We start from the raw sequence: 41232 nt of genomic DNA, 5'->3' as shown, positions 1-41232 counted from the left end.
ATCCTCAAGGCAGGCCGGTAGAAAACTCGCCTGGTGACGGTCGGCAGCCTCGACAAAACGTCCCATCTGGCACCTCCGAAGCAGTGCCAGATCATACCATAATCAAGGGTTTTCACACAGCCTCGGGACATAAGCGGACAGGCAAGAAACCACCCCATTTCGGCCACTCATCCTGAAGGCATTTCCACCTCAGTACGGTGTCGTAGGGGCCTGGACGCTGGCACAAGCCGCTGGTACAAACACCCCGTTGCGGGGCAGTCCGAAGCCCCCGGATTCCGGGCATTTCCGGGGTTTCTTGGCAGAGTCCCTTTCTCTCCGCCATTAACCCCTTGTTTTCGTTGCGAAAATTGATCTCCAATAGCATTGAGTCTTAAGTCGCTGAATTCACGTAGCAATTCACGGCGGGAAATGGCGAAACGCTTCGGGAGACTGCCTTGAGGCAAGCCCAAACAGCCCTCAATTATCCCCATTCTCCAACGGCCATTTCCTCGAATAAGTTAGTCCGGAAATCATTCGGGCGGTTTCTTGGCTCAGTGGCTAGCGGTGAGTCCACCAAACCGAAGCACGCTCATTTTCATTCTCCGCCAATAATCTAGCCGAAATTCAGCCGACGTTTCAATGAGTTAGCGGGAGAAGATTTTCGAGAGTTCGAATCCCGTTCGGACCGCCACTAATTCATTGAAACATACGGGAAACTTGGTCTCTAATCACGCTGAGTCCTAAGCCCCTGAAAAGCCGACCCAATCCGTTCCAACCGGAGACGAAAGTCTTCTGGAGAGCGCGGGCCATGGGCGCGAAAAAAGCCTGTGTCTGGACGTATTCTCCAAATGCCTTTTGCGCGAAATAGTTGGTTCTAGGATCGTACAGACGGTTTTCGTATGACTTAGCGACAAGCAGGGAGTCGTCCCTCCCTGATTGACCCCGGGACCATGCCGATGCTTCGGACGCCGTTTGGGGCGTTGCCGACATTTCGGTCAGCCGCGAAAGCGGTATGTAATCTGCGGCCAGCAGCTTCCCGCTGGGCCCAAAGTGGGCATCCCTCCGTCACTCACCGGCGACTGAAATGGGGCCGGTAGCGGAATGGCGGCTTCTGGCGTTCGAAGAACGATAGCGGACGTTCAGCTTGGCGACGCCGAGGGTTCTGAAGCTGGCCCGAATTTATGGACCGGCTGCTGATCGCAAGTGAGTTGGCGCGTGGATAGCGGAATTCGCTGATATGTATCTGGACTGTTTGATCGGCCCGTGGTCGTGGCCTTGATGGGTGCCGCCGTCTTGGTCAACAGCCGACGCCGGGCACACTCATCGGCCGGAAACAGTGGCTTTCACGCGACTGATCTCCTCGATTTCGCGGGGCAGGCCTAATAGAGGTGGTAGCCGGCAAGGACCAGCATATTCGGCCAGCACTTCGACGCGTTCGCCGCTGCCTATACCATAAAGGGATCGGACCGCATCCCAGGGCACGCAAGCGAGGCCACGGCCAGCCAGCGCCGCGTCCAGGGTCGGGCGGAAGGCCAGCCGGCCGGCAGATCAAAGTCGGACACCAGTTTCCGGATCAAACAGATGTACCTTGGCACTTTCAATGGCGATTTTGATCGCATGTCCAGGCGAGACGATAATACGATCTCTAAAAATGCCAGAAAAAACCTGACCCGCAACCTGTCCGAGAATCTGCGTTTCCGCACCGGTTGGTTCGACTGTAGAGACTAGGAGGGAAAGCCCTTCAGCACTTATCGCGACGTGTTCGGGCCGCACGCCCAGAATGACCCGACGTCCGTCGGAATTGGCGGGTATGGTGTCCAGGCGGATCTGTGTACCGTCAGTCGTCACGAATGCGCCACCAACCAGCCGCCCTTCGAGAAAATTCATGGCGGGCGATCCAATAAAGCCAGCTACGAACCTATTGGCCGGCCGATCATAGAGTTCGAGCGGCGTGCCCACCTGCTCGATGATGCCGCTATGCATAACCACAATGCGGTCGGCCATGGTCATGGCCTCGACCTGATCGTGGGTCACGTAGACCGTAGTCGTCTTGAGCCGCTGATGGTTGAGTTTGATCTCGCTGCGCATCTGCACGCGGAGCTTGGCGTCCAGGTTCGAGAGCGGCTCGTCGAACAGGAAGACTGCTGGATTGCGAACGATCGCCCGCCCCATGGCAACGCGCTGTCGCTGGCCGCCTGAAAGCTGGCGTGGCTGACGCTTGAGCAGGGGGGGCAGCCCCAATATCTCGGCGGCATTGGCGACGCGCCTGTCACGCTCCTCCCTGGGCACCCGCTGCAACTTGAGGGAGAAGGCCATGTTCTGCTCCACGGTCATGTGCGGATAGAGCGCATAGTTCTGAAACACCATGGCGATGTCGCGGTCACGGGGCTCCACTTCATTGACGCGTCGGCCGGCAATGGCAATCTCGCCCGAAGAGATGTCCTCAAGACCGGCAATCATGCGCAGCAGAGTAGACTTCCCACAGCCTGACGGCCCCACGAGCACGACGAACTCGCCCGGCTCGATATCCACCGAGACACCATGAAGAATTTCGACATTTCCGTAAGATTTACGAACTTGCTCGATGCTGACAGCACCCATTCCAAAACCCCATTCTTTGCATTTTCCGGCCTTTTCTGCGCCTCTCCAGACGCTGCCCTGAAACTTTTCTTAAAGCCCTCTTGACCGCTGCACAAGTGAAATGTCATGGATATGAAACGAAGTTCATGCATGAGAAGTTTAGGGGTTCGGATTGAGCGGTTTTGAGGCAGGCATGCGGACAGATGTTCCGACGGGTATCGTTCCGATTTTGGTGACCCCGTTCGACGCCGGTAATGACGTCGATGCGGATGAGCTTCGCAGCGAGCTTCGTTTCCTGAGGTCAAAGGGAATCGTCTGGGTTGGTGTGGGTTTCGGCAGCGAGGCGCATCGGCTGACGCCGCGGGAGATCGTCCAAATCATAACGATCTCCAATGAAGAGGGGCTGAAGGTCGTCGGCAATTTCGAAGCCTCCTCGCCCAACGTTCGAAAAGAACTCGAGACCCTGCGGGACGCAGGCGCCAGCGCTGTCATGATGCGTCCGCGTTTCATGCGCGGCACGCCTGCGGAAATCACCGACACGCTGGTTGCGGCCGTGAACAGCTCGCCCGTGCCGGTGGTCTATCAGGATGCACCGCCGATGACGGGCATTGATGTGCCGGCCGACCAACTGGTTGAGTTGGTGCGCCGTTCCAGCCAGGCAGTCTGTCTCAAGATCGAGCCTGAAAACTCTGTCGAGAAGATTGCGGCAGTGGCCGAAAAGCTTGATGGAAATGCGGTGATCCTGGGGGGGAATGGCGGTCGACACTACGTGTCCGAGGCCATTGCGGGAGCGGCCGGCACTATGCCTGGCCCCGCTTTTCCCGAATTCTTCGAGGCATTGCGGTTGTTGGTGGCGAATAATGAACGTGTCGCGGCCCGGCGGCTACACGCGCGTCTGCTGCCGCTGATCTGCGCGACCGTTACCACGGAAGAATTTCTGTTCCAGCAGAAGCACATCCTGGTGCAGCGGGGCGTGCTGAAATCGCGCCGACTGAGAACGCCGCACGCCTCAATCTATGCTGGCTACCAGGAATTGCTGGACACTCTGTGGGATGACCTTGGCGTCGACGACATGCTGGCTGAATGTGCTCAGATCACAGGCAGAAAGTAATCTGGAAGCAACATGACAAAACGTGCAAATGAGACAGGGTTGGACGAGGTAGCAGGGACGGGGGCAATTCCCGTAAAATCTGCCGATCGACTGATGGCGTTGTTTGAATATATTGCGCAAAGCGGCCCTAGTTCGTTCATTTCAATAGCCAAGGATCTCGGCCTGCCCAACTCATCGGCGCACCAGCTGGTGCAGACTGCTGTGGCGCGCCGGTTCGTTGATTATGCGGAAAGCTCCAAGCTCTACCGGCTCGGACCAAGGCTGTGGGAAGTCGCACAGGCCTATAAGCCCGAGTTGGGGCTGGTCGAACTCGCTCAGCCCATCATGGATGCCCTGACAGGCTCGACGCGTGAGACTGTACAACTGGCGCAACTGGACGGACTGCAGAACATCTACCTCGCTATCTCGGAATCGCCGCAGCCTATGAAGCTTGTGTCGCGGGTCGGTTCGGGACTGCCGGCGCATGCAACGGGCGTGGGGAAGGTCCTGCTGGCCTTCCTCCCACCCGACGAACTGGAACGGCGGCTGGAGACGGCAACTTTCGAACGGTTCACGGCCAGCACAATCACGGATCCCGTCGTGCTCAAGTCCGAAATCGAGATGATCCGCGCGCGTGGATACGCGCAGGACATTGAGGAATACGTCATTGGCTGTCGCTGCATCGCCATGCCCATCCGAGGTGCTGGTGGGAACGTCGAGGCGGCCCTGTCGATTTCGATCCCCACGCCCCGCTACAATCCGGACCTGGCTACCAAGATCCACACCGAACTGCGGGACGCAATACGGCTACTGGAGGCCCAGCTGGGTAATACCGGATAGGGCGACGAGATCAAGACATGAATACGCGTTCATGTACTGAAGGCTTCAAAAACAATTACTTAGGAGGAGAAAACATGTTCTTTAAGTCGATGCGAAAGGCAACGGCGCTTCTACTGGCTTCGACGCTGATGACCTCGGCAGGTATCCAGGCAGCTGAACTCCGGGTGGCATGGTGGGGCGGAGACGCCCGCCAGGTGCAGACCAACGCGGCCCTGACCCTGATCTCGGAGGGCAAGCTGGCCGACGTCACCTATATCGGCGAATCCCAGGGCCGCGCGCAGTATCTGGAGCGACTGGCAACCCAACTGGCTGGCGGCAATGCGCCCGACCTCGTTCAGACCGCCGCGCCCGATATCCAGCAATTCCATCAGTTGTTCCTCGATCTCACCCCCTACATCGAATCTGGTGCGCTCGACGTTTCCGGCATCGACAAGGCCATGCTCGATACGCAGGGCATGGTCGATGGCAAGATCGTCGGCATCCCCTTCTCTGTCCAGGCTTACACCGTCCTTGCCAACAAGACCGCCTTTGACACTTACAAGGTCTCGCTACCCACCTCGTGGACCTGGGAAGAGTACGGAAAGGTCGCCCAAGCCATTTCGGACGCAAGCGGCGGCGCGATGAAGGGCTCGGCCGACGAGTCGTCCATCGACTTCGTCTACGAGAGCTGGTTCCAGACGCGGGCCGGCAAGACTATGTGGAACGCCGATGGTACGCGCAACGACGCCGTCGAGGATCTACAGGCCTGGTTCGAATATTGGGCCGCGCTGCGTGAAACGGGCGCTGTGGTTAGCGCCGACGTGCAGGCATCGCGTGTCTGGGGCGACAATACCACGAGCATCGTGGTCACCGGCAAGGGCGCGCTTGAGAGTTTCGTATCCTCCGGTACCGGCAGCTATCAAGGCCTGATGACCGAGCTTGTCGTGCCCCTGCCGCTGCCGAACGACGGTCACGCGAGCAACTCGATCACTGCCGGTACGCTGTTTTCCATCCCTGCTTCCACCCAGCATGCCGATCAGGCCGTGGCGACGCTCAACCTGATGCTCAATGACCCCGAAGCCGCTGCCGTGCTCGGCATGACCCGCGGCTCGCCGGGCACTGCGGCAGCACGTGATGCAGTCGCCGCTACGCTTGATGATGCCGATCCGCTCAAAACGGTCGTTCAGTTCGACAGCGCGGTAGCGGCCGGAGAAACCGGCGCCATTCGCCCTGCGCCGGCCGGCTCCAGCGATGCCAGCAGCCTGTTTACCCGCATCGGACAGCAGGTCGCGTTCGGCCAGTTGAGCCCCGCCGACGGCGCCACGGCATTCTTCGATCAGTTGCCCGGCGTACTCAATCGCTAAGTGATGCAGCCCCCGCTTGGAAACGTTTGGCAGAGCCACAGTCAGAAAAGTCCACTTGTATGACAATGAAGATTAAAATCGGCAGTGCCAACCGCCAGACGGGGGCTGCATTTCTCCTGCTGTCGCCCTGGCTATTGGGCGTGGCAACCCTCACCCTGGGGCCGATGATTGCGAGCGCGTATCTGTCGCTCACCAGCTATCGTCTGCTCGATCCGGGCAAATGGGTCGGCTTCGACAATTATGTGCGGTTGCTCACCGCCGACCCCCGCTATTCGAAAAGCGTTGCGGTTACCGCCTTCTACACTTTCGTGTCCGTGCCGTTGAAGCTGGCTTTCGCACTGGCCGTGGCCATGCTTCTGGCCAAGAATACGCGCGGGGTGGGTTGGCTGCGAGCGGCCTATTATCTGCCTTCGATGCTGGGGGGCAGCGTTGCTATCGCCATCATGTGGCGGCTGATCTTCGGGGCCGATGGGGCGGTCAACCAGGTACTGGGGGTATTTGGGATTCAGGGCGTGAGTTGGCTCACCTCTCCTAATACGTCGATCTGGACGCTAATCGCCCTGGCCGTGTGGCAGTTCGGTTCGCCCATGGTGATTTTCCTTGCTGCGCTCAAGCAGGTGCCAACGTCTCTGTATGAAGCCGCCACGATCGATGGCGCGAGCAAATGGCGATGCTTCTGGAGCATCACCGTTCCCATGATCACGCCGGTCATCTTCTTCAATCTCATCCTGCAGATCATCGGCGCTTTCCAGAATTTCACACCGTCATATGTGGTTTCAGGCGGCACAGGCGGCCCCATCGACTCCACACTGCTCTATTCGCTCTATCTCTACCTCGAGGGCTTCGTCGGCTTCCGCATGGGGTACGCCTCGGCCATGGCCTGGCTTCTGGTCGGCATCCTTGGTGTCGTCACCGGCATGCTGTTTGCCACCTCGCGTTTCTGGGTTTTCTACGGGGACGAGAAATGACTGCATCAATTACTGTTTCCGGCCGGAAACGATCGTCCTGGCCGACCATTGCGCGCCAGATCGCACTTTGGGGCGGGCTCGTCGTCATGCTTTACCCCATTGCATGGATGCTGCTCGCCAGTTTCCGACCGCAGAGCGAGATCCTCTCCAATCCTGCAGGAATGCCCTCGCAGCTTATCCTCGACAACTATGTACGAGGATGGACTGGGACCGGCCGGGCCTTCAGTGACTACTTCATCAACTCGCTGATCGTCTCGCTGGGCGCGGTGCTCGGCAACGTGCTGGCCTGTTCGATGGCCGCATACGTGTTCGCCAGACTGGAATTCCCGTTCAGGCGGACACTGTTCGCGCTGATGCTGATGACCATCATGCTGCCTCACCAGGTGGTGCTGGTGCCCCAATACATGATCTTCCGGCAGTTGGGATGGGTCGACACCTTCTGGCCGCTGATCGTGCCGAAGTTTCTTGCGGTGGATGGCTTCTTCATCTTCCTCATGGTGCAGTTCATCCGCGGCATCCCACGTGAACTGGATGAGGCTGCCCGCATCGATGGCTGCGGCCATGTCGGCGTCTTCTTCCGAATTATCCTGCCGCTGCTATCGCCGGCGCTGGTCACGACCGCCCTGTTCACCTTCATCTGGACCTATGACGACTTCTTCGGTCAGTTGATCTACCTCAACTCGCCCAAGAATCTCACCGTCCAGCTGGGTCTGCGCGTGTTCATGGATGCTTCCAGCGACTCTTCCTACGGTCCATTGCTGGCCATGTCGGTACTCGCGATCATTCCGGTAATAGTCTTTTTCGTGATCTTCCAGCGCCGCTTGGTGGAGGGCATCGCGACATCCGGCATCAAAAGCTAAACAACACGACGAGCAGATCGCCTCTGCTCGCAATAAAAATAGACTTTATTATGCGGGGATCGCCTTGAACAATTATAATTTCGAAGGACGTGCGGCGGTTATTACAGGTGGAGCTCAGGGAATTGGCTTTGCCGTTGCCAAGAAACTCCATGAGTCCGGTGCCCGGATCAGCATCTGGGATTTCAACCAGGCCATGCTTGACCGGGCCGGTGAGGAACTCGGGCCGGAGGTGCTTGGCGTTTGTGTCGATATTACCGATGTAGACGCCGTGGCCGCCGCAGCGCAGCGGACCGAGGCGCATTTCGGCAGCCTTGACGTATTGGTTCATTCGGCGGGCGTGGCCGGCAAGAACGCCCCTCTCGACGAGTATGACGTGAATGAATGGCGCAGGGTCATTGAGGTGAATCTCAACGGCACCTTCTATGTCAACCGCGCGGTCGTGCCTGGCATGAAGCGACGCAACTACGGTCGGATCGTCAATATTGCCTCCATCGCCGGCAAGGAAGGCAACCCCAACGCCTCCGCTTATTCCGCCGCCAAGGCCGGCCTGATCGGCATGACCAAGTCGCTTGGCAAGGAGGTGGCGTCCTACAATGTCGCCGTCAATTGCGTAACGCCCGCAACAGCCGACACCTTGATCCTCAAGGAGCTCAAGCCGGAGTTTATCGAGTATATGCTGTCCAAAATTCCCCGCGGGCGCCTGCTCGATGTTGCCGAGGCCGCCAACATGATTGCCTGGCTGGTGAGCGAGGAAAACAGCTTCACGACCGGCGCGGTGTTCGACCTGTCAGGCGGCCGCGCTACCTATTGACCGCCCTGGACAAAGCGGCGTCGGGCAGGCGCCCCTTGTTTAAAACTTACTATCGATGCCATCGGCTTTCTCGGTCGAATGCTTGACCAGCCCACCCCAAACCTCTGTTATTGGAGCTCGAGATGCCGCTCGGCGTCATACTTGCGTTCATTGCCTTCGTCGTCTTTTCGGTTGCCGATGCGCTGATCAAAACGACGGGGTCGGGGCTTTCGGTTTTCGAGATCGCCTTTTTCACCACGACATTCTCGATCATACCCCTCGCCTTGTTCAATCGTCAGGAACGCTGGCGCGGCATTTACAAACTGAGGCACCCCTGGCTGGTGCATCTGCGCTGTGGCACGACGATTGCTGGTACCGCCTGCGTCATGTACGCCTTCACCCATATCGCCTTCGCCGACGTCTATGCCATTGGCTTCATGACGCCTTTGTTCGTGACGCTGCTGTCTGTGTTGCTGTTGCACGAGAAAGTGGCGCTGCATCGCTGGGCTCTGCTGCTGATCAGTTTCCTGGGCGTCGTACTGGTCGTCCGTCCCGGTTTCAATGAGCTTGCGGCTGGCCATTGCCTGATGTTGCTGGGCGCCATTCTGGGGGCAATCACCAACACTATCCTGCGCCATGTCGCGGCATCGGAAAGACGCATCAGCCTCGTCGGACTGCCCGTGCTGTATTCGGCCGTTGTCAATGGCTTACTAATGATCCCGACCTTCGTGGTTCCTAGCCTGGAACAAATGGCGCTGATGCTGGCCAACGGGCTGTGTGCCGGTACGGCCTGGCTGTTGCTGATCCAGGCCAGCAAGCTATCGCCGGCCAGCCTCATCGCACCAGTGCAATATACTCAGCTCGTCTGGGCGATGCTGTTCGGTGCGCTACTGTTCGGTGAGTATCCCGACGGGGTAGCCATCATTGGCATGATGGTTGTCGTCACCGCCGGCCTGTTCAACGTGGTCACGGAAAAATGGCAAATCCGCCGGAGACCGCGTGTCGTGACGACGCTTGCTACCGCAATGCGCGAACCACTGCTCGTGGAGGAGCCGACGAGCCAGCCACAGGTTTCCGTCTCCAAGTTCGGCGGCCAGGCAGGCTAGTTGCTCTGCCGTATCGTATTGGCGGACTCTCCGGTCCGTGGGCAGTCCTCGCTGTCTGAGGAATAGAACGAGAATAACAAACCTACTGTGGGTACAAAAACCGACGTATGTCATAAGCTAAGCCTCTTTCGGCCGCCCCTGCGCATGTGTCCGCGTAGGCGCAAGCGTGCTGCCTCGTGCGGGTGCCCGCTTTTGGGATGCGGCTAGGGTCTGCTCAACGTCTGACATGGGGCGCGTTGCCGCCTGGCAGCAAACGACCGGTGAGTTCAACCGGTCACTACAACACCTTCTGTAGCCTATCGGCCGGGGTCTCGAAATCCAGGGTTTTTCGGGGTCGCTGATTAAGACGACGCAAGTGCAGGGCAGGGTGCAGACATCCGCGAGTTAATAGTAACTCACTTGAGTTGTGTTAATCGACGTCCCATAGTGTGCCCTGCGGCTGTCGGAGAGAGTCTGCCCGGAGGGGGCAGGCGATGCGGTCGCGGAGAGGAATTCCAACTCATGACCCGTTTGACTCGGCGAACCTTCATCGCCTCAGTGCCGCCGCTGCTCGCGGCTACGCAGATTCCCGCCTGGGCCGCGCCCGCATCACATCTGGAACTGATTGCGGCCCAGAAGGGGGAGCCGGCCATTGTTAAGCTGTATCGACAGCTTGAACGCCTGACCTCCACCGTCACTCTCATGACCACCGGCGCCCATCCGGACGACGAGCCTAGCGGCATGCTGGCGGCTTTGCGCCATGTCTATGGCATTCGCCCGGTGCTCTACTGCATCACCCGTGGCGAAGGCGGACAGAACGCTATCGGCCCGGAGCGCGGCTCGGTTCTCGGCGTGCTGCGTACCCGCGAAATGACCGAAGCTTCGCGCTCGCTTGATGCGTCGCTGGCCTTCGGCGGTCAGGGCCACGATGACAGCGTCCATGACTTCGGCTTCTCCAAGGACCCGAATCAGACCATCGACCGCTGGGGCCGCGACCGAGTCATCGAGCGCATGACCTGGGCGTTCCGCTACTACCGCCCCGACGTAATCATGAACTGCTTCCTCGACGTGGGTGGCCAGCATGGCCACCACCGCGCGGCCAACGTCGCAACCTTCGTGGTTGCCGAACTGTCGGGCAATCCGGACGAATTCTCCAACCAGATCACGGCTGGCCTCAAGCCCTGGACTGTTCCCAAGATTTACCAGCCCGCTTATGGCGGCGGCGGCGGCGTCTATGATGACGAGACGCCTCCTCCTCCCCAAACCCTGATCGTCCGCGCGCCCGAGCGAGACCCGATCTCCGGCGCCACCTTCCCGCAAATGGGCGAATGGTCCCGCTCCTGCCACCTGACACAGGGCATGGGCCGCTGGCAGCCTGAACCCAAGACAGAATGGGAACTCAACCTAAGCTGGGCCGCCAATGGTGAAGCCGGCAAGCAGGAAGAAGACATCCGCGAAGGCCTTATCGCCACCGTTGGGCACATAGCCGAACTCGACGGCATGCCGACTTCGGCTGCCGACGCGCTGCGCAATGCTCAGGGACTGATCGAAGAAGCCATTGCCGATTATGCTGACCCGGTTGTCGTCGTAAGCAAGCTGGCGGAAATCGGCAAGGCAATGGCCGAAGCTCGCGCCACCCTGCCGGTCGAACTGGAGGATAATGTCGCACACCGCCTCGATCGCAAGATCAAGGAAGTGGACCTTGCCCTTGCAACTTCCGCTGGCATGAATATCCGCGCCTACACCGATGGTGGCGACCTGCGACCCGGCCAGGATATTATGGTCAAGACCATCGTCGACGCGCCTGAGGCCATTGCGGTGGAGAGCATCGCCGTTATCGCCCGGGACGGTATCAGCAGCGAAGCGGCTGATGACGGGGTCAAGGTGAGCATTGCGGCCGATGCCGACCTCACCAACCCTCTGGCCGAACAGTTCGATCCATTGGGTGGTAATGGTGACGCCTTCGTGCGTCTGACTGCCAATATTGCTGGCCACAAGGCCGTGCTGGACATCGACCTTGAAGATGCTCTGCGCATACTGCCCCCAGCCTCGCTCGAGCTTCAGCCCGACGCCGTGGTGTTCAACACCGAAAACGAAATCTCGCCGGTCGCCATGACCGCCGTGGTTTCTGGCGCGACTACTGCAGACCTCGACTTCAACCTGCCTGACGGCTGGACGATGACGGCAACGGGCGAAACCGGTAGTGAAGCCGGCACCTATGAGCTGGCCCCGCCGGCCGAGCTCGGCACCGAGCGCATCACCATCGCGCCCAAACTGCTCGACAAGCAGGCCTATGCCATCAACGTGTTCTCCTATCCCCATATCGGCCGCTCCGTCGTGCCGACGGAGGTGGCGGTACCGGTGCAGTCCGTTGGAGCGCTGATTCCGGAAGGCAAGATTGGCTATATCGGGGGCGGCAACGACAATGTTGCGATCTGGCTCCAGCGCCTGGGTGTCGACCTCAAGGAACTCAGCCCGTCCGACATGGAAGCCGGTGCCTATCGCGACCTGGATACGCTGGTCGTGGGCATCTTCTCCTTCGGTCGCCGCAAGGATCTGGTGGCAGCGCTCGATGGCGTGCATGAATGGGTCCGAAATGGCGGTCACTTGGTAACACTCTATCATCGTCCGTCGGACGGCTGGACGCCAGAGACCACGCCCCTAGCGTTCCTCAAGATCGGCACCCCATCGATCCGCTATCGCGTGACCGACGCCACCGCAGCCGTCACCGTGCTCGAGGCCGATCACCCGCTACTCAACTACCCCAACATTATCGGTCAGGAAGACTGGGACAACTGGGACAAGGAGCGCGGGCTCTACTTTGCATCGGAGTGGGACGAAGCCTACATGCCCTTGCTCGCCATGAACGACCCGGGCGAAGAGCCGCTCACCGGCTCGCTGCTCTCGGCAGAGATCGGCGAGGGTCGCCACACCCATACGAGCCTAGTCCTGCATCACCAACTGGACAAGTTGACCCCGGGCGCCTTCCGCCTGATGGCCAACCTGATCCAGCCGGCCAAGAAGCGCTAGTGCCGCAACGCAAGCATCCGGTCCGCGCCATCCTCCCTGGCGCGGACCGCCCTACCGTGGTGCGATCCATGGTAGAAGCCTCGGATCAGCGCGCTGACCGGGGCTTTTTTGTTTGCAGGGAACACCCACATGCACCGGCTGCTGTTCTAGCCACCATTGGCGATTGTGGTGCATAGGTGGCACAAATGCAGAGGGAAGGTCGATGGGGCACAGGCCACCACGCTATTGGGTACTCTGTCCGCCTTCTTTGCTTTGCATCTTGCAGCGGATCTGGCGCTTGCGGCCCCTGACGTGACAATCGCTGCATGTCCGCTTTAGCGGTCGCGTGACCGAAAGCTGCCGGCCTGTACCTCCCATTCCGGCAGTGGTCTTTCAAGAGCAGACCGGAAGCTTTCGGGACATGCAGATGGCGGCCCGAATGGCCGCAATGGGCGGTACCTAGCAATGGTCGCCAACGCAGTGGCGTCAATGGTGTGATGCCATTTTCGTGGAAGATTAGCCATACCTGCCTAATCTGCCCAAGATTAGCGAGTTCTTGGGGCTCTTAGATCTATTGAAGGCCATTTTTGGCGCGTTTTGTGCCGCGGGCTATCGCCTCATTGGAAGATTTCCATGGTGGTCAGATCAACGTAGTATCTCTCGTCGCCACACCGTACGAAGTATGCTTTTCGTGGCCTCAGGTTCACCGACGCCATAAACCCGTTGGACTCTGCCAACTGGGTTTCAGTGCACAAGTTCCCATCAATCAAGCGCTGCGCAGCTTGTAGGAGTTGGGGCCGATAAATGTTGAAATCATCAGAGCCGCCAATCGATTTGGCCAGGCCCGTGGCGCCTTCGGCCGGATCGGCGGGCCGATCCTCGGAAAGACTGGTTTCCGCAACCCATTCTGCGAATTGGCCGTCGACAATGCCATTGCTCTGGGTGCACTGAGCATTGCCGGTATCGACATAGTCACTCCGACCATTGTTGCAGGACGCGTCATAATACTTTGACACCCGCACCCAGCCGTCCTGGGTCTCCAGGGGATGCACGCCTTCTCGATAGTAGAATTCGCCCACAACGCCACAGGTCAGAGCGGGGCAGCTGTGTCGCGCCAATCGTTGCGCGGTCACCCAAACGGTACCTTCCGGAGAGCTCGTATTTGGCGTGGAGGTACTTGTGGAGCTCGCCATCCACATGACTATGCCAACGCTGAGCGCGCCGAGGAGAGCTAGACTCGCGATCAAGTATGGCGGTCTCGGCGATGGTCCGATTTGCGCCGACACCGGCCCAGAGCGACTGGTGGAGCTGGACGTCAGTTTGGTGGCGTTGCGTTTGCCAAATGTCTGTTGCTGCACTGTGCAGTCCCCTTTGCTGTTTAGCAAAAGACTACATTTTGTTCCTGAAGTATTCCGTAACGTTCGTGGATGGATTGATGCCTATCGGGAACAAATCGTTCCTATGGACATCTTCGCCAGACGACTTCGAGAACGTGCAGAGCAGCTTGGCATCTCCAATGCCGAGGCCGGCCGGCGAGCTGCCTTGGACGAACGGCGTTACGCCCATTACGCCAATGGTCGCCGGGAGCCTGACCTTGCCACACTCGTCAGAATTGCCGCGGCACTCGCGACGACGCCGAACTGGCTTCTGGGTTTATCGAACGAAGGGGAGAGCAGTTCCGCGCGAACTGACTTGCTCGAGCGCCTGCAGCAGGCCGCCGTGACCATGCCCGAGACGGAGCTACGGCTCTTTTGCATTCAGGCCGAGGCCATCGCCCGCACGCTGGGAGAGACCGGCAAGAAGCGCTGACATGCCGTTTGCTGATGCCCGCACGGGCATGAGCGCGGCCCTTTTGGCTTAACCCCGCTCAACCAAAGCCAAGGTGTCGATCTGGGATTGCCAGCTAAGGTCGAGCGCCGGGCGTGCTCGATCCAGCAAACCCGGCGAACTCTTACCGCTGAGAATGTCCTCTACAATCCGCGGTGCGAGATATGCCAGGGGCAAGATCCGGCTGATATAGGCTGCACTGCGGTTTTCAGCTGCCGCGAGCTGGGTCATCGAGCCAACCTCGCCATTGGCGAGACGTTCGGCCCACCGGCGCGCTCTAACCACAGCGGCAACCAGTTCGGTGTCGGGCCGCAGATTGTCTGGTCCGGCCACAACCATTTTCATCTGCGGACCACGCCGCCTGATGACGAGCGGCGCTCGGAAGCTGATAACGTCGCTGTGTGGATCGGCGTTCGCCGGCCAAGCGGTGCTTTCTGGCTGTCGAATGTCGAGCAGCCGGTGCAAACCGGTTCGTGAAATCTCCAGCTCTAGCTGGGTATCGCGATATCGAACCTTGGCGATCACATCGCGAACAACAATGTGCTGCGGCTGGCCCAATCGCTGCCCCAGAAGCTCAGCGCTCCGCTGCGCGTGGTACAGCGCCCCAGCGATTTGGTCCGCACTCACCTCGCCCAAGTCACCGATCAATTGCTGTTGGTTCATCAAGTACGCGCGGAGGGCGGCCAGGGTGGCGGCTTCGATATCGCCAGCGGCCAATCGCCGTGGTGTTTTTCCGGCAACAACGTCCTCGACATAGTATCGATAGCGCCGCGCGCCCTTGTTGGCGTGAGTGGCAATAAAGCGGTTGCCATCTTCCGAGCAGAGTAATCCAGCCAGAAGGTGGGTTTCTGCCGCTGCACGACGGCGTCGACTGCGCGGACCTTGGGTGTTGGTTTGAAGCTGAGCCTGCACAGCGGCCCATGTCTTCGCATCGATGATGCCCTCATGCTGCCCGGGATGTGAGACGTTCCTATGTGGCACACGGCCAATGTAGATCGGGTTGGACAGAAGCTTATAGAGGTGGCCGCGCGTAAAGTTGCGGTTGCCATGCTTTCTGGCATTCGCGGACAGGCGTGGCGCCGTCAGTATATTGTCCGCCTTGAGACGCTCCAGCAGAGCCGGCACATTGCCCACGTCCAAATAGCGCTGGAACACCTGCCGGATGGTGGTGGCCTCCTCATCATTGATAAACAGGCGCCGGTCGCGGGCGTCGTATCCCATCGGGATCACGCCGCCCATCCACATCCCCTTCTTCTTGCTGGCCGCGATTTTGTCGCGGATACGCTCGCCGGTAATCTCGCGCTCAAACTGGGCGAACGACAACAACACGTTGAGCATCAGCCGACCCATTGAGGTCGTGGTATTGAACTGCTGCGTCACAGAGACAAACGACACGTTGTGTTTGTCGAACGTCTCAGCCAGCCGCGCAAAGTCGGTGAGCGATCGGGTCAACCGGTCGATCTTGTAGATGACGATGATGTCGATCTTGCCGTCGCGTAACTGGTCCATCAGTCGGGCGAGCGCTGGGCGCTCCATATTACCGCCGGAAAAGCCACCGTCATCGAATCGGTCGGGAATGAGCTGCCAGCCTTCATGGGCCTGGGATCGGATATAGGCTTCGCAGGCCTCTCGCTGCGCCCCCAATGAGTTGAAGTCCTGCTCAAGACCTTCCTCGGACGATTTGCGCGTGTAGATCGCGCAGCGAAATCGTGTTTGCTCGCTCATGCCGCGATATCCTCGCGCGTTGCTGCGGCGGCGCGCCGCGGCGAATTGGCGGCTTTGGGCGCGAGGAGGCCGAAGAATTTGGGGCCAGACCACTTGGTCCCCGTGATCGCAACGGCTGTGGCAGATAAAGTCTTGTACAACCCGCCACGCCACACGAAGCCGCCCTCCACAACATCCACCAGGTGGGTTGTCCCGTTCCATTCCCGCATGAGACGCGTGCCGGGTGACAGCGAAGCGCGAGCATCGAACACCACCACTTTGGTGGGCTGCAATCCATCCGCGCCCACAGTCGATGGACGCACGTCGAGGGACTTGCCGTAGTTCCGGAGCTGGCGAAGCGCCGCCGGCTTAAGACCGCCAAAGGCCAGCTCCTGCAGGCGGTATGCGATGGCCAGACGTAAGAAGGGGGATTGCATTTTGGCAGGCGGCTCGGTCTTGAGCACCGCGCGCCATCGTATTCGCAGCGCCTTGGCGTCCATGTCGCGCAGTGCATCGACGTCTTGTGCCACGTCAACCGGGGTCCGGCGTTTCACAACCCGCTCCCATGGCCGCTTGCATTGACCGCCGCAGCCGATCTGCTTTTCTCGGCGGGTGGCGCCTCTGGCATCTCAATGCGATAGACCCGGCCGCGCCCGCCTACCAAAGTCGACGAGATCGTATGGCTGTGCTGTTTCTTCAGCGCACCGCTGATGGCTCCGCGCACTGAGTGCTTCTGCCATCCCGTGACGGTCACTAACTCCTCAATCAGGGCTCCCTGTGGGCGCTGCATGAGCATGACCAGGGTTTGTAGCTTTGAAGCTGGCGGTGGCATTCCGCCGACCGCAGGCCTCTGCTGGATGATGGCGGCCGCGGACTTTCCGTCACCTGTCACCATAACGCCGATTGTGACGAGGCCAAGCTCGGTGATCAGCAAGGTTGTATCGGCAGCATCGTCGTTCTTGTGCCAAATCTCATCGCCGTCCTCGGCTGCTACCTCTGCCAGCAAGCCATCATCGACGAGTTCTGCCACGCTCTGGCGAACCATCATGGGACCTCTGCCAATCGTCGAAGGTACGGGCAGGGCCCGCAGGCTATCGCGTGCCGCCGCATTGGCGAGGATGACTCGGTGGGTGTCTGTCAGAGTTTTGCGCATCGTATGTCCTCAGGTAAACCCCAGTTTGGGGGCCTTGCACTGAGGCGAGCCCGGAGTGGCTGCCGGGCTTCGGTTCGATACCCACAGCAATGCGTGGTTGCGCGGCGAAGTCCAGTCCTTTGGTCACGAAGGCTTTCCGTTATGGCCGCTTCGCGCGCCATTTCTGAAATTAGGCGCTATACCGCCTCGCCCCAAAGCTGCCACCCCGAATGGCAAGTCGACGATCGATTTGCTGCTAACGACTAGGCCCCCTTCCGGCAACACTTTGACCAGTAAAGCCGAGGGCTTTGGAAACGTCGATCCCGAGGATCGGTTGGGCTATACTCATCGGGCCTATCCCTGTGATGCGGGGTTATGAGCCGGCTCAATCAGAGGGCCGAGGCCAAGTAACGCAAGCGGTCCGCCGTCCGAAGGGGCCGAAAGTCTGCGGCGGCGGCTAAGCATTGATCTAAAATTGATCCGACAGTGCAGTGGCGTCGCTGTCGCGCCTGATGTCCAAAATCTCCTGCACCGTGAGGCGGCGGTCCTTTATCGTCTTGGTGACGATATAGGTGAAATAGCGATCGACGCCGAGATTGGCGTCCAGCATGTCATCGATGAGCTGCTGATACTGCGACACGGTTTGAGCTGCGACCTTTATAGAATAGTCCACGCCGCCGCCCAATGCGAAACACTCGGTGATCATCGTGGTATTGCGCACATAGTTCTCAAACATGCCGAAATCGACGGCACGGTGCGTCTTGAGAATGATATGAGCCTGAAACATCTGCAGATTGCCGAAAATGGCAGGATTGATGACCGCGTGATAGGACTGGATCAACTTGTTCTGTTCGAGCTTCTGCATCCGCTCGAAACACGCGCTGACGGACAGGTTGATCTTGTTGGCGAGGTCCGTCTTGCTGATGCGCCCTTCGGTCTGAAGCATCGAGAGCAGGCGCAGATCTATCTCGTCGAGTTTAATCCGAGGTGCGCTTGCCATGGGCTCAGTTCCTTGATCGAAAAATAGTCGGGAAGTATGCGTTTTTCCGCAGTATTTTCGGTTTAGTCAATTATCAGCCATTCCCTGCCTAACGGGCAAGAAACACACCTGCATCGCTCTGGTTAATGGTGGTGGCCCCGGAAATTCGGCCTTATTCTGCGCCATATATTAGGGCAAATCGCGATTTTGGCGCGAAATTAGTCATGCGGCGTGACGCCGCGCCGATTTTCATATGTCAGATTCCAGATTTTTCCGCAAAAGTTTCTGTTATGGCCGCTGTTACGAGAACTTTTTCGTCGCTAAAGCCCTAATTTAAGCCAGGTCGGAAGCATAAGAAGGCGCATGTCCAAATTTGGCGCACGTCCGACGGGAAACAAGGAGAATTCCGATGAGATTGAAACTGGCTCTGCTATCCACGGTCGCTCTGTCCGCTTTTGCCGGCAGCGTGGTTGCCCAGGAGAACGTGCTCTATGTGGCCGGCAATGGCGGCTCGCAGGAAGAGCTGATGCGCGCCGAAGTTTTTCCCGCCTTTGAAGCCGAGACCGGCATCAAGGTGGTCTATTCCGCCGGTAACTCGGCTGCGGTGCTGGCAAAGCTGTTGGCGCAGGAGGCCAATCAACAGGTCGACATCGCCATGATGAATACCGGTCCGATGACTCAGGCGATCGATCTCGGCCTGTGCCTGGATCTCGACCTCTCCGCGCATGAAGCAAATATCTATGATTTCGCCAAGTTCAAGTCCGGCAAGGCCGTCAGCTTTGGCGTGGTTGGCCTCGGACTGGCTTACAACACCGACACTTTCGCCAAGGAAGGCTGGGATGCGCCCACCTCCTGGACCGCGCTTGAAGATCCGAAATTTGCTGGCCGGGTCGTGTTCCAGCCGCTGAACAACACCAATGGCCTGCTGGCCCTGATCAAGCTTGCCGAAATCCATGGCGGCGACCTTGAGAATCTCGATCCTGGCTTCAAGGTTATGGCGGAAAAGATCGCGCCCGGTGTGCTGAGCTTCGAGCCGGCCTCTGCCCGTCTGGCCGAGATGTTCCAGAGTGGTGAGGTTGATCTGGCGGTGTGGTCGTCCACCCAGGTTCAGGTGCTGGCCGCCAGCGGCTTCCCGGTTGAGCTGGCATATCCGTCCGAAGGCGCCATGGCGATCAGCAACGACGTCTGCGCGGTCAAGACGGCCTCGCCCAAGCCGGAGGCGGAGGCCTTCGTGAATTATCTGGTCTCGCCTGAGGTGCAGGAGGTGCTGGCAAAGGGCCTCGGCTTTGGCCCTATCAACAAGCTGGCTGAACTGACGGCAGAGGAAGCCGTTGGCGTTCCCTATGGCCCGGACAAGGTGTCGAACCTGGAAAATGTGGATTGGAACTATATCAACGCCAACCGCGAGGCATGGGACACGCGCTGGGTTCGTGAAATCGAGCGCTAAGACCACCACACTGCTATTTGAGAAGGCGTTGCCCATGAGTGCCGCTGCTACTACGCCAACGGCGTCATTTTTGGAGATCGCCGGACTGTCCAAGGCCTATAACAAGGTCACAGTCGTCGATCAGTTCGCTTTATCTGTCGAGGAGGGGGAGTTCATCTCTCTCCTCGGCCCTTCAGGATGCGGCAAGACCACGACCCTGCAGATGCTGGGCGGCTTTGTTGATCCTACCAGCGGCAGTATCCAGCTTGAAGGCCGCGACCTGATTGCCACGCCGCCGAACAAGCGCGGACTGGGGATGGTTTTCCAATCCTATGCGTTGTTCCCGCATATGACGGCGGCCCAGAATATTGCCTATGGCCTTGAAGTCCGTGGTGTCGGCCGCGCCGAACGGGATGAGCGCGTTCAAAAAGTGCTCGAACTGGTGGGGCTGGCAAGCTATGGCGACCGCTATCCGCGCCGCATGTCGGGCGGGCAGCAACAGCGCGTCGCGCTGGCCCGGGCGCTGGTCATTCAGCCGCGCGTCCTGCTGCTGGATGAGCCGCTGTCCAACCTTGACGCCAATCTGCGCGAAGAAATGCAGATCGAGCTGCGTCGTATCCAGCAGACGACGGGGACGACGACGGTTCTGGTCACTCATGATCAGGCCGAGGCCATGGCCTTGTCAGATCGTATCGTGCTGATGCGCGCCGGGGCTATCGAGCAAATCGGTGCGCCCGAAGAAGTCTATGCCCGGCCCTGCAACAGCTTCGTTGCCAGCTTTCTCGGCAAAACCAATCTTTTTGCCGGTTATGTCGATGATAGCGGCGGCCGAATTACCGTCGGCGGCTATAGTTTTGCAGCGCCGGACAATGCGCGCCCCGGCGCCACCATCGTGGCGGTGCGGCCGGAAAAGCTGGGCTTTGGCGAAGACGGGTTGCGGGGCGTGGTGCGCAATTGCGTGTTCCAAGGCACGCAATGGCTGCTCGAAATCGACACTGAGCAGGGCCTCGCAGTGAGCCAGCGGCAAAATCTTGGTCCGCGCCCGCCAGCCGTGGGTGAAACCATCGGCCTGGTGTTCGACGCCAGTGATGTCCATCTGATTGCGCCCGAGGCGTCACCGTGAGTGGGCTTCGTCGCGGGCTGCCTTATCTGCTGTCGCTGCCGGCAGCATTCCTGTTTGTAGTTTTCCTGCTGCTGCCGCTCCTGGGCACGCTGATCCTGTCGCTGCAGGATTTCAGCCTGACGACCGGCATCATGCCGGTTTACGAACTCGCCAATTACATCGAGATTTTCTCGGATAGCTACTTCTTTGAAATTTTCGCCAGAACCGCGAGAATTGCTGTCTTCACGACCCTGCTGACCGTGGCCATTGGCGCTCCGGAAGCCCTCATCCTGATGCGGATGAAGGCGCCATGGCGGGGCATTTTCCTGCTCGTGGCGCTCGGCCCCCTGCTGATTTCGGTGGTATCCCGCTCGCTGGGATGGGCTCTGCTGATGGGCGGGAATGGCATGATCAATCAGGCGCTCAAGGCACTGGGCCTCATCGAGCGTCCGGTGCAGATGATGTATACCGAATTTGGTGTCGTGATCGCCCTGACCCATGTGCTGCTGCCATTCATGATCATCGCCGTGATGACCACCTTGCAGCGGCTCAACCCGCAGGTCGAAAATGCGTCCTATTCGCTTGGCGCCGGTCCCATCACCACCTTCCGACGCGTGATCCTGCCGCAAATGCTACCGGGCATCATGGCTGGCGCCATCCTGGTCTTCGCCATGGCCGCCAGTGCCTTCGCGACGCCCCAAATCATCGGCGGTCGGCGCCTCAAGGTCATTGCCACGCTGGTCTATGACGAGTTCCTGTTCAGCCTCAACTGGCCGCTTGGGGCGGCGCTGGCCATGATCCTGTTTGCGGTGATCATCGCTGTCGCCATCGGCCTGAACGGCGTTGCCGAACGTTATTTCGCGAGGATGTACAAGTGAGCGGACGCAACGGTTTCTGGTGTTTGCTGTTCCATGGCGTGTTCGTCTTCTTCGTGCTGTTGCCGATCGTGATTGTTTGCGTGGTTGCCTTCACCCCGCTGGGCTATCTGTCCTTGCCGCTCGATGGGCCGTCACTGCGCTGGTTCGAGGCTTTGCTGAACAATCAGGATTTCATGGCCAGCTTTCAGGCTAGCCTGGTTCTGGGCAGTATCTCCGCCACGCTGGCCGCCCTGTTCGCGGTTCCCACGGCCATGGCAATCGTGCGCTTTGAGTTTCCGGGCCGCACGGCGCTGCTCAGCCTGTGCATGTCGCCGCTGATGGTGCCATCGATCGTGCTGGGTGTGGCGTTTCTGCGCTTCCTGTCCCAGATCGGGCTGGGCGGGACGATGTTCGGGCTGGTGATCAGCCATGTCATCATCATCACCCCCTTTGTGCTGCGCACGGTGATGAACTCATTGGGCTCGCTGGATCTGGCGCTGGACAATGCCGCCGCATCCCTGGGGTCCAGTGCGTTGACAACCTTCCGCCGCGTCACCCTGCCTCTGATCGCGCCGGGCATCGTGTCGGGTTGGGTGCTGGCGTTCATCAACAGCTTCGATGAAGTCACGATGACGATCTTTATCGCCTCGCCGGGCCTGACCACCCTGCCGGTACGGCTGATGCTCTACATCGAAGACTCCATCGATCCGCTGGTTGCTGCGGTTTCAACCGTACTCATCGTTCTGGCGGTCGTCGCCATGCTCATTCTGGACCGTCTCTTTGGCATCGACCGGATGCTGATCGGGACCACTGACAAAGACAAATAGGAGGTTGCCATGAAGCTCTTGGTAAAATCTGGTGGCCGCGAGGCCATGAACGAGTGGAAGGATCACTTCCACGCCGCAAACCCGCGCATTGAGGTCGCCTATTGGGAAGATACCGGCGACCTCGCTTCGGTTGACTATGTCATGGCGTGGGAGCCACCGGCTGGGTGGCTGGCAACGCTGCCAAACCTGAAAACGGTGTTCTCGTCGGGCGCCGGGGTGGATCACATCACCAAGGATCCAGCCTGGCCGCGCCAGATTCCTCTGGTGCGCATGGGCGGCGTCGACATGGCGCAGCGCATGGGCGAATTCGTGGTGTGGTCCGCATTGTCCCTGCTGCGCGATACCCATGATTTCGCGCTGGGTCAGGCGACGCGCGAATGGCGCTACAAGGAAGTCCTGTATTCGGCTGCCGATCGCAAGGTTGGAGTCATGGGGCTGGGCAATCTGGGGGCCCGAGCCGCAACAATGCTGTCAGCCGTGGGCTTTCCGGTTCAGGGCTGGAGCCGTTCGGCAAAATCCCTGCCCGACATCAAGACTTTTGCCGGTGCCGACCAGTTCGACGCCTTTCTGGCGGACGTCGACATCCTGGTTTGCCTGCTGCCGGTGACGCCGGATACGGTCGATATCATCGATGCAAAGCTGCTGGCCAAGCTGCCGACCGGTGCCCAGATCATCAATGTCGGCCGCGGTCAGCATGTGGTGGAAGCGGATTTGATTGCGGCGCTGGATAGCGGGCACATCGCTGGTGCTGTGCTCGACGTGTTCCGTGTCGAGCCGCTTGCCAAGGATAGCCTGCTTTGGGCCCATGAGCGGATCACCCTGACCCCGCATATCGCTTCGACGCCGACCCGGGCCGAAAAGGCGCAGTTTGTGGCGCGCTGTATCGGGTTGCATGAAGCAGGCGAAGCGCTGCCCAATATCTTCGATCCAAGGCGCGGCTACTAACCCGCCTTCACCAGCAAGCAGCCGCCCTGCCGACCACTCGTCAGGGGCTGACTCTTCACACCCTGAAATTGCGCATCAGCGCCCAAGCAAAGTGTGCCCATCATGACCACCGGAATTTTCAAACTCACCGATACTCAAAGCTGGACCGAGGCGTTCAGCGACGCCGCATTGGCGGTGTCATGCTACACCGGCCCATTGCCGGCCAATGGCGCCGCCTTGGCCGATGCCTATGTTTTTGGTCAGCTGCGGAGCGGTACGCTCAGCATCGCCGGCAGCGACCGCGTGGTCCAGACTGGTGACATTTTCGCCCTGGAGCCGGGCCAGGCCAATGGCTGGTCGCCATCGGCAGATGCAGCGGGCTATGTGATGGTACGCCGCGATGACGCCGCCGCAATGGGCGCGCCGGTCGTGGCTTCGCGCAGCGACCTCGTAGCCATTCCGCCCTCCAATCCCACGCCCGCCCATCTGCTGATCAGCGGCGACCCGAAACAGGGCGATCTGGTATTCTGCGCGGGTGCCGACGGGCAGTGGAATGTCGGCGCTTGGGAAACCAGCCCGTATCACCGCGTCCCGACCACCTTCCCCAAGCACGAGCTGATGTATCTGCAGGATGGCTGGCTTGAGCTGACGATCGAAGGCGGCGGGGCGCATCGCTTCGTGGCCGGAGACAGCTTTGTCGTTACCAAGGGAACGGTCTGCGACTGGAAGACCGGTGGCCTGCGCAAATTCTACGCAACCTTCACGCCAAAGGCATAATCATGGGCAAAGCGGTCGTAATCGCACCGGGTTATGCAGACCATGCCACGGAAGCCGACATGCTGGCGCCGCTGGGGATGACGCTGTCCGTGCTGGACTGGCATGGCAACCGCGCGGAACTGTTCGCCGGGCTTCACGAGGCGGCGATCATCTTCGTTCGCGATACGCCGCTTGATGCCGATGTCATCAAGGCCTGCGCCAAGGCCAAGGGCATTGTTCGCTACGGCGTCGGTGTCGACCGGATCGATCTGGAACAGGCCAGAGCACAGGGCATCAAGGTCGCCAATATCCCTGATTATGGCGCTGACATTGAGGTCGCCGACCAAACTCTGGCGCTCTATCTCGCCCTGCAGCGCCGCGTCGTCAGCCACGACCGGGCGGTCCGCTCCGGCATTTGGGGTATCGGTCAGGAGCAACCCATCCAGCGCATCGCCGGCAAGACCCTCGGATTAATCGGTTTCGGGCGCATTGCCCGGGCCGTCCGGGCCCGCTTCGCCGCTTTCGGCGTGGTCGGCGTGTTGGTGCATGATCCCTATCTCAGCGCCGGCGATGCTGCGGCGCAAGGCGTGCAGTCGGTAAGCCTGGATGCGCTCGCGCGTGGTTCGGACATCGTCTCGATCCATGCACCGGTGGCCGATCCGGATGCCCCCATGATCAATGACGGTTTCCTGTCCGCCATGCGTCCAGGTTCGGTGCTGCTGAACACCGCGCGCGGCGCGCATGTAGATGAAGCGGCACTGGTCCGTGCATTAACGGGTGGAGCGCTGTTTGGCGCAGGCCTCGATGTGTTGCGCCAGGAACCGCCCGAGCGGGACCATCCGCTGCTGGGTCTGCCCAATGTGGTACTTTCCGACCATGCCGGCTGGTATTCGGAAGCCACAGTGGCGTCGTTGCAGCGCCAGGCCGGTGAGGCCGCCGTGGCGATCCTGAACGGGCAGACGCCAGCCAACTGGGTGAACCCATGAGCCGGGGTGCGTTCGATCTAACGGGCAGGATTGCCCTGGTGACCGGCGGCGGCAGCGGTCTTGGCCTGGCCATGGCGCGCGGGCTGGCCGAACATGGCGCCTCCGTTGTGCTGGTCGGACGTGACGCCGGCAAGCTGGAACACGCTGTCGAGCTGATCCAGGGGGGCGGCGGCCAGGCTGGCGCAGCCGTTTGCGACCTGCTGGACCCGGTTGCACTCGATGAACTCGTCCGCCGCACCGAGGAGCAGCATGGCGCCATCGACATCCTGATCAACAATGCCGGCATCCAGCACCGGCAGGCGGCGCTTGAGGTCGAGGATGCCGACTGGGCGCGTGTGCTCGACACCAATCTTACGGTTCCGTTCCGCCTGGCCCGGCAGGTCGGACGGGGCATGGTCAGTCGTGGCCATGGTAAGATCATCAACACCCTCTCGGTGCTGTCGAGCCTGGGGCGGCCTTCGATTGTGCCCTACACGGCGGCCAAGGGCGGGCTGAAAATGCTTACCAAGGGGTTGGCCGTCGAATTGGCGCCGTCAGGGGTGCAGGTCAATGGCATCGCCCCGGGTTACATCCTGACCGAGATGAACACCGCCCTGAGCGAAGACCCGGTCTTCAGCTCCTGGCTGATGGGCCGCACGCCGGCAAAGCGCTGGGGCCAGCCGCAGGACCTGTCCGGCGCGGCTGTGTTTCTGGCGTCAACCGCTTCCGATTTCGTGACTGGCCATGTGCTCGCCGTCGATGGCGGCCTGACCGCTTCAGTTTAGCCCGAACTTCAACCAGGAGAGCCCCATGAGCCTCATCATCCGCAATGCCGACAATGCCAACCGCGCTATCGTTGACGCCAGCAACCCGCATCTGCAAGACGTCTATTTCAACCGTATCAGTCTGGCCGATGGCGAGTCGGTTACCCTGGAGGTTCCCGGCTTCGAGACGGTTGTGGTCGTGCAACGCGGCGTCTGCCGTGTTGCCGTCGGCAGTGCGCTGTTCGAAGGCATCGGCCGGCGGGCCGATATCTGGTCGGGCAAGGCCGATTCCGTCTATGCTGGCACCGGCAATGCCATCACCATCACGGCCACCGGGGCGGTGCTGGAAGCGATCGTGGCTGGCGGCGCCTGCGCCGAGAGCCATGCGCCATTCCGCGTGACGCCTGACGAGGTCCAGAGTGTCGTCGTCGGCTCGTCCGACACTAAATCGAAGCGGGAAATTTTCCACATCCTGGGGCAGAACGCCAATGGTCGGGCGGGAAATCTGCTGGTCAGCGAACTCTATGCGGAAGACGGCTGCTGGTCGGGCTATCCGCCGCACAAGCACGACACCCATCGGGATGGCGAGACCAATCACGCCGAACTCTACCACTATCGCTACAATCCGCCGACCGGGTTTGGCGGCCAGTTCCACTATCACAACGACGGCACGCCGGAGGCCGTGATGACCCTGGACGGCGACAGCTACCTGCTACCGACGGGCTATCACCCCACCGTAACGTCGCCGGGTCATCAGGCCTATGTCTTTACCATTCTGGTCGGCCGTGATCAGCGGGGCCTCGTGCAGTTTTTCGACCCCGAGCACGCCCACCTGATCGACTATATCCCGGGCCTGGGCGCGATGCGCGATAAGTTCAAATAGCCGAAAATTCTTCGGCAACAGCGGCTTTTCCCGCGAAAAAACCTTTGGCGCCCATGTGCTTGGGCAGCATTTTTGGGCGCCATAACCCTAGTCTTGGGTAGTCGCAGGCCTGAGGACGCATGATGAACGCAATCGCCGTTAATTTCCCCGTTAGCCAGTCGTGGATGCCGGCCGACGGCAGCCTGATGCCGGGCAAGGCCTATTATGACGGGGGCTGGCATAGCGGTACGGCGCCGATGACGCCCGTGACCAATCCAGCCAATGGCGTGGTCATTGGCCATGTGCCGTCCCTGGGAGCAGATGCAACGCAATTGGCGATTGCCGCTGCCGACGCCGCCTTTATCGGCTGGCGGGCCATGCTGCCACAGCAGCGGTCGAACATCATCCGGAAATGGTTTGAATTGATTCGCGACGCCCGTGAAGACCTGGCGATTATCATGACGCTGGAGCAGGGCAAGCCGCTGCATGAGGCGCGGGGCGAGATCGACTATGCCGCCAGCTTCGTGGAGTGGTTCGCCGAGGAAGCGAAGCGCATCGACGGCGAAATACCAATGAGCCATCTGCCCGGCCGCTCCATGCGCGTGGTGCGCGAGCCGATCGGCGTCGTCGCCTGCGTTACGCCGTGGAATTTCCCCTGCGCGATGATTACCCGCAAGGCGGCCGCGGCCTTGGCAGCCGGTTGTACAGTCGTGATACGGCCAGCTAATGAAACACCGTTCTCGGCGCTGGCTTTGGCGGTGCTTGCGGAACGTGCCGGCTTCCCCGCCGGGGTGTTCAACGTGCTGACCGGGCCCTCGCGCGACATCGTTGGTGAAATGACCGCGAATCCGCGCATCCGCGGCCTGAGCTTCACTGGATCGACGTCGGTGGGAAAGCAACTGGTCAGGGCCTGCGCCGGCACGCTCAAGCGCGTCTCCATGGAACTGGGCGGGCATGCCCCATTTCTGGTGTTTGACGACATAGATCTGGATCGTGCGGTCGCAGCCGCCATCGACGCCAAATTTCAAACCACGGGGCAGGATTGCCTGGCGGCGAACAGGATTTTTGTGCAGCGCAGCATATATGAGCAATTCCTCGAAAAATTTACCGCCGCTGCCCAAGCCCTGCGGGTCGGAAACGGCTTTGCAGCCGGGGTTATGCTGGGCCCGCTCATGCATGAACGTGCGGTCAACAAATGCCTTGACCAGATTGCCGATGCGACCGCTGCCGGGGCGCGATTGCTCACCGGGGGTGAGGCCAACGGGCTGTTCCTGACGCCGGCCGTGCTGGCAGATGTGCGACCGGATATGGCGATCTTCCGCGAGGAAACCTTCGGGCCCGTCGCCGCAATCCTGCCATTCGATACCGAGGCAGAGGCACTAGCGGCCGCCAATGACACTGAATATGGCCTGTCTGCCTATCTTTTTACCAATGACCATAACCGCATCTGCCGGGTAACCGCAGCGCTGCGCAGCGGGATGGTGGCGGTCAACTGCGTGAAGATGACTGGGCACCCCATTCCCTTTGGAGGCGTGCGCGATAGCGGGTTGGGCCGCGAAGGCGGGCGACACGCGATCTCCGAATTCACTGACCTGAAATATGTCTGCGCCTCTTACGACGCTGTCTGAGCAAGGAACTATCATGGACGACCGCATCAACGACCTGTCTACCGTCGACAGAGAATATATTTTCCACCCTTCGACCCATCTCGCTCAGTTCGAGCGCGGTGATATCCCGAACCGGGTCATGACCGGCGGCAGTGGGGTCTATGTTCGGGATCGTGACGGTCTGGAAAGTCTGGACGCCTTCGCCGGCCTCTACTGCGTCAATATCGGCTATGGCCGCACCGAAGTCGCGGATGCGATCTACGCCCAGGCGCAGAAGCTGGCCTATTACCATGCCTATGTTGGTCACTCGAACGAGCAGATCATCAACCTGTCTGAACGTATCGTGCGCTCTGCCGGCATGGGCATGAGCAAGGTCTATTATGGCCTGTCCGGATCGGACGCCAACGAGACCAATCTCAAGCTCGTCCGTTACTACAACAACGTGCTCGGCCGCCCGACCAAGAAAAAGGTCATCTCGCGCCATCGTGGCTATCACGGGTCGGGCCTGATGACGGGCAGCCTGACGGGCCTGCAGTCGTTCCATAACTCGTTCGACCTACCCATGGACGGCATTCTGCACACCGCTTGCCCGCATTACTGGCGCTATGCCCAGCCCGGCGAGAGCGAGACCGATTTTTCGTTGCGTTTGGCGGCCGAACTTGAGGCGCTGATCCTGCAAGAAGGGCCGGAAACCATTGCGGCCTTCATCGGCGAACCCGTGCTCGGAACCGGTGGCATCGTGCCGCCGCCCGAGGGCTATTGGGCCGCGATCCAGGCTGTGCTGCGTAAGTATGACGTGCTGCTGATTGCTGACGAAGTGGTCACCGCCTTTGGCCGGACCGGCCAGTATTTTGGTTGCCATACCTACGATATCCAGCCCGATATCATCACCATCGCCAAGGGTTTGACCTCAGCCTATCTGCCGCTGTCGGGTTCGATCATTGGCAAAAAGGTTTGGGATGTGCTGGTCGAAGGCAATGACAGACTGGGTCCCTTGGGCCACGGCTGGACCTATTCGTCACATCCCGTTTGTGCCGCTGCCGCCAATGCCAACCTGGATATTGTCGATGGTGAAGACCTCACCGGCAACGCCGCCCGCACCGGCGGCTATTTGCAGCGCCGGCTGCGCGAAACCTTCACCGACCATCCCCTGGTCGGAGAAGTGCGTGGCGTTGGCCTGATGGCCGCCCTGGAATTCGGGACTGGCGCCGAGCGTCGGGATTCCTTCGCTGTCGACCTCAAGGTCGGTCCGCGTGTATCGGCGGCGGCCCTCGAACTCGGCATGATCGCCCGCGCCATGCCGCAAGGCGACATCCTTGGCTTCGCGCCCCCGCTGGTGATCACTGAGGCTGAGGTCGACAAGATCATCGACATCACGCAGCGCGCCGTCAACCAGGTTCTCGACGAGCTTTCTCGCTAGGCCGGGCTTCCCATCGCTGCTTGGACAAAGCAGCGATGGGGAAGCATTGCCGTCAGCATGTCGGTGGTCGATCGATAGCGAGCGGGACACCCGCAAAAACCTTGATGGCCAGGCAATTCGACGAGTTCGCAGTCGAACATAATGGAATCGTATGCAGAACAAACGGGATTCAAATGGCTGTCCGAAACATCCCTTGATCTTGCGGTGGGGGTTTTTGCGGGTGTCCAGCGAATAGTTTTCGCGGCCTATTGATGGAGAGGTAACTCAGGAAGTTTGGGCTGTCGGACTGTACTTAATGCGGGAATGCGTTGGTTCAGGCGCTCTTTTGCAGTTAACCGTGAGAGGGGCGGCGCGTGGATATTTGACAGCAGCACCGCTTTCTGCCGGACCGCCCCGTTTCAACCGAGAGCTGCGCCCACCATCGGCCATTTCTCATTCTGGCTGTTGCAGCGGTCAGAAACCTAAATGGGGTCGGATGCGATCGGGCCGCTTACAGATGAAAATTCAAATAAAGCTGTCGTTCGTCGAGCGGATTAATGACTGCCAATCGAACCGAGCGCTGAAGAGACAGGGATCTAGCAGTCGATAGTAAACAGGGCTGCCATCGTCTCAGCCCTTCACCCCGGCAGACAGCATAATTGCCTGTGTGACACGACGTTGGAATATCAGGTAGAGCACGGCAACCAGCAAGGCGGCCATCATGGCACCGGCGAGCTCGCGTGCATATTGGACGCCAAACGCATCGTTAACCTGCGTGATGCCTACGGCAACGTTCATCATTTCCGGCTTTGAAACCGCCAGAAATGGCCAGAGGAAATTGTTCCAGGCACCGATGAAGGTCACGATGGCGAGCGCCGTGGTTATACCCCAGTTCATTGGCAAATAGATGCGGCTGAAAATACGCCACTCACTGGCCGAATCCATCTTTGCCGCTTCCCGATATTCCTTGGGCACCGAGTCGAAGAAGTTCTTGTAGACGATGATCACGACGGGGTGGATGAGCTGAGGAAGAATGACCCCCATCCAGGTGTTGATCAACGAAAACTGCGCCATCAAAATGAAGTGGTTGACGATCAGGGCCGTCAGCGGAACCATGAAACTGGCGAGGATCAGAACCCAAAGCAGCGTGCGGCCCGGGAACCTGAGTTGCGACAGCGCATAGGCGGTGAGGGCGCTGCACACCAGGGTGATGGCAGTGACGCCAAGCGAGGTCACCAGCGAATTGAGGTACCATCGCCCGATCATGGTGTTGACCAGAACGTGCCAATAGGCCTCGATCGTCCAGGTGCGTGGCAGGAATTCCACGGTGCTGGAGATCACCTGGGATTCGGGCTTGAGAGAGGTGACCAAACCCCAATAGATCGGAAAGGCCCAGAGCACCGCAAAGATCACCGTGACCAGCGTCAGGATGAGCCCGCCGATATCGAGCGTTTTCATGATGCGGGGCTTGACCGTGAGGCCAGTGGTGTCCGCGACGACGTTCTGGCTTTCAGCGACGCTCATTTGTACCTCGTGCGCGAAGCAACTGGAACTGCAGGACCGAGAAGACGATGACGATCACGAACAAGGCGACCGAAATCGCAGCGGCATAGCCGCCCTGGTTTTTCTGGAAGGCCTGGCTGTAGATGTATTGCACCAGCACCATCGAGGGGTCAGGCCGGCCGCCCTGCACGAACAAATAGACCTGATCGAAAATCTTCAGTTGCAGGATCAGCTGAATAGTCAGCACGAGCGCTGTCACCGGCCAGATCAGCGGCCAGGTGATGCGACGAAAAATCGTCCAGCGATTGGCATTGTCCAGCGCCGCGGCCTCGTAGATGTCGGTTGATATCGAGCGCAGGCCAGCAAGGAACAGCAGGATGTTAAAGCCGCAGGTCCACCAGATGGTGACGAACGCAACGGCCGGCATGAACATCCACTGCGTCCGAAACACTGGCGTTTTCGCTCCGAAAATCCAGGTCAGCGGGTACTGCATGATGCCGAACTGCAGATTGAACATCCAGTTCCAGATGCGGTAAACCACCGAGACCGGCAGGATATAGGGCAGGAAGAACATCGCCAGAATAACGCTTTGCTGCCATCCCTTGAGGCGCGACACCATCATCGCAATGGCGAGCCCGATCAGCGTGTTGGGGATGACGGTCAGCGCGACGAAATAGGCTGTGTTTCGGAGGGCGGTCCAAAAACGACGGTCATCGAACATCTCGATGTAATTTTCGAGACCGACCCATTTTCCGGGCCCGATCAGGGGCGCATCGGTAAAGCTGAGATAGACCATCTGCGCGGTCGGCCACAGAAACAGCACGCCATAGGTCAGCACAAACGGAAGAATAAGAAGATAGGCGACCGCAACTTCGCGTCGGTGGTTCCTGATCATACTGCTCCGGCCCCTTAAAGTGTTCGGCGGCACGAAGCCGCCGAACCAGATTTTGAGGAATTAGTCGGCCTGGTCTTGCAGGTCGGCCTTCATTTCGTCGATGGCTTCCTGCGCACCCATTTCGCCGTTCATGGCCGGGCTGATATAGTTGGCAACGGCGTCATAGACGGGCGAAGCCACGCCAGCCAAGACCGACTTGGGATCGAAGACCGCAGTGTCAGCCAGCACCGAATAGGTGGCGTTGGGTTCCATGGTCTTGAACGCTTCGCTATCGCGGGTTGGTGAATAGGCCGGGATGTGGCCGGCATCTGCCCAGGCCAGCGAATTCTCATTCATCCACGAGATGACCTCCAGCACGGCGGCCTTCTTCTCCGGCGTCATTTCCTTGCCGACATTGTTCGGGATGGCAAAGCCATGCGAGTCGGCCCAGGTCGCTGGGTGATCGAAGAAGGTCGGGATGGCGATGGCGCCCCATTCAAAGCCGAGCTCGCCCTTGGCCGCGAGGTCGGTCATCGTCGGAACTTCCCAGACGCCGTTCATGTGCAGCGCTGCTTTTCCCGAGGTGAACAGCGCAACCGAACCTTCATATTCGGTCAGTGCCGGCGCATAGCCGCCCTCGACCCAGCTGGCCATGGTTTCGACGGCAGCCACTGCCTTTGGAATGCTCTCATCGGGCAGGAAGGTGCCGTCTTCGCCCAGGAACACGCCGTCCTGCTGGCCGAACAACGAGTAGAACACGCGCCACGGCGTACCGTCGCCCGAGGTCTGCAGCGAGAGGGCATATTCGGAATTGGGCTGGAGCTTTTCGAGAGCCGCCATGAAATTGTCGGCGCCATCTAGGCCCGTGGGCTTGCCGTCTTCGCCAAGGAGCCCCGCTTCGGCCAGCTTGTCCTTATTGTAGTATAGAACGATTGAGTGGATATCGAAGGGCACGGCATATTGGGCGCCCTCGCTCTGGCCGGCTTCCCAGTTGGCCGGGGCGAAGGTGTCTGCGCTAAGGCCGACGCTGGCGAGATCGTCCACGTTGATCTGCGCCAGAGCCCCCGAGGATACCCCAAGCGGCACGCGTGACAGGTGATAGGTCATCACGTCAGGACCTTCGCCAATGGCGGCCGAAGTCTGAACCTTGGTATAGAAAGGGGTGCCCCACTCCAGTGTGGTCGCCTGGATGTTGATTTCACCCTGATGTTCAGTGTTGAAGCGGTCGATCAGTGACTTCATGCGCACGCCGTCACCGCCGCCGAGGAAATCCCACCAAACGACGTCTTCCTGGGCTTGCACGGCACCGACAGATAACAGCGCAGTCGACAGCATTGCGATCTTGAAAAGATTCTTCACGTTTTCCTCCCTTGGGACAATCCCGACGCCACTCCTCAGGCAGTGCGCCAGCTGGCGAAGCAGGCGCACTGTAGTCAGGCGGCCGTTTTAGACGGCTCTATGTTCTTCTCGGCCGGCCCATTGATGGGCTCCATGCCGGTCTCCAACCGGTCTGTTAGCCGGCGGCGTGGTAGGCCTTTCCGGCATCGTCAAAAACGATGGCTGTATCGCCATCGAGAGTGATGTGGACGGTATCTCCAGCTTGGATCTGGCTGATGCCCTTGTCCTCGGCGACCAGGACGGTGTCATCAGGCAGGCGTGTATAGACCAGAGTCCGTTCGCCGAGCCGCTCGACCACGTCGGCCACGCCCGATATGCCAGCGCCCATGAAATTGACATGAGCGGCCTCTGCGCGAATGCCGAAGGTCAGGTTGTTTTTTGGCAAGGATGCATAGGGCACCGCGGTCTGTACCGCCGTTTGTCCGGCAAAGCTGACCGACGCCCTGCCGCCAACGTCGCTGATGGCTGCAATTGGGATGAAGTTCATTGCAGGTGATCCAACAAAGCTGGCCACAAATCGCGTTGCCGGGCGCGAATAGACCTCCATCGGGGTCCCGATCTGTTCGATCCGACGATTGTTCATCACCACGATACGCGTCGCGAGGGTCATCGCTTCGGTCTGGTCGTGGGTCACGAAGATCATCGTCGCCTTGATACGATTGTGCAGCTGCGCCAGTTCGAGGCGGGTGCGCACGCGTAATCCGGCGTCGAGATTGGACAACGGTTCGTCCAGAAGGAAAGCCTTGGGATCGCGAACGATGGCTCGACCGATGGCGACCCGCTGGCGCTGCCCGCCGGAGAGCTGCGCGGGTTTGCGATCCAACAATTGCACGATTTCGAGCATGCGCGCGGCATCTTCGACGCGTCTGGTGATTTCGGCCTTGGGCGTCCCGACATTCTGCAGCCCGAACGACATGTTGTCGCGAACCGTCATATGGGGATAGAGCGCGTAATTCTGGAACACCATCGCCACGCCACGTTCATTGGGCGGCAACTGATCGACGCGCTCGCCGCCAATGAAAATTTCCCCCTCATTGACCGCTTCGAGACCGGCAATCATGCGGAGCAGCGTCGATTTTCCGCAGCCTGATGGCCCGAGGAAGACGATGAACTCGCCCGACTCGATATGCATCGACACCTTGTCGAGAACACTAACCGCGCCGAAAGATTTGCTGACCTCTTTAAGGACAATGTCGGACATGGCTTTCCTCTCCCGCGGCGCCGCTGGCGCCACCTGCTAAGCACTCGAGGGCAAACCTCGGCACATAGTCATTTGTAATATTTTTCAAACGGATCGCGCGGACAGTCAATCCCATTCCAGAAAATGATATCAAAAATCTGGATAAATATCACCAAACCCGCTTTCGAGGCGGGTTCGGCTCCACCGCGCCCGAGGCCATCAGTCGATGGGCGACCCGTCCTTGGCCGCCGCGCGCGCCTTACGCCTGGCATTGTCAATCTGCTCATGCGGCACCGATGCTGCCGGCAGCATTGTAATATCGCGCAAGGTCTCGAAGGGCAGCTTCGGCTCGCGGCCTGCTGTCAGCAGCCCGTTCACTTCCTGCTCGGTGTCGCTAACCTGGGTGTAACAATAGCCAGCAATATGCGGCATGGCGGCGATGGCCGAGAAGATATCGCGAAGGCGATCTTCGAACTCCTTCGGATCCGCAACGGTGGAATAGCCGTGCCATTTCTCGCCCTGCTTGGGCAGGTAGCTTAACCCGCCAAACTCGGTCAGCATTACGGGCGCATCGCCCAAGACGCGACCACCCAGCACGATACGCCGGCGCGCCGGCCCCATTCCGGTCAGCATGGCCTCGATGTCAGCCGGCTCATGGAAGCGGCTCGTCAACCCGGCGCCATCGGGCGCATAGTCGTGCACTGACCAGATATCGCTCTCGACCAGTTCCCAGCCGTCGTTGGAAATAACCGGGCGGCTCGTATCGAGCGCCTTGGTCAGGTGATATAGGGCGCTGGCATAGTGCTCCTGATCGGGCCGATCCGCAATTTGCGACACGCCCCAGCTCTCATTGAGCGGCACCCAGGCGACGATGCATGGATGGCTCTTGTCGCGCCGGATTGCCGCCATCCACTCCTTTGACAACCGCTCGATGGCCGAGTTCGAGAAGGCATAGGCGCTGGGCATTTCCTCCCAAACCAAAAGGCCCAGCACGTCGCACCAGTAGAGAAACCGTGGGTCCTCGATCTTCTGGTGGATGCGCACACCGTTGAAACCCATGGCCTTGATAAGCTCGACCTCGCGCCGCAACGCTTCCGGGCTGGGCGCCGCGAGATGCGATTGCGGCCAGTAATTCTGGCCAAGCACCATGCGCAGATAATAGGGCAACCCATTGAGAAGGAACCGCTGCGCACCGACGGCGACGCTGCGCAGACCAAGATAGGACTGCACCCGGTCGGGTCGCTTGGCGTTCAGCACCACCTCGACATCCACCAGGTTCGGCTTTTCCGGCGACCACAGCAGGTAATCGCGATGCACGCCGTTTTCGAGCTGCGGCACCGGGATATCGAAGCCCAGTTCGGCGTCGTTGAGCATCATCGTCTGCTCGGCAATCGGCTTGCCCTGGGTGCTGAGCCTGATGGTCACCGTGGTTGGCGCCGCTGGCATGGTGTTGAGGCGGATATCGCAGCGGACGCGCGCATTGGTCAGGTCGGGGACCAGATGAATATCGGTCAGATGCAGTGCCGGAACAACACTCAACCACACCGGCTGCCAGATGCCGCTGGTGCGGTGGTACCAAATGGAATGGGGCGCCTCGAGCCAGTCCTGCTTGCCGCGCGGCATGCGGACATCTTCCGGCTGGTCCTCGGCGCGCACCACCAGCACCTGCTCTCCCGCGCCAAGGGCGTGCGTGACATCAAGAGAGAACGGCACATGCCCCCCCTCGTGGTTGCCGACGCACTGTCCGTTGACCCAAACGGTCGCTGCATAGTCCACCGCGCCGAAATTGAGCAGAAGCTGCTCGTCCGATTGCAGCTGTGGCGCCACAAAAGTGCGCCGATACCAGATAACCGGATGAAAACCGGTCTCGCGCAGCCCGGATAATTCGCTTTCCGGCGGGAACGGCACCACGATCTGGCGGTCGAAGACCGCCGTCTGCTGGCACCAGTTTTGGCCAATGCCGATATTGCCGTCGTCATGGGCAAAGCCCCATGAGCCGCAAAGATCAATCCAGTTGTCGCGGCGGAACTGTGGATTGGGCGCAAGCGTGGTTGCGGTTTCGGTGATCGTCATGGTTGCTCCTCGTCAGCGTCCACAGCTCTCGCGGCTGCCTTGCTAAATTTGTTTAGCAAGCTCATCCAACTGCGCTATCTTGTCAAGGATGGCTGCGAGGTGTCGGAGGGTGGTTTGAAGAAACGCGTCAAAATGGTGGATATTGCACGCGCGGCAAACGTATCGCGGACCGCTGTGTCGCTGATCCTCAACCAGGTTCCCGGTATGCGCTTCGCTGAAGCGACGCGGCAGCGCGTGCTGCAGGTGGCGCGTGAGCTGGGCTATGACCCAGGGCCTCGTCTGGAGGAATTGAGTCAGGAGAACCAGCGCCTTTTCGGGCTTCTGATCAATGAAATTTCGTCTGCTTACCCGATCGACTTGGTCTATGGCCTCCAGAACTGGGCCAATGCGCAAGGCGTCCAAATCATCATCCAGGTCACCGATGGCATCCTCGATCGAGAGAGCGCCGCCCTCGACAATTTCGCCCGTTTCGGCGTTGAGGGCGTTGTCTATGCCAGCAGCTTTTCGGCCTTGGCCGCGCCTCCCGCTGGGCTGCACGCGTTCCCCCATGTGCTGCTGAATTGCCGGCGCGAGGACGGCACCGGCCTCGCCGTCTTGCCCGCGGAACGGCACGGGGGGGCCGTAGCCACCCAGCATCTGCTCGACGTCGGTTGCAAGCGCATCGCCACGATCACCGGCGATCCCTGGCAGTTCGCCAGCAAGGAGCGCCTCGCCGGCTATCGCCGCACGCTCAACAAGGCGGGTCTCAATCTGGGCAAGGCCTATGAGGCTGCGAGCGACTGGGGGCATGCAACGGGCTATCACGCGGCCCGTCAACTCTTCGAACTTGCCGAACCACCCGACGCGATTTTTGGGCAAAACGATATCATCGTCCGCGGAATCCTAGCCGCTGCGCAGGAGGCTGGATTGCGCGTGCCGCAGGATCTGGCACTGGTCGGCTATGACGACCGGGAATTCGCCAAGGACCTGCAGATCAGCACGGTGACCCTCCCTCACGCTGAAATGGCTGAACGGGCGCTGGCCGAATTGGCGGGCGGTGGAGAACTGGGCGACAAGACGTTGTTCATCGCTGGTGAACTGATCGAAAGAGCAACAACGCAAAAAGACCCGGCCGGCCAATGAACGACCCAATGCATTCCGGCTGTTCTGGCACATTTGCACGCTGAAAACGTGCTCAACTCCGTTTTGCCCGTGCGTTCGCGACAAAACTGTTACATGAGTTCGGGGGTCGTTTCGTGAGAGTGCATCCGTGAGCCGCAATTTTTTGGTGATTGATCCAGAGGAAAGGATCGAGGTGCTGAAGGCGCTCGCCTCTCCGATCCGGATTCAGGTTCTCAAACTCCTCCATGTCGAAGGACCGCTCAACGGCAATGATATCGCCGCGCGACTCAGCCTACCGCAGTCGACGGTGTCGACCAATCTGCAAATTCTGGAAGGCGCGGGCCTTATCCGCACCGAGACGCAGAAGGCGCGCAAGGGCAACCAGAAAATCTGCCATTCTACCTTTGACGAAGTCCTGGTGACGTTCAAGGAGGAGGTCAAACCTCTGCACGCCAAGACGATCGAAGTATCGATGCCGCTGGGGCTCTATACGAGTTGTGAAGTGTCGGCGCCTTGCGGCCTGTGTTCAACCGAGGGCATCATCGGCTTACTCGACGTTCCGAACACGTTTCTGAACCCGGAGCGTATGAAGGCCGGGCTGATCTGGTTTACGCGTGGCTTCATCGAATACCAGTTTCCCAACAATGCCAAGCTGGCGCAAAACACCGTCGAGGTCATGGAATTCTCGCTCGAATTGAGCTCGGAAGTGCCTGGAACCTCGGCCGATTGGCCCAGCGATATCACGCTCTCCGTTAATGGCACCGAGATCGGCACCTGGATGTCGACTGGCGATTATGGCGACAAACGCGGTGTCTACACGCCCGATTGGTGGAAGCTCAAAGGCAGCCAATACGGCCAGCTCAAGAGCTGGCGTGTTACGACCGATGGCACCTATGTCGATGGGGTGAAGATATCGCCGGTATCGCTGGTGGACCTCGACCTTGCCAACCACCACTCGATCCGCCTGCGTATCGAAGTGAAGCAGGACGCCAAGCATCCTGGAGGCATCAATATTTTTGGCCAGGGCTTTGGCAATTACGACCAGGACATCATCCTAAGGCTGCAAACCGCGCGCTAGATCGAGCATCGCGAAGCTGCCTGCGCCCCCTTGCGCCAAACCTGTGTCACGGATAATCATAAATCCTGATATAAATCCATAAAATGGAACCAGTGGGAGAGGGCCGTTGAAAGCGACAGTTATTGCGAACAAGGACTACACGATCTCGAAAATCGATGATCGTGTATATGGGGCTTTCCTCGAACATCTCGGTCGCGCGGTTTATGAAGGCATCTACGAGCCCGACCATCCGTCGGCCGACGCCGACGGCATGCGCGGCGATGTCGTCGACTTGGTGAAAAAGCTCAATGTTCCGTTCGTCCGCTATCCAGGCGGGAACTTTGTGTCGGCCTATAATTGGGAAGACGGCATCGGGCCGCGCGAAGCGCGCCCAACCCGTCTGGATCTTGCCTGGCATACGTCGGAAAGCAATGCCGTCGGCATCCACGAATTCGCGAATTGGTGTGCAACGGTCGGCACGGAGATGATGCTGGCCGTGAACCTGGGGTCGCGCGGCGTCGATGAGGCCCGCAATTTCCTTGAATATGTCAATCACCCGGGCGGCTCCTATTGGAGCGACCTGCGCATAAAGAATGGTCGCAAGGAGCCCTGGAACGTCAAGCTCTGGTGCCTGGGCAACGAGATGGATGGACCCTGGCAGGTCGGGCACAAGGACGCTACGGAATATGGAAAACTGGCGGCAAACACGGCGCGCGCCATGCGCATGTTTGACAAGTCCCTGGAGTTAATCGCCTGCGGTTCGTCCAATTCGGATATGGCCAGCTATCCCGATTGGGAACGGATCGTTCTTGAACACACCTATGATCATGTCGACTATATTTCGCTGCATATGTACTTCGCCAACCGGGATGACAATACACCCAACTTCCTGGCGTTGGCAGAAAAACTCGACACCTACATTGAAACGGTGGCAGCGACCATCAAGCAGGTAAAGGCCAAGCGCAAGTCGAAGCGCGACGTCTATATCTGCTTTGACGAGTGGAATGTCTGGTACCATTCCAACAAGCGGGACCGAGAGATCCTGGACGGCAATGGCGGCTGGCCGCATGCGCCGGGTTTGTTGGAGGACATCTACAATTTCGAAGACGTGCTGATGGTGGGGTTGATCCTCAACACCTTCATTCGCCGTTCCGATGTCGTAAAGATTGCCTGTATCGCCCAGTTGGTGAACGTGATCGCGCCAATCATGACCGAAAAAGGCGGCCCGGCCTGGGCGCAAACCATCTATTACCCCTACTACTTCGCCTCAGTTTTCGGCCGCGGCACGGCCCTACAATTGCAGGTGAATTCGCCAAGTTATGAAAGCACGCACAAGTCGAAAACGCCGTTTGTCGACGTTTCAGGCGTTCAGAACGAAGATGGCACGCTCTGCTTCTTCCTCGTCAATCGCCACATGAGCGAAAGCATCGAGACCGAGGTTGATCTGCAAGGCTTTGCCGGCGGCACCATCATCGATCATCAGGTGATGACCCATACCGATCTGAAGGCCGTCAACACCGCGAAGGACCAGCAGCAGGTAGCGCCCCGCCAGGGCGATGGAGCGAGCATCAACGGCGGCAAGCTGCTGGTGACGTTGCCTCCCTATTCCTACCAAATGGTGCGGGTGCGCGTCAGCCAAGGCGCCCGCCGTCGAGCCAATAGCTTGAAGGCCGCGCCATGGCGCGGCCTTTCTGCATTCCCATGAGGTCACATTGTTCAAACGACTGTAAGCGCTCGCGTTAGTTGTGGGTTAGCCGCCGGCAACATTGCCAATCGCCAGCTTAAGAGCGGCAGTCCGGTATCGGCCCCATTCTGCCACCAGTGGTTGTTCTGCGAGGTGACCGCTGTATATTGCAGACGTAGCGGGAACGGTGTTTCTGGCAGTTCAACGCGGGACAAAACACTGCGATGATTCAGAGACGTTGGCTTTGAATCGTCATTGGCAATTTCAACGATCCGCCAGCCGCCGATTTGCATCTTCTTGTACTCGCTGGACCAATGCTGCTTGTTGAGCAATTGCTCCCTTTTCCCATTCTTCCAGCGTCATTGGTGGATTTGGGTCTTGCCAAATCCACGGCGATTGCGGTCCGTCGAAGTATAGTTCTCTTATGATATCCATTGGGTCCAATGGCTTAAGAAGAGCCCAGGGAAGATGCGATTTACCATCCCAGTCGGGTGGTCGGTACCAAGCGATTCCGTTTCCATGATTGTTAACGACGCCCAATCTCGGCGCTTGTAGGTACTGGGCAGCGAATTTCTCAGCGCCCATCAAGGGGAGCTGTTCTTCGATTGTTTGTTTGCTCTCCCGTTCCTCGCAAAGGGCCACGCCCTTATTTCTCGTAACGAACCCACCACGTGGGGTGGCCCATTT

At 59.6% G+C, this 41232-nt stretch carries 34 protein-coding genes and 1 pseudogene; 23 read left to right on the top strand and 12 right to left on the bottom strand.

Features of this window, described 5'->3' with window-relative positions; translation table 11 throughout:
* Positions 1–1527: 1527 nt before the first annotated feature.
* On the bottom strand, positions 1528–2580 hold the full coding sequence (locus ACX3OZ_RS18650; RefSeq protein ID WP_459105173.1) for an ABC transporter ATP-binding protein: 1053 nt from the start codon (positions 2578–2580) through the stop codon (positions 1528–1530).
* Positions 2581–2731: 151 nt separating this feature from the next.
* On the opposite strand from ACX3OZ_RS18650, the gene ACX3OZ_RS18645 reads away from it, so the two are divergent.
* The 8 genes from ACX3OZ_RS18645 (at position 2732) to ACX3OZ_RS18610 (ending at position 12565) form a co-directional block, all read left to right on the top strand.
* Positions 2732–3670, top strand: coding sequence for a dihydrodipicolinate synthase family protein (locus tag ACX3OZ_RS18645; protein WP_459105172.1), 939 nt, complete (start codon positions 2732–2734; stop codon positions 3668–3670).
* A 12-nt stretch (positions 3671–3682) separates the two neighbouring features.
* Complete coding sequence (locus ACX3OZ_RS18640) at positions 3683–4489, top strand: IclR family transcriptional regulator (RefSeq protein WP_459105171.1); 807 nt, start codon at positions 3683–3685, stop codon at positions 4487–4489.
* Positions 4490–4563: 74 nt separating this feature from the next.
* On the top strand, positions 4564–5832 hold the full coding sequence (locus tag ACX3OZ_RS18635) for an ABC transporter substrate-binding protein (protein ID WP_459105170.1): 1269 nt from the start codon (positions 4564–4566) through the stop codon (positions 5830–5832).
* Positions 5833–5891: 59 nt separating this feature from the next.
* Positions 5892–6800: a carbohydrate ABC transporter permease gene (locus ACX3OZ_RS18630; RefSeq protein WP_459105169.1), complete on the top strand. Its 909-nt coding sequence runs from the start codon at positions 5892–5894 to the stop codon at positions 6798–6800.
* Entirely contained in the window at positions 6797–7660 is an 864-nt protein-coding gene (locus tag ACX3OZ_RS18625) for a carbohydrate ABC transporter permease (protein WP_459105168.1), read from the top strand. Before ACX3OZ_RS18630 ends, ACX3OZ_RS18625 begins: the two co-directional genes overlap by 4 nt.
* Positions 7661–7724: 64 nt before the next feature.
* Complete coding sequence (locus tag ACX3OZ_RS18620) at positions 7725–8471, top strand: SDR family oxidoreductase (protein ID WP_459105167.1); 747 nt, start codon at positions 7725–7727, stop codon at positions 8469–8471.
* A gap of 122 nt (positions 8472–8593) precedes the next feature.
* Complete coding sequence (locus tag ACX3OZ_RS18615; RefSeq protein ID WP_459105166.1) at positions 8594–9556, top strand: DMT family transporter; 963 nt, start codon at positions 8594–8596, stop codon at positions 9554–9556.
* Positions 9557–10057: 501 nt separating this feature from the next.
* Positions 10058–12565, top strand: a complete 2508-nt coding sequence (locus ACX3OZ_RS18610) for a PIG-L family deacetylase (protein WP_459105165.1) — start codon at positions 10058–10060, stop codon at positions 12563–12565.
* Positions 12566–13161: 596 nt separating this feature from the next.
* On the opposite strand, the gene ACX3OZ_RS18605 is transcribed toward ACX3OZ_RS18610, so the two are convergent.
* Positions 13162–13623, bottom strand: coding sequence for a hypothetical protein (locus ACX3OZ_RS18605; RefSeq protein WP_459105164.1), 462 nt, complete (start codon positions 13621–13623; stop codon positions 13162–13164).
* Between the two features lie 100 nt (positions 13624–13723).
* On the opposite strand from ACX3OZ_RS18605, the gene ACX3OZ_RS18600 reads away from it, so the two are divergent.
* The gene (locus ACX3OZ_RS18600) at positions 13724–14353 is read left to right on the top strand and encodes a helix-turn-helix domain-containing protein (RefSeq protein ID WP_459105163.1); all 630 of its coding nucleotides are present in this window, start codon (positions 13724–13726) and stop codon (positions 14351–14353) included.
* 48 nt (positions 14354–14401) lie between these two features.
* Here ACX3OZ_RS18600 and ACX3OZ_RS18595 read toward each other — a convergent pair whose 3' ends face one another.
* The 4 genes from ACX3OZ_RS18595 to ACX3OZ_RS18580 all read right to left on the bottom strand — a co-directional run bounded on the left by ACX3OZ_RS18595 (position 14402) and on the right by ACX3OZ_RS18580 (position 18207).
* Positions 14402–16096 (bottom strand): recombinase family protein, encoded by a 1695-nt coding sequence (locus tag ACX3OZ_RS18595; protein ID WP_459105162.1) that lies wholly within the window; start codon positions 16094–16096, stop codon positions 14402–14404.
* Positions 16093–16629, bottom strand: a complete 537-nt coding sequence (locus ACX3OZ_RS18590) for a DUF2924 domain-containing protein (RefSeq protein WP_459105161.1) — start codon at positions 16627–16629, stop codon at positions 16093–16095. The genes ACX3OZ_RS18595 and ACX3OZ_RS18590 overlap by 4 nt, the downstream gene beginning before the upstream one ends.
* Positions 16626–17228, bottom strand: coding sequence for a DUF3489 domain-containing protein (locus tag ACX3OZ_RS18585; protein ID WP_459105160.1), 603 nt, complete (start codon positions 17226–17228; stop codon positions 16626–16628). The genes ACX3OZ_RS18590 and ACX3OZ_RS18585 overlap by 4 nt, the downstream gene beginning before the upstream one ends.
* Before the next feature lie 448 nt (positions 17229–17676).
* Positions 17677–18207, bottom strand: a complete 531-nt coding sequence (locus ACX3OZ_RS18580) for an Lrp/AsnC family transcriptional regulator (RefSeq protein WP_459105159.1) — start codon at positions 18205–18207, stop codon at positions 17677–17679.
* A gap of 388 nt (positions 18208–18595) precedes the next feature.
* On the opposite strand from ACX3OZ_RS18580, the gene ACX3OZ_RS18575 reads away from it, so the two are divergent.
* The 11 genes from ACX3OZ_RS18575 to ACX3OZ_RS18525 all read left to right on the top strand — a co-directional run bounded on the left by ACX3OZ_RS18575 (position 18596) and on the right by ACX3OZ_RS18525 (position 29696).
* Positions 18596–19633, top strand: coding sequence for an ABC transporter substrate-binding protein (locus tag ACX3OZ_RS18575; protein ID WP_459105158.1), 1038 nt, complete (start codon positions 18596–18598; stop codon positions 19631–19633).
* A 34-nt stretch (positions 19634–19667) separates the two neighbouring features.
* Positions 19668–20735 carry an ABC transporter ATP-binding protein gene (locus ACX3OZ_RS18570; RefSeq protein WP_459105157.1) on the top strand — a complete coding sequence of 356 codons (1068 nt, stop codon included), beginning with the start codon at positions 19668–19670 and terminating at the stop codon, positions 20733–20735.
* Entirely contained in the window at positions 20732–21592 is an 861-nt protein-coding gene (locus tag ACX3OZ_RS18565) for an ABC transporter permease (protein WP_459105156.1), read from the top strand. Before ACX3OZ_RS18570 ends, ACX3OZ_RS18565 begins: the two co-directional genes overlap by 4 nt.
* Positions 21589–22398, top strand: coding sequence for an ABC transporter permease (locus ACX3OZ_RS18560; protein WP_459105155.1), 810 nt, complete (start codon positions 21589–21591; stop codon positions 22396–22398). Before ACX3OZ_RS18565 ends, ACX3OZ_RS18560 begins: the two co-directional genes overlap by 4 nt.
* Before the next feature lie 9 nt (positions 22399–22407).
* Positions 22408–23343 carry a 2-hydroxyacid dehydrogenase gene (locus tag ACX3OZ_RS18555; protein ID WP_459093946.1) on the top strand — a complete coding sequence of 312 codons (936 nt, stop codon included), beginning with the start codon at positions 22408–22410 and terminating at the stop codon, positions 23341–23343.
* 102 nt (positions 23344–23445) lie between these two features.
* Positions 23446–24099: a cupin domain-containing protein gene (locus tag ACX3OZ_RS18550; protein ID WP_459105154.1), complete on the top strand. Its 654-nt coding sequence runs from the start codon at positions 23446–23448 to the stop codon at positions 24097–24099.
* Between the two features lie 59 nt (positions 24100–24158).
* Complete coding sequence (locus ACX3OZ_RS18545; protein ID WP_459105153.1) at positions 24159–25064, top strand: C-terminal binding protein; 906 nt, start codon at positions 24159–24161, stop codon at positions 25062–25064.
* On the top strand, positions 25061–25828 hold the full coding sequence (locus ACX3OZ_RS18540) for a glucose 1-dehydrogenase (protein WP_459105152.1): 768 nt from the start codon (positions 25061–25063) through the stop codon (positions 25826–25828). Before ACX3OZ_RS18545 ends, ACX3OZ_RS18540 begins: the two co-directional genes overlap by 4 nt.
* Positions 25829–25853: 25 nt before the next feature.
* The gene (locus ACX3OZ_RS18535; RefSeq protein WP_459093950.1) at positions 25854–26690 is read left to right on the top strand and encodes a 5-deoxy-glucuronate isomerase; all 837 of its coding nucleotides are present in this window, start codon (positions 25854–25856) and stop codon (positions 26688–26690) included.
* Between the two features lie 122 nt (positions 26691–26812).
* Positions 26813–28297, top strand: coding sequence for an NAD-dependent succinate-semialdehyde dehydrogenase (locus ACX3OZ_RS18530; protein ID WP_459105175.1), 1485 nt, complete (start codon positions 26813–26815; stop codon positions 28295–28297).
* Between the two features lie 13 nt (positions 28298–28310).
* On the top strand, positions 28311–29696 hold the full coding sequence (locus ACX3OZ_RS18525; RefSeq protein ID WP_459105151.1) for an aminotransferase: 1386 nt from the start codon (positions 28311–28313) through the stop codon (positions 29694–29696).
* Positions 29697–30305: 609 nt separating this feature from the next.
* Here the strand turns inward: ACX3OZ_RS18525 and ACX3OZ_RS18520 are convergent.
* From ACX3OZ_RS18520 to ACX3OZ_RS18500, 5 genes are all read right to left on the bottom strand, one after another.
* Positions 30306–31133 (bottom strand): carbohydrate ABC transporter permease, encoded by an 828-nt coding sequence (locus ACX3OZ_RS18520; RefSeq protein ID WP_459105174.1) that lies wholly within the window; start codon positions 31131–31133, stop codon positions 30306–30308.
* A gap of 52 nt (positions 31134–31185) precedes the next feature.
* Complete coding sequence (locus ACX3OZ_RS18515; RefSeq protein WP_459105150.1) at positions 31186–32073, bottom strand: carbohydrate ABC transporter permease; 888 nt, start codon at positions 32071–32073, stop codon at positions 31186–31188.
* Between the two features lie 60 nt (positions 32074–32133).
* Entirely contained in the window at positions 32134–33411 is a 1278-nt protein-coding gene (locus ACX3OZ_RS18510) for an extracellular solute-binding protein (RefSeq protein WP_459105149.1), read from the bottom strand.
* Between the two features lie 154 nt (positions 33412–33565).
* A complete protein-coding gene (locus ACX3OZ_RS18505; protein WP_459105148.1) occupies positions 33566–34651 on the bottom strand; it encodes an ABC transporter ATP-binding protein in 1086 nt (361 codons plus the stop codon).
* 198 nt (positions 34652–34849) lie between these two features.
* Positions 34850–36703: a glycoside hydrolase family 2 protein gene (locus tag ACX3OZ_RS18500; protein WP_459105147.1), complete on the bottom strand. Its 1854-nt coding sequence runs from the start codon at positions 36701–36703 to the stop codon at positions 34850–34852.
* 114 nt (positions 36704–36817) lie between these two features.
* Here ACX3OZ_RS18500 and ACX3OZ_RS18495 point away from each other — a divergent pair, with 114 nt between their 5' ends.
* From ACX3OZ_RS18495 to arfA, 3 genes are all read left to right on the top strand, one after another.
* Positions 36818–37825, top strand: coding sequence for a LacI family DNA-binding transcriptional regulator (locus ACX3OZ_RS18495; protein WP_459105146.1), 1008 nt, complete (start codon positions 36818–36820; stop codon positions 37823–37825).
* 127 nt (positions 37826–37952) lie between these two features.
* On the top strand, positions 37953–38882 hold the full coding sequence (locus tag ACX3OZ_RS18490; RefSeq protein WP_459105145.1) for an ArsR/SmtB family transcription factor: 930 nt from the start codon (positions 37953–37955) through the stop codon (positions 38880–38882).
* 106 nt (positions 38883–38988) lie between these two features.
* Positions 38989–40566 (top strand): arabinosylfuranosidase ArfA, encoded by a 1578-nt coding sequence (gene arfA, locus ACX3OZ_RS18485; protein WP_459105144.1) that lies wholly within the window; start codon positions 38989–38991, stop codon positions 40564–40566.
* Positions 40567–40809: 243 nt separating this feature from the next.
* On the opposite strand, the pseudogene ACX3OZ_RS18480 reads toward arfA, so the two are convergent.
* Positions 40810–41232, bottom strand: a pseudogene (locus tag ACX3OZ_RS18480) (hypothetical protein); the annotation flags it as partial.

This window comes from Devosia sp. A369 (assembly GCF_054489345.1).
The sequence above is the reverse complement of the archived record's forward strand: the minus strand, read 5'-3'. Positions and strand labels throughout refer to the sequence as shown.

What these genes read in the sequence shown, in the direction of transcription:
- ACX3OZ_RS18650 (WP_459105173.1), bottom strand. Translation starts at nt 2,580, where the DNA reads ATGGGTGCTGTCAGCATCGAGCAAGTTCGTAAATCTTACGGAAATGTC.
- ACX3OZ_RS18640 (WP_459105171.1), top strand. Translation starts at nt 3,683, where the DNA reads ATGACAAAACGTGCAAATGAGACAGGGTTGGACGAGGTAGCAGGGACG.
- ACX3OZ_RS18635 (WP_459105170.1), top strand. Translation starts at nt 4,564, where the DNA reads ATGTTCTTTAAGTCGATGCGAAAGGCAACGGCGCTTCTACTGGCTTCG.
- ACX3OZ_RS18630 (WP_459105169.1), top strand. Translation starts at nt 5,892, where the DNA reads ATGACAATGAAGATTAAAATCGGCAGTGCCAACCGCCAGACGGGGGCT.
- ACX3OZ_RS18625 (WP_459105168.1), top strand. Translation starts at nt 6,797, where the DNA reads ATGACTGCATCAATTACTGTTTCCGGCCGGAAACGATCGTCCTGGCCG.
- ACX3OZ_RS18615 (WP_459105166.1), top strand. Translation starts at nt 8,594, where the DNA reads ATGCCGCTCGGCGTCATACTTGCGTTCATTGCCTTCGTCGTCTTTTCG.
- ACX3OZ_RS18610 (WP_459105165.1), top strand. Translation starts at nt 10,058, where the DNA reads ATGACCCGTTTGACTCGGCGAACCTTCATCGCCTCAGTGCCGCCGCTG.
- ACX3OZ_RS18595 (WP_459105162.1), bottom strand. Translation starts at nt 16,096, where the DNA reads ATGAGCGAGCAAACACGATTTCGCTGCGCGATCTACACGCGCAAATCG.
- ACX3OZ_RS18585 (WP_459105160.1), bottom strand. Translation starts at nt 17,228, where the DNA reads ATGCGCAAAACTCTGACAGACACCCACCGAGTCATCCTCGCCAATGCG.
- ACX3OZ_RS18580 (WP_459105159.1), bottom strand. Translation starts at nt 18,207, where the DNA reads ATGGCAAGCGCACCTCGGATTAAACTCGACGAGATAGATCTGCGCCTG.
- ACX3OZ_RS18575 (WP_459105158.1), top strand. Translation starts at nt 18,596, where the DNA reads ATGAGATTGAAACTGGCTCTGCTATCCACGGTCGCTCTGTCCGCTTTT.
- ACX3OZ_RS18570 (WP_459105157.1), top strand. Translation starts at nt 19,668, where the DNA reads ATGAGTGCCGCTGCTACTACGCCAACGGCGTCATTTTTGGAGATCGCC.
- ACX3OZ_RS18555 (WP_459093946.1), top strand. Translation starts at nt 22,408, where the DNA reads ATGAAGCTCTTGGTAAAATCTGGTGGCCGCGAGGCCATGAACGAGTGG.
- ACX3OZ_RS18550 (WP_459105154.1), top strand. Translation starts at nt 23,446, where the DNA reads ATGACCACCGGAATTTTCAAACTCACCGATACTCAAAGCTGGACCGAG.
- ACX3OZ_RS18545 (WP_459105153.1), top strand. Translation starts at nt 24,159, where the DNA reads ATGCTGGCGCCGCTGGGGATGACGCTGTCCGTGCTGGACTGGCATGGC.
- ACX3OZ_RS18540 (WP_459105152.1), top strand. Translation starts at nt 25,061, where the DNA reads ATGAGCCGGGGTGCGTTCGATCTAACGGGCAGGATTGCCCTGGTGACC.
- ACX3OZ_RS18535 (WP_459093950.1), top strand. Translation starts at nt 25,854, where the DNA reads ATGAGCCTCATCATCCGCAATGCCGACAATGCCAACCGCGCTATCGTT.
- ACX3OZ_RS18530 (WP_459105175.1), top strand. Translation starts at nt 26,813, where the DNA reads ATGAACGCAATCGCCGTTAATTTCCCCGTTAGCCAGTCGTGGATGCCG.
- ACX3OZ_RS18525 (WP_459105151.1), top strand. Translation starts at nt 28,311, where the DNA reads ATGGACGACCGCATCAACGACCTGTCTACCGTCGACAGAGAATATATT.
- ACX3OZ_RS18520 (WP_459105174.1), bottom strand. Translation starts at nt 31,133, where the DNA reads ATGAAAACGCTCGATATCGGCGGGCTCATCCTGACGCTGGTCACGGTG.
- ACX3OZ_RS18515 (WP_459105150.1), bottom strand. Translation starts at nt 32,073, where the DNA reads ATGATCAGGAACCACCGACGCGAAGTTGCGGTCGCCTATCTTCTTATT.
- ACX3OZ_RS18505 (WP_459105148.1), bottom strand. Translation starts at nt 34,651, where the DNA reads ATGTCCGACATTGTCCTTAAAGAGGTCAGCAAATCTTTCGGCGCGGTT.
- ACX3OZ_RS18500 (WP_459105147.1), bottom strand. Translation starts at nt 36,703, where the DNA reads ATGACGATCACCGAAACCGCAACCACGCTTGCGCCCAATCCACAGTTC.